The following is a 41,144-nucleotide window of genomic DNA, read 5'->3' on the forward strand; positions in this document are numbered from 1 at the left end:
ACCATCGCCAAATGCTCCGCCTTCATTGAATTTTACAGGAGTTGTTACTTTTTGAGTTCCTGTAATTTCAAATGTAATATTTGCCAATATTCCGTCTTCAGTAATAAGCTCATCACCTATTGTGTTGTCAAGGAATACGAAACTGATTGTTCCCTTTGTTGCATCTATCTTTGTCGAGAAGTTTACTGCTGCATTCTTAACTATGTCACCAGCTTCTACTTTTGTAGCTTTGAGAAGTGCGCTGTCATATCCAACATAGAAGTTGAAGGTTCCTACATTACCTGCTTTTGCAACATCTGCCATAGTTATTGGCAATGTTACTGTCTCACCTGTTTTACCTGCTGCTGTTCCTATTTTAACGCTTAGTGCATTTCCGCTTCCGCTGTTAATGATTTTCAGAGTTAATACAGGATTTGCTGCCACACCAAAATCAAATGTAAGTGATTTTGTTCCAAGAGCTTGTTTTGCCAAGTAGCTCTTTAAGATTGTAACTGTAGTACCGGATACTGTATAGTCAGTACCGCTTGTTAAACCGGTAATACCCTTGAAGGTATTTCCGTTTGCAGTATAAGTAACCTTAACATCTGCAGGAGCAGCCTGATCATAGGTTGCGGTTGCAGGACTTATAACAGGCAGAGCTGTTCCTCCGTCTGTTATAGCTACACTGCCGTCAGTAAACTTGACATTGCTTATTTTAGACATGTTGCCATCACCGAAAGCTCCGCCTTCGTTGAATTTTACAGCTGTTGTTGTTTTTGCTGTTCCTAGAATGGTGAACTTGATGTTTGCTAATACCCCATCAGAAGAAATAAGCTCATCACCTATTGTATTGTCAAGGAATACAAAACTTATTGTTCCATTCTTTATCTGTGTTGAGAAATTAACTGCAGGATTTACAATTATGTCTCCTGCTGTTACTGATTCAGCCTTAAGAAGAGCTGCATCATAACCAACATAGAAATTGAAGGTTCCAACCTTGCCTACTTTTGCAACATCTTTAAAGGTTACAGGTACTGTTACTGTATCCCCTGCCTTGCCTGATGCTGTTCCAATTGTTACGCTAAGGCCGTCAGTCGGTTGTTGTTCACCTTTAACTGTAACTGTATATACAGGATTATTGGTTACGCCAAAATCAAAAGTTAACTTATATGTACCATTAGCAAGCTTTGACAAATAATTTTTTGAGATTGTAACCTTATCCCCTGATACTGTGTAGTCAGTACCCTTTGTCAAATCCTTTATTCCAGCGAATGTATTCCCATTAGCTGTCAATGTTGTTGATAAATCTGCAGGTGCAGCCTTATCAAAGGTTCCGGACGTTGGAGCTATTGTCGGGTCTATCACCTGAGTTCCGCCATTTGGCTCTTTTCCTGAAACAAGACTTCCACTTAAGAAAGCAGTAACCTTATCAGTTGATGCATATGTAGAAGATGGAACAAAGGAATAGTCATTAGACATATCATAGTTGCTCCAATCTGTTCTTGCAGACCTTGTCTGTACTACTAAAGTTCCTCCTGCAGGAATGCTGCCCGAGGTGAAGCTAACTTCAATGTAAGTGTCTGCAGTTGAAATAGGTGAGCTCATGTTAACAAACGCTCCCTTTACGCTACTTGTAACAGCAGTATAGTTACTTGAGTTAGGACCCATCGTTGCCGCATGGTCACAGTAGAAATTTTGAGCAGTATCCTTATCCTTGGTATAGTAATATCTCAGTTTAAGATCTGCCAGATTAACAGCTGAACTGCCATTATTAGTCACCTGGAAATTTGCATTTATTGTATTAGCAGCTGTTTGCGAACTTCCATTGTTGCTAAATTTGACATCCAAGCTTGAAGTTGCTGCAAAAGCAGTAATCCCGGATGCAAATAATGTTACCAACATTGATAATACCAATAAGATAGACGTTGCCTTTTTACGCATTCGCATTAATAAATACCTCCTGTTATATTATTTTTTTATGAAAACCATTTTCTGCACAGAGCCTGTCGGGGTAACTCGTACATTCAGTTATTTGTCGAAACAGCGCAGTCATTATCATTTGTATATTAAAGGCTTAAATAATAATTTTCTCCCCTTTGCCGTCGAATTAACTGAATTATTAATTTCACCCCCTTTTTTATTTTTATTGGCTGAGTGGGTATTTAAACTCACCAAATACAATGGTTTTCACAGATACTATTTTGAAGAAATAACCCCATAGAAAAGTATAGAACTATTTCCCAATATAGACATGCGTTAACATACCCTTGCTTTACGCTGGTCAAATAAAAATAAGCTTACCCAATATTTAAGTGAATAGCTTATTTTTATTTCCCTTTTCCCTTCACAATTTCGCAAGCTTTTTATTATGCAAATTATCCTTAGTATATTTAGAACTTGTGATTTAAAAGTCGTATTAATTCAATTTTAAGTAATTTTTGATGTTTTATTGGAGATACATACCATTATCATCAGTATTTGTAAAAAAATCCTTTATTCCCTCAAGATTGCCTTTTAAAATTATTGTAACTGCAATTATATATTTTCTGTTTCTTTCAACTGTCCTTTTATGTACATTGACGAATTTCATCAAATCTGATAAAGGCAGCATCCTCTTTCTGACAAGTTTATTGTTTAACATTTCATTTTCGGCAATTATCTTTGCAATTTGAATACATAGACTTCGAGAGTCCCTATGTCTTGGAGAGCATTCGACCAATTCCTCCAAGGTAATCCCGTATTCCTTCAGCTGCTGCTCAAACAACAATATTTCTTCTCTAATCTCAATCTTTTCATATTGGTTGAAGGAATCACATATTAGATACCTTTCTTCAAAGCCCTCATCATCCTCGAAATATGAAAAAGGAACATCTTTCAAATACTTTTTGTTAAATCTGATGTAGTCTATTATTCTATGCCTTATAACCATTTCTGCATATTTAAAGAAGTTAGAATTCTTCTTAACATCATACATATCAATCGCTTCATTAAACGCTAACAAACCAATACTATATTCTTCATTGTTTTCATCTACGTACTTTCCAACCAAATGAGACAGCGTTTTTAAAATATATGGCTTATAATCATTAATAAATTTATTTTTAAGCACGTTATCACCATTTTTTATTTTTTCAAAAATAGTGTTAATATTATTTGAATAGTTAATATGTTGATTCAAATATTCTACTTTCAAGCGTTAATATCCCTCCTAAACTACAAGTATTTAAAAACTCTCAAATATTAGATTTATAACAAACTAAATAATTGAAATCACAGATTTATGAGTTAAAGCCGTTTTGCTAAAAAACTCATATACCCTGAAGGCTAAGTAGCTAAGATTTTGTATTTGTAATTGGATTAAAAGAATAGTTATAGGTAAGGTATATGTTGTTTAATATTAAACTTTCGCTGAATCAAATTAAACTTCACAATAAGTGGAGACAGAATAATTTATAATAATACACAATAATTAATTTGCCTCCTTTATTGAATACATTTAATCCCATATAAGACTATAAGTGCATACTATCATAAGTAATTTATTTTGTATATGTTTTTATACTAATCGCCAACAAATTACACATTATAGCAATTTTTTGCACCATAAAACATATATTCCCTAAAACTTTCTTCTAAATTTTACATTTTTTACTTTATTGTCCATCAAATATGAAAATAGTACACATATATGGTCTCAAATACAGGCAGCTCTGTTCACCAATTATTAATAGTATATATTAATCTAAAATCATAGCCTTTACTACAGTTTCGAAAGTGTTTAACCAGCATAGGCATCCTCTCTTTTCACTCTATTTTTTGAATAAGTATCCAACAAAACCCAGTACTATATTTTACCATAATATCCGTCCATATTCCATAGTTTTTACAAATTCTTTTCATATTTCTACATTTTTTACATCGTATTATGTCTGATATACCTTACAAAATTGCCAAAATTATTTAAACAGTTTAAAGAAACGGAAGCTTTCCCCATAGCCCCTTTGCTTTATACTAATATTATCCGCACTACACCCGATATTTAGCTATATGCCCGTTAGTCTAGTCATAATTGAACCTTTTATTTATATACTTATTTTTTACGGCATAAACCGCCAGTGAGGTTCTATCTGAAAGTCCCAGCTTACTGAGGATACTGGTAATGATATTCTTGACTCTCCCTTCCGTAATCTTAAGTGCTGCCGCAATTTCCTTGTTGCTTTTTCCGCATACTACCAGCTCTATCAACTTTATTTCTCTCTCAGTTAATGCATACTCAGGTTTTTTATTATCCGTCTGATTGAATCTATTAACTATATTCTGATAAACACTTTCATCAATAACATTTAGCCCCTTCGACGTCCCCTTTATAGTAGCTATCAGCTTTTCGGCATTTATGTCTTTTAGGATATATCCGTCAGCACCATTCTTTAAGGCTTCTGCCACAATATCATCATCATCAAATGTAGTCAGAACCAATACCTTAATATCTGAGGAATATGACTTTATTAGCTTAGTCCCTTCTATTCCATCACAGCAAGGCATTTTTAAATCCATTAAAACCAGCTCCGGATTATGTAACTTGCATAGTTCAAATGCCTCATAGCCGTTTAAAGCCAGTCCAACAACCTCGATCTCATTATCACTGTCTATAATAAATTTAAAGCCTTCACCTATTAGTCTCTTGTCTTCTGCAATCAGCACCTTTATCATATGTTTGCACCCCCGCTTCTAAAGGAATATACACATTTACATTAAATCCCCCGTCACCGCTCGACCCATACGTAAGCCTTCCGCCTACCGAAGCCACCCGTTGCTCCATTCCGGAGAGCCCCATTCCTTTTTTTATTCGCATGCAGCCTATGCCGTTATCTATTATGAATAGCCTAATAAAATCCTTTTCAATAATAAGAGATATTACAACCTCTTTGGCTTTTCCATGGCGGACTGCATTCGTAATAGCTTCCTGACAAATTCTGTAAATCACTTCATTATAATCTGCTTTGCTATCATTACTCTCACCGTCAAAACTCAAATCTATTTCTATCCCCAGATAGCTATATTCTATTACTAACTTTCTCAAGGAATTTATTATATTATTCTCTTCAAGGTTTTTTGGCCCGAAACCCTTTATGGATCTTCTAAGCTCTTTTAATCCGGCTTTGGCAGTGTGATTAACAGCATTTATCATTTCCGCAGCTTTTTTCTGATCCTCGAGGCATGTCCTGCTGCAAACTTCAAGCTGAGTAGTTATCAATGTCATCGCATAACCCAGTGTATCGTGTAGGTCTCTTGCCATTCTGTTCCTTTCCTTTTCAGCTGCAAGCTCTTCCACTACTTTCGTATGTTCTCTCAATTTTTCAAGCATGTATTCAAGCTCAATATTCTTTTTGTTCAGCTCCTCTGTCCTGTCGCAAACTTTTTGCTCAAGATTAAGACTCCACTTTTCAATCTCCTCCGAATATTTTTTCAGCCGCTTATACAGACGTGCATTTTCAATAGAAACACCTGCCTGACTGCATATCAGCTCTAATGCTTTTCTGTCCTCTTCATCAAAAAGTCCCGACATAAGCTTATTGTCAAGATATATTACTCCTAAAAGCTCCTTTTTGTTTATAATAGGAGCACAAATAACAGATCTGATTTCCTGAGATATAACGCTGTGCTGCATATTTAATTCACTGTCAGCTAAAGCATCGTAGATAATAATTGGCTTTAGCTCCTTTTCTACTCTTGAGATAATTTTTCTGCTCAGCTCATACGGCGAGCCTGTTATTTCATATCCATTAATATTGCGGACAACATTTACTTCAAGCTTCTTATCACCCTTCTCCGGATAAAGCAATACAATTCCTCTCTGGGCACCTACCAGCTCAATTGCATTGTCCATTATTTTCTCAAGCAGAATGTCAATATCCAGTATAGAGCTGATAACCCTTCCTATTCTGACAACAACATCAAATTTGTTGCTTGCAATCAGCAGCCCTGTATTTTTATCTTCATTACGGCCGAAGGCTCTGACCAAATCACACTCTATCAATTCAGTGCACTTTTTTATATATTCTTTTGATCCTATTTCAACAAATATATTATATGCTCTCTTAATATTCCTGTGGTATTCCTCCTCCTTTTGAATATTATTAAGAAAACACGCATATTCAAATAGGCTGCATCCCAGCTCATATTTTCTGTTAATTGAAGTATAATGCTTAATGCTATCCTTATAAAAATTTTCCGCAAGTCTTTTTTTATTTCTGAAAGCATGATATGCCGCCATTGCCCGCAGAGAAGCACCGTAAACATTTGCCCAAGTACGGGTGACCTTCATTGCGGTAACACACGCTTTATAAACCTTGCTTAATTCATTATGATTCAAGTCCTTCCTCAATGCATGATTTTCCTTCAGCAGTGCTAAAGATGATTGTGCAAGCATCACATAAGCATTTCCTGTACTTTCTTTATTCAAATTATACTTCTTATCAAGCTCAACAGCCTCTTCGAAGCATTGGGAAGCCTTTAAATATTCTTTTTTCTCAAAATGAATTACACCTGAGCAATATATTGCCACACAATAAGGAAACCAGAGTTTTTCTCTTTCTCCAAGTTGAATTGCCTGATTTATCAGTACCAGTGCTTTATCAAAATCTCCTCTTTCTATGTAGCACAATGCCAGTCTTGCCTTCCCAAAGCAATTGCCATAATAATTATCAATTTTTACAGATATTTTTATATACTGGCTCAGTTTTTCACATGCCGCCTCATAATTGCCTGTATACTGATATATAGAAGCAGCAATACTTAAATTTGTAGAGTATTCCCAAGTATCTCCAACCTGCTTAAAGGTTTCAGTAGATTCCTGTACTGAATCCATAGCCCTTTGATAATTCCCCTGCCACAAATGAGAATACGCTATAAACTGCAAGCTCTGTGCAATACCATACTTATCTCCCAATTCCCTTTTAACCTGCAGCGCAACTCCATGAAAGCTCATAGCTCTTTTATATTTGCCCTCCATAGCACTGTGAATAGCACAGCCTGTATAAAGCACACAAATTTCTCTTTTTCCGGCCAGACGCTTTCTTGCTATGCTCATGCCCTTAACCGATATATACCTGATTTTATCCGGGCTGCTTACCGCATATGACCAGCACAGGGGATAAAAAATAAGTAATTTCTCTTTTGCTTCCGCACTATAGTCTCTTTCCTTTTTCTCGTAAATTGAACTGATAAAAAGCCTATTGTAAAAGATAAAAATCAAATACTCTTTCAGCAGTCCAAGCTTCGAGCTTCTGCTTTTATCAGGTATTTCTTCTCCCAGCAGCCGTAATGCCTCTATAAGATAGTCTTGTGCCTCTTTAATGCTGCCCTTTTTAAAGTAAGCGGTTCCTATCTTGCTGAGTATCCTCGCTCTGTCAAGGGCATTTTCGTAATATGGCAGTATTTCCTTTGCTAAGCTTACAGCTTTATCACTGTCGCCAACAATTATATATGCCTCCACCATTTCATTATAAATGCGGATAAAATCGGCAGAACTATACTGTGCATTACCTTCCATATACTCTAATGCCAGCTTAAAATATCTTAACGCATCCTCCGTTGCAAATGACTCTTTTGATTTATATGCTGCCGGAATGATGTATTTAGGGGCTTTACGCCTGTCAGTACTCTCAATATAATGATGTACGATATCAAAAAAATATTGCTCCCTGCCTTCTAAAAAGTATTGCTCTAAAATTTCTGCAAGCTGATAATGCAGCTCACAGGCCTCCTGTTCTGACATTTTTTCCAAAACAGCATCTCTTATACGGTCATGAGTGAAGATATACCTTCCCTTTTCAGTTAAATGCTCGATAATTTGAATATCACTAATCTGCTCTAAAATATCAAGCAGCTTTGTCCACTCAACACCTGAAAATGTTGCAAGAATAGCGGAATCAAAATTTCTTCCTATAATAGCAGCCTTTTCAAGGATACTTCTTTGTCCTTCAGAAATATTTGCTAATCTGTTAAGAACAATCCCCACAATATTTTCAGGAAGATCAAAATCATTAAGCGCGTCCCAGTTTAATATCCATCTGTCCTCCTCAAAAACCAAAATAGAATTATCCGCCAATGTTCTGATTAAAGTGGTCGCATATAGAGGATTGCCTCCTGATTTAGTATATACATAGTCTGAAAATCCCGGCAAATCATTGATGCACTCCCCTATACCCATTTCAACCAATTTTCTTGTTCCATTTGAGCTAAGAGGAAAAAGCTTGATTAATTGAATCGCCGGTGACTTCAGGTTCTTCATATAGATCTTTTTAATACCGCTGCCTTCTGCCACTTCATCATCTCTAAAAGTACCTATAATTAACAGGTTTGATCTGTATACATACCTTCCTATCTCTTCAACCAGCTTTAATGTTCCTGAATCTGCCCAGTGAAGGTCATCCAGAAAAATTACACAAAACCTTTCCTCGGATACAAGATTCATAAAAAAATTTGCTAATGTCATTAAAAATCTTTTTAGCTCCCTGTTTGATTCCAAAGGAGTTATCCGAGGAGCCTCTCCTAATATTTTTGTAACCCTCGGGTTTAATGTGCTGACACATCCGCTTAACTCTCCTAATGCATTCCTTAGTCTGCTTGTTTCCTTAAGCTGAGTTGCAGTGTCATAGGAATTGAACTTGTTTAAATAGTCATCGATAATATCTTTAAAAGGCTGATACGGATTTTTGTTTTCATTGTCCAGACAAATTCCTTTTAAAAGCAATCCATTATTCCTATAAACATAGCTCCTTACTTCCTTAACCAATCTGCTTTTTCCTACACCCGACTCTCCTGCTATCAGCAATATACTTCCTTTATTATTTGAAGCATTTGTAATTGCATCCAAAAGTATTTGAAATTCACACTCGCGTTCTATTATTCCCATATAAGAGCTTATTTTCTTCCGTTTATCCTTGCAGCCTATATTAAAATCCCTGCCGCCATTCATGTACCTGTTCAAGTCATATATTAAGCCTGATACTGATGAGTACCGCTGATCCGGATCTTTTGCTATAAGTTTTAAAACAATTTTATCAAGTGTGCTGTCTATATTAGGGTTTATTTCACTTGGATTTGGCGGATTGAAAGCTGCAAGCATATGAATAATAGAGTTTACATCCTCTCCATAAATAGGTGCTTTCCCTGTAAGCATGTGATAAACTAATATTCCAAAGGAATATATGTCACTTCTCTCATCCAATCCTTTATTTATTATGCCAATAGCCTCGGGAGACATATATCCCCATGTGCCGGCTATAGCCAAAGGGGCTTTAAATTCTGATGCATCCATCAAAACAGATACACCAAAATCAAGAACTTTAACACTTTTTGAGATATCTTTAAAATCCTTGTTAATAAATATATTTGCCGGTTTTAAGTCTCTGTGGATAATTCCTTTACTATGCACATATTCAAGTGCCTTTGCAATATAAAGAGTTATTTCAAGAGCTTCCCTTATTTCTATAGGCTTATTGTCAATTAATTTAGAGGATAAACTGATTCCTTCAAGCAGTTCCATTATCACATAAGGAAATCCTTTAAACTCACCGATTCCATATGTCTTTATTATATTGGGATGATTAAAGCCACTTATTATTGAAGCTTCTCTTTTGAATTGTATAATATGTTCTATATAGCCGGAAGTAATTTGAGGCTTTAATACTTTCAGAGCAAATTCCTTGTTTGAACGGATGTCAGTTACCTTAAGAACAAAACTGGATATTCCCTCTCCTATGGTCCCTGAAACCTTGAATTTACCATCAATTATACTTCCAATATCAAACACATTATACCCCATTTCAAGTATTTTTCTTATGTTGGGTACGCTAACCTGTCGATTCGCTATATTTTAATTTAAGCCCTCACCTTGCTTTGCGGTACAAAACTTGACAAAAAACTATTATGGAGAGCTTTTTCTTTGTAAATTTAAAACCTCTGCCAAACTTTTTTATTATTATAACATAATTGCACTTTGTTAACAATATATTCAACATCTTGAAAAGGTGAAATAAGTCACCTTTTTTACAGTGACTTATTTCACCTTTCCTTCCTGATAATTTTAAGCTAAACTTAGTTAGAGAGTATGTTTCATATCAAATTATGTCAGCGTCAAAGTAGTGTGACAAAATAATGAACACTACTTTGATTCTAAACAAATTATTTAAACATGCTTTGGAAGGGAACCGTTCATTATTAATAGCGGTCATTTTATGGCAAGCCGGGATAAGCTTGAAAAACAAACTATATTTTTCACTTTATCCTCCTATATATATGTTTTTATAAATACTCCTATTATGGTAAGAAATCTGCCTTATTATATACCTGTAGATTTCGAAAAACTTCAAAGAAAAAGAGCATCGCTAAAAACGATACTCTTTTTCTTTTTGCCTTAGAAAATTCAAATAAAACATTCGACTTTTTTTGTCAATAATTATAATATTTATAATGTCAATCACTATCGGCCGAAAGCTTGAGGATAAATCTCCTAAAGCCAAAGGACAAATTCTAACAAACTGCGTTCAAAGCCAGCTTAAAAGCTTGCTTCGCCTGAAAAAGGCGAAATAAATATCGTCCTTGCTATAGATATCATTGCGAAGGCTGGAGCCGTAATTGACCTTAGTCAATTGTATTGGTTGGCTATATATGCTATAAGTCTTTAAGCCATTAGTAAAATTTTAAGGAGCAATAAAAATGTTAAATTTGTACAAATTAACTTCTAACTATCTAGGATACTGCAAATATCAAAAGAATTTGAATGACAAATCTCTAAAAGCTTATAAAATTGATCTAAGTCAATTTGCATCCTTCATGGAAGGATCCGATGGGGATTTAAACAAAACCAATATTTCAAATTACATCACCTGCCTTCATAAAACCTATAAGCCTAAAACCGTAAAAAGAAAAATTGCTTGCTTAAAGGCCTTTTTTAATTATCTCGAATATGACGAAATCATAGAAAAAAATCCCTTTACAAAAATGAAAATTAAATTTCAAGAGCCGTTTCTTTTGCCTAAAACAGTCTCGCTTAATACCATTCAAGCCGTTCTCTCTGAAGCATATCGTGAATCTCAATCCACAAATAAAGCCGGCTATTATTATAAAGCTGTAATACGTGACATAGCCGTTCTTGAACTGCTTTTTGCCACAGGCGCCAGAGTTTCAGAGCTATGCTCGCTTAATGTTAGCGATGTAAGTCTCTGCGATGGATTTATTAAAATTTATGGAAAAGGCTCCAGAGAACGAATTGTCCAAATAGGCAATGATGAAGTCATTCTGGCATTAAGAAACTATAGGATTGCTTTCCCCTCCAAAAACAACGCCAATGATTTTTTCTTTATAAACCGTTTGGGTAACCGCCTTTCAGAACAATCGGTAAGACTTATGATTACCAAATACGTAGATAAAGCAGGTCTGCAGGTTCATATCACTCCTCATATGTACAGGCACTCTTTAGCAACATTATTATTGGAAGAGGATGTTGATATACGGTATATCCAACATATATTAGGTCATAGCTCCATAGTTACAACCCAGATATACACCCATGTCACATCAAATAAGCAAAAGTCCATTCTAGTGGCTAAGCATCCCAGAAACAAGGTTGTTTTGGATAAAGGGCAAATATAACTCCTATATATTTCGCAAAAAATAAATTGTCTCATTGCAATAATAAATTATTTGGAATATTCTTTTATAAAAGACCAAGGAGGTGTAAAAATGGCAAATGAGAAACACAAGGATTTTAATGCAATGCTGCTGAACAGTAAAGATATGCCTAAAACACAAATTATTGCGGATCAAAAAAGCATAGAAAAATATGGCGGTTCCAAAATGTATTTTGCCCCGCCGAAAGCTTACGATAACGTTATGAAAGCAGTCCCGTATGGAAAGGTTCTTACAACAGGGCAGATTCGTGAATATTTTGCAGCCGGGAATAATTCAGACTTTACAGATCCTATCACCGCCGGTATTTTTGTTTCAATTGCAGCGTGGGCAAGCGAGCAGCGGCGCGACGACAAAACACCGTACTGGAGAACTCTGAAGGCAAACGGAGAACTAAACCCCAAATATCCCGGCGGTATCGATGCTCAAAAAGAAAAATTGGAAGCCGAAGGCCATACCATTATAAAACGTGGCAGGACAAATATTAGATATTATGTACTAAATTTTATGGATAGCCTCTATATACTGTAATTTTTTCAGATAATTTTGTCTGCGTAGAGAGGGTGAAAGAGTGTTTGAAATTTTTCTGTTAATAACTTTCAATGATATTATTCGGGGAGATGAAGGCTTAATTTTGCCTCCATCCCTTCAATTAACGGAATCAGATTGATGCTTCGTCCTTCACTCATTCCCTGAATGGGAAACTGCAGCTTGAATAGGATTAAACGTTTATTAATAATTCCTTTTAATGATATTTTTCTTCGGCATATCATGATGAGACAACTATGTAAATAAATAACTTGTCATAGACAAGGAGCCCATCATACAACTGTTATTATACACAGATACTTGATCCCCTTCATCGGAGGCACCAAGGATGTATAAAATCGGGTTAAAATGATCCGGCACAGGCACGGCTAATTTTGCTGTCTCTCCCAAGCTCAGATAACTAAGGAGCTTCTCATGATTTCTATTTTCAATATTCTCTTTCACAAAATCATCAAACTTATACGCCCAATCAAAACCGCCGTCCTTCATTCCCCAATCAATCATCCGCAGGTTGTGCACAATATTTCCGGTGCCAAACAAAAGAACACCTTGCTGCCTTAAAGCTTTTAAATCCTTGCCTATCTGATAATGAACCTCCGGCGGTGCAGAGGCATCTATACTAATCTGAAAAACCGGGATATCCCTCTCCGGGAACATATGCACCAAAACAGACCATGTGCCGTGGTCAATGCCCCATGAATTATCAAATACACTTTGTTTAATGATTAAATTTTTTGCATTCTCTGCAAGCTCCGGATTGCCGGGGGCATTATACAGAACTTCGTATAGCTCTTTAGGAAATCCGTACATATCATAAATGGTTTTTGGATTTTCCTCATTCATAATCTTTGTACCCTTCGTATACCAGTGTGCTGAGATTGATACGATTGACGTAGGCTTAGGTATTTTCTTCACCATCTCTCTCCAGCTTCTAGTATAGGGATTATCTTCTATTGCATTCATGGGCGAACCGTGACCTACAAACATCATAGGCATGTTAGGCATATCATCAACTCCTCATCTGCTGAACTTTTCACACTCTTAATTACACGTTGGACTTCGGCATCAATACTGCAGTCTCCACATAGGTTATTACTGTAATAATGATGACCGGACGAACCTACTATCCTCTTGCATCAAGGTATATTTTTAAATATCTGTTCTAATTATAACATAGCAACTCCTATTTTATAAACACTTAATCTTGAGGTTTGAGGCTGAAGCCACATAAGCATTAAAAAAGAACTGTTTTATCAGTTCAATTTTTATTGGTTGCTGCAATATTGTTGCATTTTAAAATTTTAATGTCTTGTAATGTGGAGCTCCCAATCAGAGTCGAACTGATGACCTCATCCTTACCATGGAAAAGTATACAAGCCACGCAACTCACTAAATTCAAGGGTTAAATGGCTTGTATTTTTTGTGTACCAATTAAGTACCACTTAAGTCTAATAATATCAAAAATAAGTAACATTGTAATGTCTATTAACAATGTCCTATATTTTGTTTATATTAAAAGTATAATTTTTATTGTCTCCACCAGATTCCGATGTACATGTAATTACAAAAATATTTGCTCCACTGTTAAGAGTAATGGTTATAGGTTGAGTATATGGAATTGGGGTACCATTCATTGTTAATGTTATTACTGCATTTGAATCTTCAGGCACAATGACCGGTTTTATTTTGCTTGCACTAACATTATTTATTGTATATGTATATGTAGTTTTTACAAAGGATATACTCGGAATACCTGTAACACTCTGCAGATAAGGACTGCTTGCCCTTACAACCGTTATTGTATATGTCTGTGAAGCTGCTCCGTTTGTAACAACAATATTTATGGTATCACTGCCTACATTTAGATTTACCGTTGAAGGCTGACCGCTGATTGCAGTATTTCCGTTCACAGCTATTGTACAGCCCGAAATGTTTGTCGTAGGCGTAACTGTAACACTGGTGGTATCGTAGCCAACACTCTGAGTAGTATAATTTAAATTACTGCTTGAGAAGGTTGGATTAAGCGTTCCGCTGCTTATTGCCAGATTGCTCAGAACAGCTCCCTGCTCTCTTTCAACCGCAATAGTGTAAGTCTTTGCAGTCACACCATCTAATGCCGTTACCAGCACGTTTATGGTATTGATGCCAGCTTTCAGGCTGACTGTACTCTGTCCGCCTATCATTGTAGCACCGTTCACCTTTATGGCTGAAGTAGGATCTGCCGCTGCAGCATAAACAACAACGCTTGTTGTTCCATATGGAACCTTTGGAGCGGTATAGGCCAATGTAGCAGATGCAAATGCCGGTGTGAGCGCACCGCTGCTGATTCCAAGATAGGAAAGATATGAATTTGCATCATTTTCAATTATATTTATAGTCACCTGTTGAGCACCATTTTCCAGTGCATTTTCTATATAAGATATTCCTATGATTGCATTTCTGTCACCAGTATAAAGCATATTATCTATTCCTGTTAAAGCAACCGAACCGGATAAGCTTCCGGCAGGTATAACTATTGAGCTGCCTGATACTGCATAATCAGTACCGCAAATTGCTGATCCTGAATAAATGAGATTAACAGTTACATCCTGATAGGATTTATTTGATAACACAGCTGTAATTGTACTTGTACCACCATTTCCCGGCAAACTGCTTTCGGATGTGCTCAAGCTTATAGCCGGCAGACTGTCATTATCATTTATTGTACATTCTCCTTGACTGTCTGTAATACTGCCCCCACTTGCATCTATCAAATTTATACAAAAGCTTTCACTTTGTTCATAATCGGTGTCATCAACTATCGAAACAATTATATATGTAGATTTACTGCCTGCAGGAATAGTTACTTCACCTGAAGTACTTATATAGTCATCCTCTGCTTTTGCAGTATTTTCTGAAGTAGTATAACTGATGGTAATATCACTGCTGCATGCTTTCGAAAGAGATACTGTAAATACAGCAGTTCCGGCATCCTCATTGGCTGTTATATTGTTTACAGATATAAATGTTGAGCTGATTTCTTTTGTAACATTTGACGGAGCGCTATACAAATCTGCTGTATTATTACCGGGTAAATATATCATAGTGATCGGCAATACAGTATTTGTAAAAACACTTGACATTCTGATTACTGAATTTGGAATAAAAATATCTCCTGTTAAGCTTGTACAGCCATAGAAAGAATAATTCATATTTTTAATACCGTTTGGTATTACTGGTACATTGATTAACCCAGTGCACATATAAAAGGCATAGGACATATCTATTACACTATCCGGGATTTGCGGTGCTTGTACCAAATCAGTACATCGTGAAAAAGCGGCATTCATATCAGTCACACTGTTTGGAATTTCCGGCGCTTGAGTCAAGGCCGTACATCCTGAAAATGCATGATTTATACTTGTTACGCTGCTCGAAAGCATCGACACTTGTGTTAACGATGTACATCCGTTAAAAGTATATCTCATATTGGTTACGCTGTTTGGTATCAGAGGTGCTTGTGTTAAGCCTGTACAGCCAGAAAATGTATAAGACATATCTGTTACACTATACGGGATTTCAAGTGCCTGAACCAATCCTTTACAATTCTTAAAAGTATTTGCCATTGATGTAACAGGCTTTCCATCTATTATGGAAGGTACACTTCCGATAATTTTTCCGTCTGCTATACTGCCTGCATATCTGTCTAGTGTGTAAAATTCACCATTATCTGTATACTCCCACAGCAATAAATCAACTTCATTTCCATCTGTGTCTATAGCTGTAACCTGAGGGAAAACAAAACCTGTGCTTTCACTCACATTTCCTACGCCATCCATTGCCCAGGCATAATATGAACCATTCGGCAAATTTGAAAAAACATCAGATACTTGCCAGCCTGAAGTTGGTACACTATTAGTGGAAGTAACGGCATACTTTTCTATAAAATAGTCATCCTGGGCATAAATTTTTACAGCAGCTTCATCCATCACGGTTACACCTGATATTATCGGCAAAGCCGAATCTGTCACTTTTGTAACATTAGTCGGTTCAGCATATGAGCCTGCTATTGTTGACGAATAAATCATAGTTATAGGCATCGATGTGTTTGTAAAAATATTAGTCATTTTGGTCACTGATTTCGGAATAAAAATATTACCTGTTAAATTTGTACAGCCATAAAAAGAATAATTCATATTTTTAATTCCATTTGGAATTATAGGTACATTTATTAACCCTGTACACATATAAAAAGCATAGGACATATCTATTACACTATACGGGATTTCAGGTGCTTGTACCAAGTCAGTACATCGTGAAAAAGCGGCATTTATGTCTGTTACACTGTTCGGAATTTCCGATGCTTGAGATAAAGCTGTACAACCTGAAAAAGTATGGTTTATACTTGTTACACTATTTGGCAGAACAGGTGCTTGAGTCAAACTTACACAGCCATTAAAGGCATATCTCATATTTGTTACTCCGTCCGGTATTTCTGATACTTGGGTTAAGCCCGTACAGCCGGAAAATGTATAAGACATATCTGTTACACTATACGGGATTTCAGGTGCTATTATCAATCCTTTACAATTTTTAAAAGTATTAGCCATTGATGTAACAGGCTTTCCATCTATTAAAGAAGGTACATTTTCTATAATTTTACCGTCAATAATACTTCCTGAGTAACCGTCCAAGCTGTAAGTGTCTCCATTATTAGTAAATTCCCACAATAACAAATCAACTTCATTTCCATCTTTGTCTACAGCAGTTACCTGAGGGAAAACAAAGCCTATGCTTTGACTGACATTTCCTACCCTATCCATTGCCCATGCATAATACCTGCCATCAGAAATGCTTGCAAATTCATTTGATGTCTGCCAGCCTATAGTTGGAACAGTACTGGATGTAGTTATAGCATACTTCTCTACGCTATAATTGTCAGTTGCATTTATTGTTATAGTTCCATCCGCCTCAGTAACACCAAATATTTCTGGTAAAACTGAATCTACTATTTTTGTAACATTTGATGGTGCACTATACGAGCCTGCTATGGTATTATCTGATGAATATATCATTGTTATCGGCATTGATGTGTTTGTGAAAACATTTGACATTCTGATTACTGATTTTGGAATAAATATATCTCCTGTTAAGTTGGTACAACCATAAAAAGAATAATTCACATTTTTAATACCATTTGGTATCACTGATACACTTGTTAACCCTTTACACATGTAAAAAGCATAGGACATGTCTACTACACTATCAGGTATCTCTGGGGTTTGGGTCAAATTAGTACATCTTGAAAAAGCAGCATTCATATCTGTCACACTATTCGGGATTTCAGGTAGCTGGAGCAAAGCTGTACAGCTAGAAAAAGTATGATTTATAGTTGTAACACTACTTGGAAGCACCGGAGCTTGGGTTAATGCTGTACAGTTATTGAAGGTATACCTCATATTTGTTACACCATCCGGAAGCTGTGGTGCTTGCATCAAACCTTTACAGCCAGAGAAAGCATACTCCATATTTGTTACACTATTGGGAAGCTCCGGTGCTTGGGTTAAATCTGTACAACCCTTAAAGGTATTTGACATTACCGTAACAGGATTTCCATTTATCGTAGCAGGTAAACTGCCAATTATTTTACCATCTACAATGTTTCCTTTATAGCCATTCAGACTATAAGTATTTCCATCAGCAGTAAAATCCCACAAACCCAAATCAACCGTATTTCCGTCTGTACCCATACCGACATCTGCCGCATATGCTTTGTCAATTGGAATCATCGTAAATATAAGCATAATTACCAAAGTAAAGCTTAAAAACCTTTTCATAAATCTTCTATTCTCTCCCATAGTTTTTACCCGACAAGAGATATCTTCACTCTATACCTCAATGTCAACCTTCTCCTTAATTTTGTAATTGTAAAATATTTTATTTTTTATAACTTTATCATATTTTACCATAATTTTATATATTTTTTAAATTTTTAACTTACAATTCATGTGTAACTATTTATAAAATTTTAAATAGAATAGGATATTTATTGCGGTACTAGTTTGAAATGTAATACAATTTTGAAAAATAATACAGGACAATAAGCAGCTGACTACTTAAGTAAATGTGTCTCGTTATGAGTATTTATTACCTTTTTAGCAATTGTGAAAATATCCTTATAATAATTAGCTATATTTCCACCCAAAATAGCTATAAAGCAAGCGCATGAAAGAATCTGTGAAAATTGCAAATCAAGAGTCATCAAAATAGCTTGTAATAATAGTAAAGCAAAAGTTGTGATATTTATTTTCCAGTTTAAATCTATAGTCACATATTTTTGTGTGTCAAATATCCGTATCATTACAATAACCAAATAACTAATAACACTTGCAATTAATGCACCGTATATTCCTATAAAAGGTATCGTTATAAAGCATATAAACAAACTTACTGCTGCGCCTATCATAGTAGATACCATAATCATTTTGTTTTTCTTTGCAGCTGTATAGAAAGTACCAAAATAAACTGAATAAGAATTAAGAGCCGCTGATACCATTAAAAGCGGAACATATATCCACGCCTGATAAAAATCTCCTTTCAAAATAAATTTTGATATCAACGGTACAAGCAGTATTAGCCCTGAACACGATATGAGAATAAATGCTGAAAATGCTTTAAAAACATCAGAAAAGAACTCGTTACTATCCTTCTCTCCTAATTCCCTTGATGAAGAAAACTGCCAGGCCTTTTGAAAAATAGATGTCAGCAAATTTACCATAGATGGCAGCTTACTTGCTGCAGTAAATAAACCTGCCAGACCGGCACCGCAAAATCCGGCAATAACATACCTGCTTGACAAATTTGTTATCCACCAGGACAGCATATTGGGTATTTGAGGCAGACTGAATATCAGCATGGATTTTAATAATTCCTTGTCAATACTATCAAAGGAGATATATCTATATATTTTTGAAGCAAACATTATAAATACAGTTGAAATAAAATTAGAAAGAATTATTGAAATCAAATAACCATCAATATCCAAATTAAATCCCACAAGAAAAATCACATTAAATATTCCTAAAAACAACGCATTAAGAATACCACTAACTGCAAACCTTTTAACATGCCCGACACCTCTGGCAAACTGAGCAAATAATTGCCTTAGAGCTGCGGTAAAAAGCATCAATCCAAAATGCCAAGCATACTCATATTTAATAAACCAATTTAAGGCAAATATCAGTACACCAGCTATAATGAAACTTTTAAAAAGAATGTTCAAACCATTTGTTAATAATTTTTTATGGTCTGCATCTTTATCTATTGCATACCTGAAAACCGCATCATAAATACATAATGAAGCAATTGGCAATGCAAACTCAACAGAATTGTTTAATAGCTCTGCTATACCAAACTGTTGTGTTGTCATCGCACTGGTGTAAAGCGGCATTAAAAAAAACAATATGAGTTTTGTTAAAATATTTCCTATTGCAAAAGCAAATGTGTTTGATAAAAGCTGTTTAAACTTGTTATTCACCTTTACTCCTTCTTTTTAATTCATCTTTTAATCTCTCATAAAACTTACGAAGCCTCTTAGGAATTAAAAAACTATAGTCATCAATAAACCTACTTAATCTGTGCTTTAAGCTGCCTCTTCTTTTATAAAAATATTTGTTTTTAACCAATTCAAAATCTCGATGCTCTAAATATTCCTTCCAGAAGTCATCAGATAAAGGGTTCTTTTTATACGGAGTATATAGACTTTTGTTTTTCATTACCTCCTGAATACTTTTTTGTCTAACAATATAAGCTGCACTTATTGCAGAAAAAACCTTGCTTCCCTTTTCAGAATTAATTAAAACCAGTGAAATCCCCTTTTCATCATTTCTATACCTCCTATCGTCAGAAACATATCCCCAAAAGTCAGCAATAGTTATATCGCTTTGACGATTAAGCTTTGTATATTTACATTCATAGCAGCAGTCTCTTGAAAAATAATCCTTTGAAAAGCCGATTAAATATGGATCTGTAAAATAATCTGCAATATAAGGCTTACGACTCCTAAAATCTATCCTCATACTGTAGACAGTCCAGCTTGGCTTTTTATATCTAAAATTAATTTCGGTTATATCGCTATCAATAGTTTTTCTTATGTATTCAATATAATCACTAAACACTAAAGGTGATGGAACGCTATGACATATAATATCAACAGTTATCAAATTATCATATGCCTTTCCTAAATAGCTTCTCAATCCTGCATTTTGGCAAGGTGTTCCCGTAAATAAGACAATTACATTGTTTTCAAGTCTTTGTTTAACTGTTTTATATACATCACCAACATAACTTTGAATATACTTTGAACCTCTGAAATATTTTAGTTTCTTCAAATTGTCTGCTTCTTCATAGACTGCCCTAAACTCATCATCAAATCTGACTCCAAATGCAACTCCCTGCTTTGATAGAACATATCTGACGAGTCCGGAAAATACGCCTCCTGAGGTGCTTATCATTCTAATCTTTTCGTCTTTGTGCCAGCATGCAAAAGTTTGCTGTTGAAAATCAGAACTACCGCTTAGCTCATTAAGGGAGGGACAAACTATTTTACATTTGTCGCAATTAAGGCAAAGCTCACTATTAACCTCTGGAATATAAAACCCCTTGCAATCAGTAGTTATGCTAATTGCTCCAGTCTTGCAAGCTGAATAGCAGGCCATACACCCAGTACATTTTGTTTCATCACATATTACCAGATTAATCAGCCCCCCTTTTCAAGAAGTGAATAAAGCTTCTGATAATAGTTTTTGTCAAAATAATCTTCAATATGATAATGGTATTCTTTTTTTATAAGCTTGCAAGCTATTTCGTATGCTTCCTCCAATGTTCCTGCAAAATAAACGTAATCATCATAAACGCCCTTAAACCAGTCCACACCTGATGAAAGCTTATGGTCGGTTGAGTTTACTACTATTACCGGCGTTTGTGCTATTAATGTAAATATTGTTCCATGATATCTATCGGTAATAACTAATTTATATTGAGAAAACTTATCAAATGTATCTTCCAGCACTCTTTTGAATTCAGTTGACAATTCTTTATAGCTCATCTTTATTGTTGTATCAGTTAAATCTGTGGGGGAAATTGCACACAATCGCTTCCTTAAAGCCTCAATCTGAGCTTTCTCGTAATATTGCTCACTGTCATTTCTCATACAAAATAAGATACCGCTTCTTTTATTATTAAATGAATATTTGCCAATCAACGATGTAACTATATCAGGATATAGCAATACTTCAGCACTTGTCAGCATCTCCTTTGCCGTTTCATAAGAGACCTTGTCTCTAGCCATAACGGTTATGTTTTTATGCTTATTATAAATGTCCGAAGTAATTCTCATTTCCTTTTCACATGAGTATCGTACAGTCTGAGGAAAGAATATTATGTGGTTATTCTCAAATTGTTTCACTATCATTCTGTGAGCTATTTCATCGCGGTTAGTGTCTGTTGAAGTATATCCGCTTTGAAAGAAAATTTTGTCAGCCGACTTTATCTTCTCAGCTATTTCATCTAACAAGTTAAATCTATTTGCATTTATAGAAGTTGTCATTAGCTCAACAACCTCAAAATCAGAATAGTATGTATTAAACCATTTTCTTATACAAAACGCTTGAGCTTGGTCTCCAAGATTTGAATGGTCAGGAACGCACATGTACCATATTCTTTTCTTTGAAGCGTCCTTTTGAATTGCTCTAACTCTCTCAATTGCTATATGAGATTTTTTTAATTCCTTAGGATAATTTTTAACTTTAAATAATAATCTATAAATGCATTTTGCCACTTTACATAGCTTCTCGTGCTTTCGGATTTTCCTTTTTATTTCTGAAATCATGGCATACTCCTCGTAAAACAAAGTCTATTACTATCGGTTCGAATCTAACCTCCACGCATATTTGCAGCATACTATAATAATTATATAATGGTTGAGTTACACATTTTTTTACAGCTTGAAAATGTACAATGTCGGCACAAAATTTATTTTTCGAGCTTAATCGGCTGAAGGCTTGAACCGTAATTGACCCATGTCTTCTAACAGCTAAATTTAGTGATTTAAAATTAATTCAGCATTACTGCCAAGAGAACTCATATGGAACTACACCATACCATTCAGGCCTATATACTGCAATTATTATAAAATATAACATTGTAAAGCTAACAAATAAGACCTTGTACAGTATTCTTATGCTCTTAAAATCTATCATATATATAGCGTTGGGCAGCCATGAAATATAAAATACAGTAAAATACAGTTTTGCTCTTAATAAAATAGTCATTTGCAGTCCAACTACTAAACAGAATAAACAAGCTGAAATTGAATAAGCCTGAAAATCGTAGCTAATCTGGTTATTTAACTCTTTTTTCAAAAGATATATACCATCTGTTCTATAGTAAATCAGTCCAAAAACCAGAATAATAGCACATATCGAAAGATTGAAAGCAGTTCCGAAATAGTTTGAAACTGCAAACTCAGAGTCAATATAGCCCGCATAATTTTCAAAAAGATTCACAGCAAATTTGAAAATATACTTAAATCCAACAAATCCTATAACACATGCAATTAAAGTATATAGTAAAGTTCGTTTTTTATAATTCATTCTATAATACACTATCATTATCAAGCATATTATCGCTGATTGATGAAAAATGCTTGCAAAAAGTACAAATGCTATAAAAAATAAATACTTGTTTTTCTTCAAATATTCCAATCCTAATAATATAATTCCTACCGCAATGGATTGACGCATTACGTTCATATTCATAGAAAAAATATTTAACGATATAAATATATATGTACTTAATACAACATCCTCTGAACTTTTATAAATAAACATTCCAACCGGAGGAAAAATTAATAAGCTACTGACGATAATAAGCAATTGAGGCTCTGGTGATATATAGTTTAAAAGCTTACACAGCGCAGTAAAGCCCCATTCATAGTTGATATTATCAAAGCTGTTCCAGTTTAGATTACTGATTACTTTATATCCATTGCAAAAATGCTTTGTATCTATGCCAACAGTATATTTACGGAGCATTGCCAATGCGGTTATTATAGTAAAAAACAACAGCAGAAAATTTCTCTTTCTCTTTTGTGTATAATTTACATTTAGAGCAGTACCACATAACAAAACTGTTAACATTAATATTATATAAATTATCATTATTATGTCCATGCCCCACATTTGGACACAAAGCTCCATTGACGTACTGGCATGGACTTGGCACCTTCTTTATAAATATTTTGCATTACCAAAGTCAATTACGGTTCAAAGTCTTCGAACGATAGAATATCGTTTTTTTAGAGTGAATCAGGCTTTTAAGCAGGCTTTAAACACAGTTTGAGTTTAAAAATGGTTTTTACTTCAAAAGGCTTTAGCCTCAAACTCAAACTATCGACCGATAGTAATTGACTTTATCAAATCACAATACTTATCTGACAACTTCTGTGTAGAAGCTTTAATTTCATACCCTGCCTCAATCAATTTCTGGATGTCCAAATTTCGATTAGTCTGCTTGCTGATGTTTATTATCTCATTCACCCATTCATCTAAGCTTTTATCTAGTGTAATATACCTAACATTATCAGTAATTTTCATTTCATGGGTAACAGTATCAGATACAAGCATTGGCAATCCTGATATTTGACCTTCTATCCCTGCCACTGGGAGTCCTTCATATAGTGATGGCAGGAACAGCACATCCATAGCTTGATAAAGCTGGTTTACATCTGTTCTATTGCCCAAGAAGAAAACTGATTTTTCAATTCCGATTCTATGTACATAATCTTTTATTTTATTATCCAATGGCCCGGTACCTATCCACCAGTAAACAGCATTTGGGTTGGTTTTGAGCAACTCCGCAAATACCTTTATTGCGAATTTGGGATTCTTTTGTTCACATAGTCTTCCTACAGTTCCCAGAACAAATTTATCTTCAACCTTCAATTCTTTTCTCAAGCTATCTCTTATATCCTGATTGTAGATAAATCTTTCAATATCAATGGCATTATTAATTACCGTATAGCTTTTGCCTTTAAACAAATAGTCTCCAGCCATTTTTGAACATGCAAAATAAGTGTTTGCATAATGCTTTGAAATTGGTGACAGTATATTATTTCTTATTTCTTTCCATTTCTTTTCAGCAGATTTTGTACCATGACTATGGAGAATTCTCACCGGAATTTTATTCTTTTTTGCATAATACAAGAATGGAATACCAGAATTCACGACATTGCAATGTATAATATCATGTTTCTCTTCTTTAAGTATACAGTCTATATATTTAAACGCTTTTTTAAGATTACTTTTGTAATCTGGAAGCACATATATTTTCCCACCGCTATTCTTGATTTCATCATAATATGGCGTTTCTATTGATTTAAGTAAAAAAAAGTCAATATGTATTTTCTCTTTGTCAATATTCCTATAATAGTTCATTGCATAGCTTGCAACACCATGTGCTATTCTTAAGTTAGGCACTACATAAAGCACTTTCATATTTTTCTATCATTTACCTTCCTTTATTTTATATAATAATTTCTTCAAAGCTATTTTAATTGGTATAGGAACAATCAGCTTAATACCTACTCTAAACTTACTGTCCAATTTAAGGTTTCTTTCCAGGTATGTATCAAAATCCATGCTGTCAAGCTCTTTATAAATAAAATCCCTTATGTATGGCTTTTTAGCTGGATGTTCTAAATTTCCATTCTTCATTTTTGCATACTCTAATTTTGAAGGAATATAATCTATTCTTCCTTTTAATTCTTCAAAAAAGACTTGTCCCTTTAATGAATTAATTAGTAGTAGTGATACTCCTTTACTTGAATAAAATTTAGAATGGCAAAGTTCAATCCCCCAATAGTCTGCAAGTGTAAAATCGCCTTCACGAACTGTTGTAGCATATTTACATGAATAACAAGTATACCTGTAGGTCTTAGCTTTTAAAAATGCACTATAATATGGATCAAAGTCCCCATGTGAATATTTTGTTTTTGTTCTGGTAGCTGCCTTATAACATAATCCCCATCCCATCTTATCTTTATTTCTGAACTCATACGTAAGTAGCTGTTCACCAAGGTTATTTTGCAGCCAGTCAAGGTATTTTGAAAAAAGCTTTTGACTTGGTGTTCCATGACAAATCAAATCCGCAGTTATTAAATTCTCACAGTCCTTGCCTAAAAAAGCTTTCAGCCCACTGATTTGGCAGGGTGTACCTGTATAAAAAACCAATCTTCCTTGCATTAAATAGTCTCTGGCTTTTAAATAAGAGCTATTCAAGTCACTTTGTACATATTTTGAACCCCGCAAACCTTCCAAATCAACCTTATTTTCAACACAAATATGCTTCGCGATAAAATCCTTATCTAAAGCACAACCGAAAACAACCCCGCCTTTTTCAATAACAAGCTCTGCTATTGCAGAAAACATTCCTCCGGATGAGCTTTTTAGAAGAACCTGCTCATTTTTTAATTTAGCAGCAAATACCTCTGGCTCTTTTAATTGACTCTCTTCAAATATAGTATTATTTATTTTAGGGCAATGCTTTATACATATCCCACATTCAGTACATAGATTTTCATCTACAGCCGGATACTTAAACCCTTCCGCATCTTCTGACACAGAAATACAATTGTGTGGGCAAATCTGTTCACAAACTCTACAGCCATAACAATCTTCTTTCTTATCTATTTTTATAAAAGCAGGCATAAAAAATCCTTTCTGCTATTGCTCCAATGCTTCCTTCAAAAACCCTAATGATAGCCTTCTTTCCTTTTCAATAATTCTATTAGCCACAGTAAAATCAATCTTCTCATTATGTATAACTTTACTTTTGCTTATAACCCGATTTTCAAAGCCCGTCAGCTTGATTAAGCTTTCTAATCTTGTGCTGAATTTATGAGGATAATATGCATAAAAATCAGTATTGAAATTAATTGAAAAGGCTGTTGCATGTAATGAATCTGAAAACACGCATTGTGCATTTTTTATTAATGATAACCATTCTTCAACTTTTGGGCAAAATACAAGTTTGCCCGGCTTTATAATTTCATGTAAATTGTAGGAAATAGAATAAAGAGGCATTTTATTTATGTAGGCATAAGACTTTGCAATCTTATACAGCTCAGACTCTCGGTTTAAATTATATAAAAGTACATATTTTTTATTTTTATACTTGTTAGAAGCAATTTTACTCCATTCACTTTTATTAAGAAGCAGTGTAGGGTCTAAAACAAGGCTGCCGGTTAAATTTAATGTATTAAGTATGTCAACTCCTGATGATTCTCTTACAGAAATACATTTATACTTTTGTAGAAGCCTTTTCATTTCGTCAATCTCCCAATCTTTCAATTGTGATCTACCAAAACTTGCTGCATAAGCAATCCGCAGGGTTTCAGCTTTACCAAAATCATAAAAGAACGGGTAATCTATTCCTTCGTTCCATTCCGCATTCCAAACCTGGTCACTTCCTGTACAGTATACATCTGCCTCAATAGGAGCATTTCGAATACTTTCTTTATTAAAATAAGTTTTATCTGAAAGGGTTATATGTTTCTTTAAAAAACATGAGAAAACATGAAATCTTTTTATATATGAAGGTATCATAATACAACGCGTTGCAAAACACAAAACAGGATTGTTTTTGAGAATGTCTTTTTTATTCTTTATCCTTTTTAGCATTCCAATGAAATGCATCCTTTCAGGATAATAATCCAATACTTCCACACTATGTCCAAATTTTTCTATTGCCAACTGAGTAGCAAAGGCCTGTAGAACAGATCCATAATTAGGCACTCTATGTAATGTTATTAACGAAATCTTCAAAATTATACAACCTGCTTTCTCAGTAATTTTTTATAAATAATATCACGTATCATGTTAGGCATAAAGCATACAACAATGTTAGCTATTGACCGAACCATGAAATCAATTTTTGATGTCCATCCCATTCTATAAAGTTCCACATTAAAGCTCAAAAGAGACGTTAGATATCTTCTTCCTCCCCGACGTTTATAAAAATCATCGCTAACTCTGACATAAACCAATGGGCTTTGTATGTTATACGCTTTTACTCCATTCATAAGTAATCTTACAAAAATATCATAATCCTCTACAAGATATCGTTCTTTATAATTACCACATCTTAATACATCACTTTTTCTGAACATAACTGTAGGATGTGTGATAGGAACTCTTCTTTTAGAAAATTTAACAATTTCGTTATGCTTTTCCGGAAGGATTCTATGCGCAATTACATTAGAAGTTTCATTAATAAATTCATCAATTATGCATCCTACCATACCGATATCCGGGTGAGAACACATATATTCTATTTGTTTTTCACACCTGACCGGTACAGAAATATCATCTGAATCCATTCTGGCAATTAATTCGTTTTTACATTCAAGAATTCCCCTTCGAAGAGCAAGACCCAGTTCAACATTTTTCGGTAGTGCAACAATTTTGAACACACTTGGAAATTCATTATAAAAATTATGTAAAACTTGATTTAATTCCTCTGTTAATGGTCCATCTTCTATAATAACTATTTCATTAGGCTTAAGTGTTTGGTTTAACATGCTTTCAATACTCAAAGCCAGCCAATCAGCATTATCTTTTTTATAAACAGACATTAGAACACTATAGTTCATTTTATTACTCATACCCTTCATATTTATGCCCCTGTCCCACATTCTGCACAAAACAACTTTATATGCAATGCACCGCATCAAGCCGTGCATATTTCAAAATATTACTTTTTATATTTTAAATATGAAATAGTATTACCAAAATCAATTACAAAGCCTCCGGATGATGTAAATCGTCTTTCCAGAGAGAATATTGCTTTTAAGCTGGTTTTCAATGCAGTTTAGGTTTGTATGATTTTTTTATACTTCAGGAGACTTCAGCCTAAAAAATCAAGATAAAGCTGTAAAAAGATGCGTACCTACACAATGATAGAATTACTTTATTATGCTAAAGCAGGATGTGGAGGTTAGCCTCAAAACCCAAACTATCGTCCGATATTATCCAGACGATGCAATCGTTTATTTAGCCGATCGTAATTGACTTTTGTCATTCTATTTATATCCTATACATCTTTCGCAGCTGCATATACTAAAATTCATGTCATTTGTCACACTATAAAATAAAGAAACACTAATTACAAAATTTGCTACTATAGAGTTGATAATTTTCAAATATATTACAAAATATTTAAAAATTATCAACGTAAACTTTATCATAAAATAATAAAAATTTCAAACAAATTATTATATATTTAATTATTCTTGTATTAATTTTGCAATAATAGTTGAGCTAGAGTAAGAATGACAGTTACCAATTAATACAGGATTTCACTTTTAATGCTGCAAGCACTTCTGCAAAAAATGTGCTATTAAGCTTTATCTGAAGGTTTCAACAATTTTGACTTTTTCCGTTTTATGGGATTCAACACTTTAATAAGTCTAAAAGATTTTATTGTGTAATAAATAAGTAAGTGCTGGAACAAATGCCGTAGTGTTAAAATTCTCCTTGACTGATATTCTTAAAAAAACAAATATTGATTAGACGCAAAAAGGACTACCCATTTCTGAGTAATCCTCTGATTCGAATAAATTTTTAATCTGTTTATTTTTTTACCCCAATGTATATACTTCCTATTTGACTGCCTTTTCATGTTATATATAGTTATATATGATTATGATATTTTATTAAGGTCCTGGATCTGGACCAACAAAAACAATCTCATCATTGATCATATAAAAATTAAAAATCCGATCATTTTTATAGTTGGAATCATTAAGAATAGCTTCTCTTTTTTTTATGGTATTTTCATATCCCTGATATGAGAAAATCGTACTAAGTCCACCCTTGTACTCTTCATATTTTTTTTCAGAATTTATAAAATAACCGTTCCCTGAATCTGAACCCGGGCCATCCCATTTTGTATTAACCGCCATTCTATCGATAGTAAAGATAAAATATGTTTCCTCCCCAACCTCTTTTACATGTATTTCTTGCAATCTTCCAGGAAATATATCAACCTTACCTTTTTCAGTGTAAATTTTATTAAGAAGCACATCTACAGTGTAATTGTTTAACAACGGTGAGATACTGGATTCTTTCATTGCTTTCTCAAGATATTCATTTCTTGATTTCAAAGAATCATTCTCAGAAGTCAACTTGTCATTTTCATTCCTTAGAGTATTATTTTCTAAAAGCAATTCAGAGTTATTTGTAGTAGTACTTACTGGCGTATCATTTCCTTCAAGACTGGAACAAGAAACCATGATAAAAGAGACCAATAAACTGACTATCAATAATAAAAATTTTATTCTCTTCATATTTTTATTTTTTCCCTCCCATTCTGTTAAGTTCTATATGATGCCAAGTTTTTTATTCGAATCCTACAGAAGTGTAAATCAATTTTTGAACTACTTATCTACCATCCACTTCGCCTAGCATGAACATATCCAGAAAGATTTGCATCATCGACATAAAATCCTGCACCAACAGTTTTGTCAGCATGAGCACCTCCGCCGCCTCGATAATTATAGGTTGTAGTAGCTTCATATATATTATAGTATAGTTCTCCAGCGATAGTACTGCTAGTATAAAATATAAAAACATGATCACCCGAATTGTTATAGATATCCATACACTGAGGAGCTCCCGTTACTGTTTTAAAGGGACCAGAGCTTGACACTAAGTTACCTGTACCATATTTACTACCCAAATTAAAAGCCACACTAACTAGTCCTGAACAATCAATACCAGCCGTAATAGGTGTTGTAACAGCATTGCCGGCATTCCCTGTATATCTTCCCGCAGAAACAGCCTGCGGAAATGTTAAATTATTAGGATATGTATGGTATGTTACATCAATACCATATGATCCACCATAGCTGTAAGGAATTCCAACTTGGGATGTAATTTGTGAAAGGCCAACTAGATAACTAGGCTGAACAACTGAGCTCGGAACACCATTAGATGTTTTATTTCCATGCGTCGCAGGGTTATATGACCAATTGTAGTATACTAAGGACTGAACACGACTAGCCACATCATCTGCTGCACTTGCTACAGATATCATATTATCTGCAGTATTATTTATATTCATAGAAACTGATTCACTTTTTAAATTATTAATATATGATGGTTTTGAGGAATACTCATTTGAATACCCAAGTTTTTTAATACTAAGTCTATCATCTGATGTAACCATTTGATATACAGTACCATCTTCCATGACTCTATATAACCTATTAGGTAAAGAAAAAGGTTCCTGTTCAAGCTGAACATATTTGATAATCTTATGAGAATCAGCAAAGTACAGTCTTCGATCCATTATAACACCATCAATAGAGTCATATATTTCTGATGTGTAATAAATATCATAATTCTTTGTTGATTTTACTTTTTTAGCAGACACCGGCTGAGAAAATGAAGGAAATTTAATCTTACTCTCACCTAATGAAATATCGTTAAAACCATCTTTAGATATTCCAATATTTCTTTCTTCAACAGTATCCTTTTTATTAGTTAAATTATGTGATTTCCCATCTTTAAAAAGTACTTTTAGACATCCATCTTCAATGTTAATGCTCTTTGACTTAATCGCTATTTCTTCTGTAATATTTAAGAAATTAACTTTATTCTTATATCCATATGATGCAATATCGATTTTTTCAAGTACTGTACCATTATGATCAACTTTTATAATAACATCATTGTTAAGCAAAATATATATATTTTCTTCAGCGATGGCAATATCAATCATATGCTCCTTGCATGTATCTACCTTAATTGTTTCAATAACTTCCCCATTGTAAAAATTAAGTATTTGGTAATTATTAGAATCAAGAATAAATATATGGTTATCCTCAGTAATAAAAAAACTTTCTGGCCCAGTATCTTCTTCTCCACCTTCTCCATCCATTCCTGTAATACCAATAATATCACTACTATATGGTATAGACAGAATAACTTGAGACCCTACACTTTCACCTATGTCAATTGTAGAAGTTTCTGAAGCGAAACTACTAAAAGTGAAAATAATAGAAATTATAATTATAAGGCTAACTATTCTCTTAAAAATCAATATTTTTTTCATGGCATTTTTACCTCCGATTTTAGTTACGTATTTTGATTTTACTAAATTTATAAAATGAGGTAATGAATCATTATTAACTTTCCTCACTGCTGCCCTCCTTCTATGTGAAAATTTAGAAATTCATAATATGAAAATTTTTAAAGTCAAATTGTAATATTATGTATCAAATACCCTCTTTTACTAAATTTAGTATATATTATATTATAACCCCCCTCGAAAATATGTCAATAAATCACATAGCAATTAACTATGAAAACAGAAACGATTATGTTTTTCATTATTTTTATTGGTTACTTTTCATTGGTTATTTTAATTGGTTATTCAATTTAAACCCTAGTATTTATAAGCATTCTAAATCTTGTAACCAATGAAATGTAACCAATCAAAATTGGTAATGTTCTAATCTCCGAGTTCCAATCTCGCATCATCCTGTGACAATAATAACTGATACTTCATAAACCTTGGGCTATCACCATTTCCCGTTTTTATAATCCAGCCCTCCTCAGCTAATCTATTAAGACTTTCAATTGTATATCTATGGTTTATTCCCAGTTCTTCTTCCATACTTCTGGTACGGGGAAGAAACACCTCCTCCTCATCACTTAATGCCATTTTGGCAATATATTGCTTTAATTGTTTATAGCAGTCTTCGCTTCCGCTTAACTGAGCCTTATTTAAATTTGAGCCAGTATCACTAACAGTATGAGAAGCATCAAAGCAATTATTGTCCTGTATTGCCTCCTTTTCCATATCCGTTACGGCTCGGTTAAAATCAAGATATTCTTTTACAGTATTATCTTTATCACGGTTCTTCCACCATGTAACAACCCCCTCTATTTCTTCATCCGATATAAATGCTGACTGAAATCTTGCAAGTGATCCAGGCGTGAGCAGAAGCCCGTCACCTCTGCCCAATAATTTCTCTGCTCCGTTGCAGTCAATGATTATTCTTGAGTTTATTCCATCTGCAACCTGAAATGCTATTCTTGCAGGGATATTAGTTTTTATTGTTCCGGTAATTACATCTGCAGACGGACGCTGTGTCCCTACTATTAAATGAATGCCTGCAGCTCTTGCCTTTTGTCCAAGCCTTTGAATTGATTCTTCTACTGAGTTCTCATTTTTATTTTTACCTTTTTTAGCTACCAGCATCAAGTCTGCCAATTCGTCAATTACTATTATTATTGAGGGCATTTTTTCTTTATTTTTTAGCTTTTCGTTATAGGATTGGATATTTCTTACGCCTTCGGCAGCCAGCCTTTTGTACCTTTCCTCCATTTGCTGAACTACCCACTCCAGCATTGCCGCAGCCTTGGCAGGCTCTGTTATAACAGGTGCAAACAAATGCGGAATACCGTTATAGCAGCTCATTTCAACTACCTTTGGATCTACAAATATAAACTTAACTTCTTCCGGAGATGCATTATAGAGAATGCTGATTATTATTTCGTTTATGCATACTGATTTTCCTGATCCTGTTGAGCCGCTTATTAATAAATGAGGCAATTCATTTATAGCAAGCGTTTGAAGATTGCCTATTGCTGTCTTTCCTAATGGAATATGTAACGGATTTTCTGTTTTTATCTCTGAAAAATCTTCTATTATTTCTCTGAAGCTTACGTTTGTCTTTTCCCTATTTGGAACATCAATTATAACTCCACTGGCAGAGTAAGACATTGAAATGCTCTCTACTCCCAGGTACATGGATATCTCCCGTTCTATTTTAAAAAGCTGGTTAAGCCTCCCCGTTGTATCCATCCTGACAGTAAATCTTGTTATCGTTGGCCCTGCTTCAACCTTTATTATCGATAGGAAGCTCAGGCTGTATTCATCAAAGCACTGCTGCAGTTTAAGCTTAAGCTTTATATTTTCATTTTTTTCCCGATCAGCCCGTTGCTCTTGATATTGCTTAAGCAATGAAACAGGCGGACAGCCTTGCCTTAATGAGCCTTCGCAGATGGCCTTTTTGTTCTTCTCCGGCTCTTCGTTCTTATGCTTTTCAGGTACTTTTAGAGTACCCTTTTTAGTCCCGGTTATCTTTTTAAACAGTAAGAAAGCTAATAGACCTGTTGCCAGAATAATTATCCATTCTATAGAAAATTTCAGATAGTAATCTAAAAAACTTATATTTAATGCATACCGTGTATTAGGGATGGTATAAATTCCTTTTTTAACCGCATTGCCAAACCCATGTGAGAAGTTTTTTAACACAAACAGGATGCAGCCGATTATAATCAATGCAAGGTATCCCGTCACAGTATGCCGTACTGCTTTATAGACGTACTCCTTGAAAGTCATCTTCGCTTTGTTATTGTTTTCCTCCTGCATATTTTTTTGCCGGCTTCCTTTACTGTCCCAGGGAGTGTTTATAAACCACTCCTTCAGCTCCGGTAATATGACCACAGCGGATAAAATAAAAATCAGCACTATAATTGAGTTTTTCCAGAAATCAATATTCAATATATTCAGCATCTCAAAACACGCTCCTATCGTAATAATTTTTTTAAGGCCTTATCGGAAATTTCATGGGAACTTGATATTACCCATAGTAAAAACTGACTTACCTTGTTATATACAAACGGGATAGCTTTATTGAAAAAACATACTAAAGCTTCAGAAGTTATATTCCAGTTTTTTATTAAAGATATCAGTGCAAGGATAAGCGTACCTATCCTTACAGCATTCATAACTGTTTTGCCTGCATATTTCCCCGCAATAATTAAAATAATTATCAGAACTGCTATGAAGGCTGTCATATTAACCATTTAACCATTCCCTCCGTATGAGTTTTCAGGTACTTAAAAAGTACTTTTAAAGGTCTTATTTAGTACCTTTGTTTCTCAAATTTTTTTGTTGCTTCTTATCATCCTCCTGAGGTATCTGTATAGCATTTCAGAGCCGGAAATATTCTGCTCCTCACAGTATTTTTGAAAATACAGGTAGTCCTCCTCGGTACAAAACACCTTCACGTACTTTGTCTTGCATCTGCCGGCAACCTTTAACGGCCTGCCTGTTTTTTTAGAATTATTTTTTATACTTTCTTTTTCTCTGGGATTATCTGTTTTTGATGAGCCTATTTTAAAAATATAATTGTTGTTTTTTTGCATCATACAGCCTCCTCCTTATTTACATGACTTATATCTGTAAGCTATACCTCTTCTTGACCTTCAGGAAATTAAGCATTCTATTAACAGGCTTCAAACGAAATAATTTCACTCGAAATATAACTATATGCTGCTTTTTATTTTCTGAAATATCATAGAAACCCCAACCCACCAATTAGGATCTTCCGCATAGCCTCCGGCTCCGCCCCTTAGGTTGATCCATGCCAGGGGATTAACAGATTCCGGTCTGCCTTTGCTCAGCTTAATTATTGTGTTGGCTGCTATTTTGGCCGAATCATTGACATTCGTATTGTATTCATACCAGCTGTGATATACATTAAACGGATTATTTGCTATTTTTACAGCATTCTTGCCGGTTCTGGGGACAAAGGATTGCTCCTGTCCTGTTATAGCAAACAGCAGAATCGGATTTACGTTGTACTCTTTTGCGGCATTAACAATGCCCGAAGTATATGGCTCATCCGCAAGTATGGAGTTTCTGGCATTCAACCATTTTTTCAGGTTGTCTGTGTTTATTTCAATGTATTTGAGATCATCAGGCAGAACATCAGGTATGTCTCTTACAAGCCCCAGATAAGTACTCGGATCCACCGGCTCATTATTTTTCCGAACTTCAAAGTGAAGATGCGGTCCAGTTGATAAACCGGTACTTCCTGCATAGGCTATAACCTGCCCCCTGTCAACAATGCTGCTTTCCGGCACCAATATTTTTGACAGGTGTGCATAGTAGGTGACATACCCGTTTTGATGCGTTATTTTGATAAGGTTTCCATAGCCTCCCGATTCTCCGGCGAATGAAACAGTTCCCGACTCGGCTGCATAAATTATTGTTCCGGTTTCACAGTCTATATCTATTCCTGTATGCATTTTAAGAGTCTTCAGTATTGGGTGCATTCTCATTCCAAAGCCGGAATCGATAATAATTTTCTCGGTATCAACCGGAAAGAAGTACTCCCCTTTCCCGCTGAGCTTGAACGCTGCTCCGCCTGACTCCGCTCCATAATATTGGTCATATGTGACAGGCGATTTATAAATATCCTCGCCGCCAAATATTAAAAGCGGCATAAGGCATGCTATGAATAAAACGGATAAAAAAAGCAAAACTGGCAGACCTGCTCCAATACACCAAAGTAATATTTTTCTCTTGAGTTTACTTTTTGCACCTAAAAATATTATCTCCAAGCTTGTCTACCTCCTTTGTCATTTTCTAGTTATTCCTCTTGTACTTGATAGCCTTGACAGCTCGCTTTGAGGCAATTCCATTTTCAGAATGTCATAAATATCCCTGCCGCCGTTTCTCTGTCTGAAAATAAAATTGTACTTATCCAGAGTGAGCCATTTTTGAACTACTTCATCGGGCATACTCGCAGACTCAGCAAGCCTTTTAACAGATTTTTCCTCAAGTCTGAAGAATACCTTGTATTTCGTGTTATCCCACAATGCTTCCCCTCCGTCTTCAGTAAACAGAACCGAAGGATCATTAAAGCCCAGAATTGTCTGATCATTAAATTTACGGCCTGTTGTCACACTTCTGAAAACAGGAGCTCTTGCATACGGATTTTTCCTGAGACGCTGCCACTCATCGAATATTTCAGCAGAAAATCTGCTTTTAAGAATCCTGTCCCTTTTTATCTGCTGCCAGGTCATATGTGTTGTTGAAATTATTTTCACCGCTCCAATCTGCTGATCAGCAATGTTGTCCGCTGAGCTTGCCACATGGAAAACTATAAGGTTTGAGTTCTTCATCCAATCGCCTGACTCAGCCTTGGCAAACAAGTCACTGTCAGGTCCTTCAAAATATGTCCATAAATCTTCTTTTAATTCAGAAGCCCCCTCATCTCCTGCTTCACCGTTTCTTTTAATAATTCTGTACAAAGGATGCAGGCCTATCTCACTGTTTCTGTTTGTCCATGTTGAAGGATCAGCTTTGATTATGCCTGCTCTTTCCCACATTTCTGTTATTGCCCGGCCGAACGCATTTTTCTTTTTAACTGTGAAGTTCTCCGACAGCAGGCTTATGGTTGCCCTGGTATTTGAAAACGCTTCGTTATATCTCGCCTGATCGGATTCTCCGGCTCTGATCATACTGTCCTCATCAAGAGCATCTCTATCTATTTCATCAAGAACCGGTCTTTCAATAAAGGTCGGATCAACATATTTGCCGGTTCCCATTGTGTAATCAACCCAAGTTCCGTTAACAGCCCTGCACAGGTTGAAGTACTCACCGTCAACATCAAACACATACACTTTGAGCCCTTCAAGTAAAAGCGAAACTATCATTCCCTTTATCCAGGTTGATTTACCTTCGTCTGAGCCTCCGACAACTATAGTGTTTTGATTATCTGAGCCGTATGTAAAATCTTTGTATACCGCAGTTGCATCCTTTACCCTGTGTCCGACATATGCCCCATGCCCGTCGCTTATGCTTCCATCCAGAAAAGGATAAAATGCTGACATTGCATCCATATCCAGTACTCTTCCGCGATACCGTTCAAAGAGTGCATTATTCCCTCCGCCTATCCATGCCAGATCAAGAGCCTTATGCTGCTCGGAATTTAACTCCTGAACCTTATAGTCCTTGAACTCCATTTTATTAACGAATTCCTCGGTGCTCTTTTTAAATAGGGTACTGTTATCCGAGGATATTGTCACGGACAGCCAGATATCAGCATACCTGCCCGATGCCTTGTTCCGCAGATACAACAGCGAATCCAGTGATTTTACTTCCTCGCTTCTTGCTTCATCCGCCACATCACCCGTTTGCCGTGAATCAATATTTCTCTTCAGCCTCCTCAGCTTGGCTTTCATCTTCCAGTCAAATTTAAGTGCTGCCGGTCTTGTGTGCAGGGAATAGTTTATTATAATTTCCGGACCTGTATGATCTCCATGGGTGATAATATACAGCATTCCCGGTATTGCATTTTCCGGAAAGTCGGTGATAAGAAATGTTTTTACGTACATATTATTTATCTGCAGGCTTTCCTTCTTAAGAATTACATTGTTTGGCAACATGCTTTTCAGCTCCTTTTTTGTTTTTTAGCGTACAAAAAAAAAGACAAATCCGAAATGGAAATGTCTTTAAATTAATGTATATTTAGTTTTTAATTCAAAAGCATCTTTAATATTTAGTAAGCGCTCAATCTTGGAGCTCATAGTAGTTTATCCATCCGTATGAGATAATCCTTCTAACATAGTCTTTAGACTTTTTAGAGTTTTTCGACTTTGTCTAAAAAGTTTAGAAATCACCAAGGAGGCTATCCCGATATGGATAAAATTACAGGTACCAAAAACGACTTCAGAATAAAGCAGTGGACTAAAATCATCCAGACCTGTCAAGCCAGTGGGATGACGGTTGTCGATTGGTGCAGCCAGAACGACATCAAAATCAAATCATATTACTACTGCTACGAAGAGTACGTGCCTTAGCATGCGATGCCAGACAACTTGTACCTCAGAAGACAGAGCAGCAGATTGTACCTATATCTTTCCGGCAAGCAGAAACATCTGCAGCAGTCACGATCCATCTGTCTTCAATTTGTGTAGATATACATGATGGAACTTCCAGGGAAACCATCGAAGCAGTTCTATCTGCATTGAAAAACATATGTTAGGCGACTTTACAAAGGCAGAAGACATTTACATTGTCTGCGGATATTCTGATATGCGAAAGTCAATCGACGGATTCGCCGCAATCATAAAGGGAACTTTCGGCATGAATCCATTTTCTCCCAGTCTGTTTTTGTTCTGCGGAAAAAGAAGAGATAGGATAAAAGCTCTTTATTGGGAAGGAGACGGTTTTGTCCTACTGTACAAGCGTCTGGAGAACGGAAGCTTCAAATGGCCTCGTACACCAGAGCAGGCAAGACGTCTTACAATGCAGGAATTTCGGTGGCTTATGGATGGCTTGGTGATTGATCAGCCTAAAGCAATTCGGGAAGCAAAACAGGGTGATATCTTTTGATAAAAAAGTGATAAAAAGTATTGATTTTACTGTGTTTTAGCTGGAAATTTCAGACTGATAATGGTATAATTAACTTATGCAAAAGATTGATATTACAGGGCTTTCTCCCAATCAAATTGAATATGTTTCCTCTTTGGAAAAAACAGTGGAAAACCAGCAAGTTCGTATTGAACAACTTACTGAGCTTCTTATTAAATCTCAAAAAGCTTTATATGGCCAATCTAGCGAAAAGCGGCGTTATGTTTTTGGTGAAGATAGCGGTCAGCTATCCTTATTCAACGAGGCAGAGCTTGAGGCCGGCAACAAGGCGGAAGAACCTACCGTACAGACCATTGTGGCAGCACATGCCAGAAAACCCAAGCGAACCAAGGAAGAACTGGCAGAAACAATACCCGTGGTGGAAGTCGTTTGTGATCTGGATGAAGACAAACGTACCTGCGATATATGTAATGCTGACTTGAGGTATATCGGCAAGGAATATGTCCGGGACGAACTAGAGATCATCCCTGCCCAGGTACGTATATTGAGATATATTCGCTTTAATTATGTATGCAAGGAATGTGAGAAGGAGACTTGCGAAGCTAATATTGTCAAATCTCCTGTCCCTGAACCTGTTATGAAACGCAGCCTTGCTTCTGCTTCAACTGTGGCTTATGTAATGTACCAAAAATATGCAAATGGAATGCCTTTGTACCGACAGGAAAAAGACTGGGTCAACCAAGGAGTGAAACTTTCCAGAGCTACTCTGTCCAACTGGATTATACGTCCAAGCCATGAATGGCTTGAACCAGTGTATAATGCCATTAAGAAACATCTGGTGACCGAGCCGTTGATCCATGCAGACGAAACTGTCCTGCAGGTATTGAAAGAGCCTGGCCGGAAAGCAACCACAGAATCACGAATGTGGGTCTACACTTCCAGTCAAAGTCCGACTCCGGCCGTTTTGTTTGAATACCAACCGACACGATCCGGTCAGCATGCCAGACGGTTTCTGGAAGGTTTTTCGGGTTATCTCCAAACAGATGGCTATAGTGGTTACAATGCAGTACCTAATGTCATACATTGTGGATGCTGGGCTCATTTACAGCGCAAATTTGAAGAAGCAATTCCTAATGGAGCAGATAGCAAAAGTTCCAAGGCGGCTATTGGATATGATTACTGTAACCGCTTATTTGCCATGGAAAAGAATTGGGTGGAATTATCTGCTGAAGAGCGGTACGAAGAACGTCTAAAACACGCAAACCCACTTCTTGATGAATTTTGGCAATGGGTATCACTCTTAAATCCATTGCAAAACTCCAATCTGGGAAAAGCGGTCACCTATGCGTTGAATCAAAAGGAAACTCTGAATAATTTTCTGCTGGATGGACGCATTGAAATTTCCAACAATCGTGCTGAAAATGCCATCAGGCCTTATGTCACAGGTAGGAAGAATTGGCTTTTTGCCGATACGACCCGTGGAGCTAAAGCCAGTGCCATTGTATACAGCATGATTGAGTCTGCGAAAGCGAATCAACTCAACCCATATATGTACTTGGTATATCTACTGTCAAAATTGCCGGGCTTGAAAGAATTAACGCAAGAATCTCTGACACCTTATTTGCCATGGTCACCCGAATTGCCATCCTGATGTCATAAGGATTCAAACAAGGCACCCCAAGATTAAGCGCTTACGAATAAAGGAGGCATTTAAGTACCAAAATGATAAATTATTATTTTTATATTTTAAAAGAGTTGATGGTTAGAAATATTATATTTAGCATAGTTTTAATTGTACTTATTATTTTTATGTGGCAAGGGAAAAGTATTACTATTGGTAAAAAGTGCGATATAGAATCAAAACCTAGTGAAAAATACAAACTTGTATCTAATATAGTAAAGATAATTTATACAAGAGGACTACCAGTGTTTTTTTTAATTGGAATATTCTATTTAAACTTTAATGTAACTAGGGATTTTATTAATCCTAATATAATAGCTAGCAAAGGAACGATAGAGGCAATGAGTTATAGTTCAGAAAAATTAAAATATGACTATACTGTTAAATTTGATGGAACCAATTATAATGTGCCAAAAAGTATACAAGACTATAAATATTTAAAAAAAGGGAAAAAGTACAGTATTTATTATTTTGAACATAGTAGAACTATAGTTAGAATAAGAGAGTTGGATTCAGAGTGAAAAAATGATTTAATGCAGAGACGAGACCGTTTCAAAGTTTGTGTAAACCTCCAAATTGATGTTAGAATAAATACATCAATTTGGAGGTTTTTTATGGGAAGAAGGAATGAAAGTCCCGAAAAGAAAAAGCGTAGAGCATTGATAGGAGATGACCTTGCCTCAATAAAATGGACAGCAAGAATCACTATTTATCTCATTAATTCTTATAATACCTATGATATTTCCTTCAGCATGAATGGTGGAATATACCCATTTGTTGAATGAGTCCTTTTACGGTTATAAAACAGTTCTATGTATTCAAAAACAGCCTTTTTAGCCTCAGCTCTGGTCTCAAAATTATAATCATTTAGCCATTCCATTTTAAGTTTGCCCCAGAAAGATTCCATAGGGGCATTGTCATAACAATTGCCCTTTCTGCTCATACTGCATACAAAGCCATATCTTTTTAGCAGATTTTGATAGTCATTACTGGCATATTGAATTCCCCGGTCAGAATGAATTAT

General features: G+C 35.3%; 28 protein-coding genes and 1 pseudogene. 6 read left to right on the forward strand and 23 right to left on the reverse strand.

What is annotated here, in order from left to right; genetic code table 11:
- The 4 genes from LY28_RS19205 to LY28_RS14800 all read right to left on the reverse strand — a co-directional run.
- Nucleotides 1-1,926, reverse strand: a 1,926-nt coding sequence (locus LY28_RS19205; RefSeq protein WP_242981321.1) for a cohesin domain-containing protein, incomplete at its 3' end; no start/stop codon positions are given.
- 499 nt (nucleotides 1,927-2,425) lie between these two features.
- The gene (gene sigI / locus LY28_RS14790) at nucleotides 2,426-3,172 is read right to left on the reverse strand and encodes an RNA polymerase sigma-I factor (RefSeq protein WP_110462955.1); all 747 of its coding nucleotides are present in this window, start codon (nucleotides 3,170-3,172) and stop codon (nucleotides 2,426-2,428) included.
- 866 nt (nucleotides 3,173-4,038) lie between these two features.
- Nucleotides 4,039-4,689 (reverse strand): response regulator, encoded by a 651-nt coding sequence (locus tag LY28_RS14795; protein WP_110462956.1) that lies wholly within the window; start codon nucleotides 4,687-4,689, stop codon nucleotides 4,039-4,041.
- Nucleotides 4,646-9,796, reverse strand: a complete 5,151-nt coding sequence (locus LY28_RS14800; RefSeq protein ID WP_165835587.1) for a protein kinase domain-containing protein — start codon at nucleotides 9,794-9,796, stop codon at nucleotides 4,646-4,648. The genes LY28_RS14795 and LY28_RS14800 overlap by 44 nt, the downstream gene beginning before the upstream one ends.
- A 905-nt stretch (nucleotides 9,797-10,701) precedes the next feature.
- Here LY28_RS14800 and LY28_RS14810 point away from each other — a divergent pair.
- Together LY28_RS14810 and LY28_RS14815 are read left to right on the forward strand one after the other, a co-directional pair.
- Complete coding sequence (locus LY28_RS14810) at nucleotides 10,702-11,637, forward strand: tyrosine-type recombinase/integrase (RefSeq protein ID WP_110462959.1); 936 nt, start codon at nucleotides 10,702-10,704, stop codon at nucleotides 11,635-11,637.
- 90 nt (nucleotides 11,638-11,727) lie between these two features.
- On the forward strand, nucleotides 11,728-12,204 hold the full coding sequence (locus tag LY28_RS14815) for an MGMT family protein (RefSeq protein WP_110462960.1): 477 nt from the start codon (nucleotides 11,728-11,730) through the stop codon (nucleotides 12,202-12,204).
- 252 nt (nucleotides 12,205-12,456) lie between these two features.
- Here the strand turns inward: LY28_RS14815 and ygiD are convergent, their stop codons facing one another.
- The 18 genes and pseudogenes from ygiD to LY28_RS14900 all read right to left on the reverse strand — a co-directional run bounded on the left by ygiD (nucleotide 12,457) and on the right by LY28_RS14900 (nucleotide 37,511).
- Entirely contained in the window at nucleotides 12,457-13,227 is a 771-nt protein-coding gene (gene ygiD / locus LY28_RS14820) for a 4,5-DOPA-extradiol-dioxygenase (protein ID WP_110462961.1), read from the reverse strand.
- Nucleotides 13,228-13,718: 491 nt separating this feature from the next.
- On the reverse strand, nucleotides 13,719-18,038 hold the full coding sequence (locus tag LY28_RS14825) for a leucine-rich repeat protein (RefSeq protein ID WP_165835588.1): 4,320 nt from the start codon (nucleotides 18,036-18,038) through the stop codon (nucleotides 13,719-13,721).
- A gap of 275 nt (nucleotides 18,039-18,313) precedes the next feature.
- Nucleotides 18,314-19,738 carry a lipopolysaccharide biosynthesis protein gene (locus LY28_RS14830; RefSeq protein WP_110462963.1) on the reverse strand — a complete coding sequence of 475 codons (1,425 nt, stop codon included), beginning with the start codon at nucleotides 19,736-19,738 and terminating at the stop codon, nucleotides 18,314-18,316.
- Nucleotides 19,731-20,591 carry a Coenzyme F420 hydrogenase/dehydrogenase, beta subunit C-terminal domain gene (locus tag LY28_RS14835; RefSeq protein ID WP_242981323.1) on the reverse strand — a complete coding sequence of 287 codons (861 nt, stop codon included), beginning with the start codon at nucleotides 20,589-20,591 and terminating at the stop codon, nucleotides 19,731-19,733. The genes LY28_RS14830 and LY28_RS14835 overlap by 8 nt, the downstream gene beginning before the upstream one ends.
- A gap of 210 nt (nucleotides 20,592-20,801) precedes the next feature.
- Nucleotides 20,802-20,963, reverse strand: a pseudogene (locus LY28_RS19885) (4Fe-4S binding protein); the annotation flags it as partial.
- Complete coding sequence (locus LY28_RS14840; RefSeq protein ID WP_110462965.1) at nucleotides 20,960-22,090, reverse strand: polysaccharide pyruvyl transferase family protein; 1,131 nt, start codon at nucleotides 22,088-22,090, stop codon at nucleotides 20,960-20,962. The gene LY28_RS14840 and the pseudogene LY28_RS19885, both read right to left, overlap by 4 nt.
- 235 nt (nucleotides 22,091-22,325) lie before the next feature.
- Entirely contained in the window at nucleotides 22,326-23,420 is a 1,095-nt protein-coding gene (locus LY28_RS14845; protein WP_165835589.1) for an EpsG family protein, read from the reverse strand.
- A 228-nt stretch (nucleotides 23,421-23,648) separates the two neighbouring features.
- Complete coding sequence (locus LY28_RS14850; RefSeq protein WP_110462967.1) at nucleotides 23,649-24,755, reverse strand: glycosyltransferase family 1 protein; 1,107 nt, start codon at nucleotides 24,753-24,755, stop codon at nucleotides 23,649-23,651.
- 9 nt (nucleotides 24,756-24,764) lie between these two features.
- Entirely contained in the window at nucleotides 24,765-25,967 is a 1,203-nt protein-coding gene (locus LY28_RS14855) for a Coenzyme F420 hydrogenase/dehydrogenase, beta subunit C-terminal domain (RefSeq protein WP_110462968.1), read from the reverse strand.
- Between the two features lie 15 nt (nucleotides 25,968-25,982).
- Entirely contained in the window at nucleotides 25,983-27,083 is a 1,101-nt protein-coding gene (locus tag LY28_RS14860; RefSeq protein ID WP_165835590.1) for a polysaccharide pyruvyl transferase family protein, read from the reverse strand.
- 2 nt (nucleotides 27,084-27,085) lie between these two features.
- Entirely contained in the window at nucleotides 27,086-27,931 is an 846-nt protein-coding gene (locus tag LY28_RS14865; protein WP_165835591.1) for a glycosyltransferase, read from the reverse strand.
- A 1,041-nt stretch (nucleotides 27,932-28,972) separates the two neighbouring features.
- Nucleotides 28,973-29,605: a hypothetical protein gene (locus tag LY28_RS14870; RefSeq protein WP_110462971.1), complete on the reverse strand. Its 633-nt coding sequence runs from the start codon at nucleotides 29,603-29,605 to the stop codon at nucleotides 28,973-28,975.
- A 98-nt stretch (nucleotides 29,606-29,703) separates the two neighbouring features.
- Complete coding sequence (locus LY28_RS14875) at nucleotides 29,704-31,461, reverse strand: hypothetical protein (RefSeq protein ID WP_110462972.1); 1,758 nt, start codon at nucleotides 31,459-31,461, stop codon at nucleotides 29,704-29,706.
- Nucleotides 31,462-31,773: 312 nt separating this feature from the next.
- On the reverse strand, nucleotides 31,774-33,846 hold the full coding sequence (locus LY28_RS14880; RefSeq protein ID WP_110462973.1) for a DNA translocase FtsK: 2,073 nt from the start codon (nucleotides 33,844-33,846) through the stop codon (nucleotides 31,774-31,776).
- A gap of 14 nt (nucleotides 33,847-33,860) precedes the next feature.
- Nucleotides 33,861-34,139 carry a hypothetical protein gene (locus LY28_RS14885; protein WP_110462974.1) on the reverse strand — a complete coding sequence of 93 codons (279 nt, stop codon included), beginning with the start codon at nucleotides 34,137-34,139 and terminating at the stop codon, nucleotides 33,861-33,863.
- A 75-nt stretch (nucleotides 34,140-34,214) separates the two neighbouring features.
- Nucleotides 34,215-34,484 carry a hypothetical protein gene (locus LY28_RS14890; protein ID WP_110462975.1) on the reverse strand — a complete coding sequence of 90 codons (270 nt, stop codon included), beginning with the start codon at nucleotides 34,482-34,484 and terminating at the stop codon, nucleotides 34,215-34,217.
- A 117-nt stretch (nucleotides 34,485-34,601) separates the two neighbouring features.
- On the reverse strand, nucleotides 34,602-35,681 hold the full coding sequence (locus tag LY28_RS14895) for a M23 family metallopeptidase (RefSeq protein WP_110462976.1): 1,080 nt from the start codon (nucleotides 35,679-35,681) through the stop codon (nucleotides 34,602-34,604).
- Nucleotides 35,682-35,699: 18 nt separating this feature from the next.
- Entirely contained in the window at nucleotides 35,700-37,511 is a 1,812-nt protein-coding gene (locus LY28_RS14900; RefSeq protein WP_110462977.1) for a TraG/VirB4 family ATPase, read from the reverse strand.
- Between the two features lie 252 nt (nucleotides 37,512-37,763).
- Here LY28_RS14900 and tnpA point away from each other — a divergent pair, with 252 nt between their 5' ends.
- The 4 genes from tnpA to LY28_RS14915 all read left to right on the forward strand — a co-directional run bounded on the left by tnpA (nucleotide 37,764) and on the right by LY28_RS14915 (nucleotide 40,641).
- Nucleotides 37,764-37,925: an IS66 family insertion sequence element accessory protein TnpA gene (gene tnpA, locus LY28_RS19210; protein WP_165835592.1), complete on the forward strand. Its 162-nt coding sequence runs from the start codon at nucleotides 37,764-37,766 to the stop codon at nucleotides 37,923-37,925.
- A gap of 178 nt (nucleotides 37,926-38,103) precedes the next feature.
- Complete coding sequence (gene tnpB, locus LY28_RS14905) at nucleotides 38,104-38,460, forward strand: IS66 family insertion sequence element accessory protein TnpB (RefSeq protein WP_110462978.1); 357 nt, start codon at nucleotides 38,104-38,106, stop codon at nucleotides 38,458-38,460.
- A 76-nt stretch (nucleotides 38,461-38,536) separates the two neighbouring features.
- Nucleotides 38,537-40,090 carry an IS66 family transposase gene (gene tnpC / locus LY28_RS14910; protein WP_110462979.1) on the forward strand — a complete coding sequence of 518 codons (1,554 nt, stop codon included), beginning with the start codon at nucleotides 38,537-38,539 and terminating at the stop codon, nucleotides 40,088-40,090.
- Between the two features lie 71 nt (nucleotides 40,091-40,161).
- Complete coding sequence (locus LY28_RS14915) at nucleotides 40,162-40,641, forward strand: hypothetical protein (RefSeq protein WP_110462980.1); 480 nt, start codon at nucleotides 40,162-40,164, stop codon at nucleotides 40,639-40,641.
- 212 nt (nucleotides 40,642-40,853) lie between these two features.
- On the opposite strand, the gene LY28_RS14920 is transcribed toward LY28_RS14915, so the two are convergent.
- A partial coding sequence (locus LY28_RS14920; protein ID WP_165835594.1) for an integrase core domain-containing protein occupies nucleotides 40,854-41,144 on the reverse strand: 291 nt, incomplete at its 5' end.

The organism is Ruminiclostridium sufflavum DSM 19573 (genome assembly GCF_003208175.1).
Lineage (GTDB): Bacteria > Bacillota > Clostridia > Acetivibrionales > DSM-1351 > Ruminiclostridium > Ruminiclostridium sufflavum.

Coding starts and splice junctions, on each gene's coding strand:
- LY28_RS14795 (WP_110462956.1), bottom strand. CDS start 4,689: ATGATAAAGGTGCTGATTGCAGAAGACAAGAGACTAATAGGTGAAGGC.
- LY28_RS14810 (WP_110462959.1), top strand. CDS start 10,702: ATGTTAAATTTGTACAAATTAACTTCTAACTATCTAGGATACTGCAAA.
- LY28_RS14815 (WP_110462960.1), top strand. CDS start 11,728: ATGGCAAATGAGAAACACAAGGATTTTAATGCAATGCTGCTGAACAGT.
- ygiD (WP_110462961.1), bottom strand. CDS start 13,227: ATGCCTAACATGCCTATGATGTTTGTAGGTCACGGTTCGCCCATGAAT.
- LY28_RS14825 (WP_165835588.1), bottom strand. CDS start 18,038: ATGAAAAGGTTTTTAAGCTTTACTTTGGTAATTATGCTTATATTTACG.
- LY28_RS14840 (WP_110462965.1), bottom strand. CDS start 22,090: ATGATTTCAGAAATAAAAAGGAAAATCCGAAAGCACGAGAAGCTATGT.
- LY28_RS14845 (WP_165835589.1), bottom strand. CDS start 23,420: ATGATAATTTATATAATATTAATGTTAACAGTTTTGTTATGTGGTACT.
- LY28_RS14850 (WP_110462967.1), bottom strand. CDS start 24,755: ATGAAAGTGCTTTATGTAGTGCCTAACTTAAGAATAGCACATGGTGTT.
- LY28_RS14855 (WP_110462968.1), bottom strand. CDS start 25,967: ATGCCTGCTTTTATAAAAATAGATAAGAAAGAAGATTGTTATGGCTGT.
- LY28_RS14865 (WP_165835591.1), bottom strand. CDS start 27,931: ATGAAGGGTATGAGTAATAAAATGAACTATAGTGTTCTAATGTCTGTT.
- LY28_RS14870 (WP_110462971.1), bottom strand. CDS start 29,605: ATGAAGAGAATAAAATTTTTATTATTGATAGTCAGTTTATTGGTCTCT.
- LY28_RS14880 (WP_110462973.1), bottom strand. CDS start 33,846: ATGCTGAATATATTGAATATTGATTTCTGGAAAAACTCAATTATAGTG.
- LY28_RS14885 (WP_110462974.1), bottom strand. CDS start 34,139: ATGGTTAATATGACAGCCTTCATAGCAGTTCTGATAATTATTTTAATT.
- LY28_RS14890 (WP_110462975.1), bottom strand. CDS start 34,484: ATGATGCAAAAAAACAACAATTATATTTTTAAAATAGGCTCATCAAAA.
- LY28_RS14900 (WP_110462977.1), bottom strand. CDS start 37,511: ATGTTGCCAAACAATGTAATTCTTAAGAAGGAAAGCCTGCAGATAAAT.
- tnpA (WP_165835592.1), top strand. CDS start 37,764: ATGGATAAAATTACAGGTACCAAAAACGACTTCAGAATAAAGCAGTGG.
- tnpB (WP_110462978.1), top strand. CDS start 38,104: ATGTTAGGCGACTTTACAAAGGCAGAAGACATTTACATTGTCTGCGGA.
- tnpC (WP_110462979.1), top strand. CDS start 38,537: ATGCAAAAGATTGATATTACAGGGCTTTCTCCCAATCAAATTGAATAT.
- LY28_RS14915 (WP_110462980.1), top strand. CDS start 40,162: ATGATAAATTATTATTTTTATATTTTAAAAGAGTTGATGGTTAGAAAT.